Raw genomic sequence first — 57,671 nt, forward strand, 5'->3', positions numbered from 1 at the left:
GGTAATTCCAGCCAAAATACATACCGGATACAACTGCACCTACAATAATCGCCCATAGCTTAACCGGTGTAAGAGCTTTGTTCAAATTTTTTTCTTCCATAATGGAATCCTCCTGATTTTTCATGTTTTTATTGATACACTAATGTTTTAATCACAACGGGGACTGCGCTTCCAACCGGTGATCCGATATCTATGTAATCACCGGCTTCAAACTGGATCTGATCCAGGCAGATAACCGGTTTGCTGCACGTTGTATGAATCCGGATCATCTGACTCAGTGCTTTTGCAAAGTCTTCTTTTAAAAGCACAATTACAGGACTTTTTAATCCCTCATAAAGTCTGGCAATCTGATCTGCAAGAAGTTTAAGTTCTCCGTATCCGGGACTTTTTTTCCCCTTTATACTCACTGCAAGAACCTCATCCCCGTAAAGCTCCATAAGAGGTCTGGTACTTCTGAATACATCATCCCACTGGCTGGCAGCTGCCGGGCATTTTACTATGGGAATATTTCGCATAGGTAAAATAGAAGGTTCAACACCTACCGTACTTCCGCTGACGGACAGAGAGTGGCTTCCTGCTCCGATAACAGTTGCCCTTATTTTTTCCTCTGGAATGATAAGTCTGCTCTTATAGGGGGCAAGAGCCTGAGTAATTTTACTTCCAAGTAAAGGACCGATGTCTCCATACTGAAACCATTCTGCCTGGTCTTTCCTTTCGTTTGATGATCCCACGTATTCGCCCACTCCACCGGATATGGATATGAAATCAAGATTCTCCGGAATGGTGAAATCTGTGATGTATAGCGGGAGAGTATCCTCATTCATTTCACGTAATCCCAGTGCCTGAAGGCAGCTGTCTGCCAGATAAGTGCAAAAACGTTCCAGCACTTTGATATCAGCAGTTTCCCCCTGTCTGATTGCCAGCTTATGACTGGTAATTATATGGAGAATCCGGTCTGAAATATAGGTTACGTTGCCAGTATCATCCAGTTTAATCAGCCGTCCCCCAATGTCCATTGCAAAGGAATCTGTACAGATACCACTGTCAAATACAGCCGCATTTAAGGTTCCCCCGCCGATATCCAGGTTAATGATTCTTCTGCTCTTTCTTTTTGATTCTTCGCTGATTCCGGCTCCCCTTCCGGCTAAAACCGCTTCCAGCCTTGGGCCTGCGGTAGCAACAACAAAATCACCCAGGTACTCTGATAACCAGATGTTTACCTGCCGGGCATTTTCCTTTCTGGCTGTTTCCCCCGTAATGATAACGGCCCCGGTTTCTATGTTCTCTTTATCAATTCCACTTTCTTTCATAGCCGCCTTTACCCGTTTCCGGATCTGTTCAAAATCTATGGTATCTTTTGAAACAAGTGGTGTGAAGATAACCGGACTTCGATAGATAACCTCAGTCTCTTCGATTTTTGTCGTTGGAAGAAGGGAAGACCCCAGTCTGGTTGAGATCTTAATATTACTGATAATAATTTCCGTTGTACTGGTTCCTATATCCACGCCAATACTGTACAACCATATATACCTCCTTCCGGCAGCTTCATGAAACGTACGAACAAATAAAAAAGACGAAGGGAATTTCCTTGCAGGAAACGTCTTCGTCTTTCATATTTCGTATGAAGTTTTTTATATTAACAATTAATATAAGGACTTTGTATTCATTTGTCAACAGATAAATGAAAAAGTTTTTATATCGTTAGAATCTTAAGTGGGAAAGAAAAACACATTGTGCAATATGCACATGACATTTGTCATATAGATGAGCCGTATAGTGATATATGCATAAATATTATTGACTTTCCTCCTGTGGTTGTTATGATGAAGACAGGAAAGGGGGTATTTATATGCCAGATGAGGCGGGAAATAAAAAAATAATTGTTGCCGGACACATTTCACTGGATATTACACCGGTCTTTAAAAGCAGTGACGGAAGGAAAATTTTAAAGTCCTTCCAGCCCGGTAAACTTTTAGAAGTGGGAAACGCCAACATATCCGGAGGCGGAGCGGTTTTTAACACAGGGCTTGGGCTGCATGCTCTGGGAGCAGATGTCCTTTTAATGGCAAACACAGGGGATGATGACTTTGGACAGATCCTAAAAGGAAAGATACAGAAAAGAGGGTGTGAAAGCTGTATTACGGTTATTCCCGGAGAGGATACATCCTACACAATTGTTCTGGCACCACAGGGGGTTGACCGGTTATTTCTTCATAATCCCGGTTGTAATGACACCTTTGGCTTTGAACATGTGGATTTTAGTAAAGTGGCAAAAGCAGCTCATTTTCATTTTGGTTATCCAACATTGATGAAACGGTTTTTCCAGAATGATGGGCAGGAATTAAAAGCGCTTTTTTGCCGCATCAAAGAGCTTGGACTAACCACTTCGCTGGATCTGGCGGCGGTGGATCCGGATTCGGAAGCTGCATCCTGCTGCTGGGACCGGATTTTTGATTCCGTGCTTCCCTATGTGGATTTTTTTGTACCCAGTATCGAAGAACTGGGGTTTTTGTTAAACCGCCCCCTCTATGAGAAATGGCAGGAAATTGCTGACGGCGATGATATTACCTCCATTCTCTCTTTAAAGAAAGATGTGGAAACCATTGCAGACCAGGCCCTGCAGCTGGGCGCAAAGGCAGTTCTTTTAAAATGCGGTGCATCCGGAATGTTCTTAAAGACAGCTTCAAAACAGGCATTTGCTGATGGCCCGGATATCTTAAAAGGCTGGGCAGATATTTCTTACTTCCAGAACAGCTTTCTGCCAGACCGGATTCTTTCTGCCACCGGAGCCGGAGATACCAGTATTGCCGCATTTATTAAAGCCATGCTGGAGAGACGTTCTCCAGAAGAATGTGTGAAACTTGCGGCGGCAACAGGTGCTTCCTGTGTGACTGCTTATGATACAGTAAGCGGGCTGCTGCCTTTCAGAACATTAGAGGAAAAAATCAATAACGGGTGGGAAGAACAGATACGAATCCTGCCATAAATAAAAAGGAGGAATTACATATGCTTGTTACCATGAAATCAATTCTCAACCTGGCAGAAGCCAGAAACATCGCGGTAGGTGCCTTTAATATCACTTCTCTGGAAGGAATCCAGGCAGTATTAGGAGCCGCGGAGGAGACGGGACAGCCGGTCATTTTACAGTTTGCACCTGTCCATGAAACAATTATCCCCCTTACCGTAATGGGCCCCATTATGGTTATGATGGCAGAACATGCTGCCGTCCCCGTAGCAGTACACTTAGATCACGGAGATGATTTTAAGAAGTTAAAACAGGCCCTGGACATGGGATTCACCTCCATTATGTACGATGGTTCCGCCCTGTCTTTTGAGGAAAATGCAGCAGGTACTCAGATTGCAGTAGAACTTGCGGCTGCATATGGAGCTTCCGTTGAAGGCGAAATCGGTGCAATGGGCAGAGAAGAATTCAAAAGCGTGGGAGAAGACGAGGGAAATGAAGCGGCGGAAAGCTGCTACACAGATCCCGATCAGGCGGAAGCATTTACTTCGCTTACCGGAATTGACGCATTGGCCTGTTCCTTTGGCACTGTACACGGACTCTATTTAAAAAAGCCCAATCTGGACCTTGACAGAATCAGCCGGATTCGGGACAAAGTGGCTCTCCCCATTGTCATGCACGGAGGTTCCGGAATCAGCGATGAAGATTTTTATCAGTGCATCAAACGTGGGGTCCGTAAGATTAATTATTATACCTATCTGGCAAAAGCCGGCGGCATGTTTGTGAAAGAAAAAGCCGCTAAGGCTGAGGATGTGGTTTTTTACCATGATGTGACCCTTTGGGGAGTGGAGGCGATGAAAAAAGACGTGCTTCATACCATTAAAGTATTTTCTGGTATGGAACAGAAAGAGAGCTAAATGCGATGAAACGTTCTGAAATTAACAAAGCCTTAAAGGATATGGAACAGATGATTCAGATATGTGGATTTTCCCTTCCGCCTTTTTGCGGCTTCACTCCTGAGGAATGGAAGAAAAAAGGACATGAATACGATGAAATCCGTGACAATATGCTTGGCTGGGATATTACGGATTTCGGACTGGGGGATTTTGACCAGACCGGTTTTTCACTGATTACTCTTCGAAATGGGAATGTAAAGCAAAAGAAATATACAAAAACCTATGCAGAAAAGCTGCTCTTCTTAAAAGAAGGACAGTCAGCTGCCATGCATTTTCACTGGACTAAAATGGAGGACATTATAAACAGAGGGGGAGGCAACGTGCAGATCCGTGTTTACGAGTCCGGCCCAGACGGCGGTTTTTCTGATTCTGACGTAACAGTTAACAGGGATGGAAGAACTTATATGGTTCCTGCCGGAACCGTGGTAACACTCCACCCTGGGGAAAGCATTACCATTTATCCTTATCTCTACCATGACTTTCATGTGGAGCCCCATTCTGGTCCGGTGCTGCTTGGTGAAGTATCCATGTGCAACGATGATCAGGAAGACAATCGATTTTACCAGCCAATCGGACGCTTCCCCAAAATAGAGGAAGACGAGCCCCCTTACCGCCTCCTTTGCAACGAGTACCCCAAGGCAGAGTAATTGTGCAAAGTGATGAAAATTCAGCCATGGGAAATCCAGATTTACTTAATACAGCATATTAAATATGACAAATGTAATGAAAAACTAATTACATTGTGCACATGTTTTAAAATCACCAGAGTGATATGATATTTATGTAGCATATCACACAATTATATAATGTATAAGGAGGATTTACCATGAAAAAAAGCACAAAAAAGCTTGCCGCAATTCTGATGTGCGCAGCTCTTGCCGGAATGTCTATGGCAGGCTGCAGCAATGGGGAACCAGAAACAAAGGCGCCTGAAACAACAAAAGCAGCGGAAACTACAAAAGCGGAAACAAAGGCTGAAACAAAAGCTGAAGAAAAAACAGAAACCAAAGCTGCGGTAAAATCAGAATCATCTGTAAACATGGCAGACGCAAATGTAAAAAAGAAAGATCCAAGTAAGCATTATAAATTCGGATATACCTGTATGGACGGTACCAATCCATTCTTTGTAACAATCGAAAAGACCATGCGGGAAATGATTGAAGCCCAGGGAGACGAACTGGTTTCAGTTGATCCGGCCAATGATGTAACGCTTCAGATCACCCAGGTTGAGGATTTGGTCTCACAGAAAATTGATGCCATGTTTATGAATCCGGCAGAAGCAGAAGGAATCCTTCCTGCTCTGGATCAGTTAAAAGAAGCAAAGATACCAACGGTAGGCTTTGATACAGAAGTAGCTGATATGTCCTATCTGATTTCTTACACCGGATCTGATAACTATAATGCAGGTTTCGTATGCGGAGAAGATTTAGTAAAGAAATGTCCAAATGGCGGAGATATCATTGTTCTTGATTCCCCAACCATGAATTCCGTAACAGACAGAACAAACGGATTTTTGGATGCCATTAAAAACCACAATTTCAATATTGTTGCCCAGCAGGATGCAAAGGGAAATTTAGAGGTCTCCATGGGAATTGCAGAAGATTTACTTCAGGCTCATGGGAATGTAGTTGCCATCTTCGGCGGAAATGATCCCACCGCACTGGGCGCACTGGCAGCTGCTAACGCTGCAGGAATCAAGGACTGCAAAATCTATGGTGTGGACGGTTCTCCTGATATTAAGGCAGAAATGGCTTCCGGCACTTCCCTCATTGAAGGAAGCGGCGCTCAGTCACCAGTTAAAATTGCTCAGTCTGCAGTTAACATTATGTACTCCTACTTAAACGGGGAAGAAGTCGCTGACCGGTATCCCGTGGAAACATTCCTCATTACATCAGAGAATGTAAAGGATTATGGCACAGACGGCTGGCAGTAAATACAGATAAGAGGAACTATGCCTCCTGGAACAAGCGTGTTACATGCACCGGGAGGCGGTACCTTTTTTCCAGACTGACGTCATAAATGGATAACGAACAGGCAGGTGAATATATGAGTGAAAAAATTCTGCTTCAAATGAAAAATATACACAAATCCTTCCCAGGAGTCAATGCATTGCAGGGAGTGGATTTTGAACTGTTCCCAGGGGAGGTTCATGCCCTTCTTGGTGAAAACGGGGCTGGAAAATCCACGTTAATCAAGGTATTAGGCGGAATCTACATTGCAGAAGAGGGAGAAATTTTCATTGAAGGACAGAACGTGGTCATTGACGGAGTAAATGCTTCTCATGCCAATGGAATTTCCATCATCCATCAGGAACTGGTACTGGTCCCTCATATGACCGTGGCAGAAAATATCTTCCTTGGACGGGAACCTGGAAAAGGCGGTTTTATAGATCATGAAACAATGGAACGGGAAGCAGGAACGCTCTTAGATGATTATCATATGAGCATCTCTCCGGGAGCCTTTGTCAAGGATTTAACCATTGCCCAGCAGCAGATGGTGGAAATCGTAAAAGCCATTTCCTACCGTTCCAAGATACTTGTCATGGATGAACCAACCTCCTCCATATCGGATAAAGAGGTGGAATTCCTGTTTCAGACCATGCGTATACTGACCCAGAAAGGGGTAGGAATTATATATATTTCCCATAAAATGGATGAGTTAGAGCAGATCTGCGACCGGGTGACTGTTTTAAGGGACGGCACCTATGTAGGAACAAAAGTTGTGAAGGACACTTCAAGAGACCAGTTAATCTCCATGATGGTTGGGCGGGAACTGACAAAATATTATACCCGGGATTATAAAGAACCGGGTGATGTTGTATTAAAATGTGAAAACATAACAGACGGCAAGATGGTAAAGGGCGCCAGCTTTGAACTGCGTCAGGGAGAGATCATCGGCTTTGCCGGATTAGTGGGAGCAGGCAGAAGTGAAACCATGAAATGTATTTTTGGGCTGACCCCATGTCTGTCCGGAGAAATCTATGTAAACGGAAAACCGGCAAAGATCAGATCACCGTTAGATGCCATGAACTACAAAATAGCACTGGTGCCGGAGGACCGGAAGCAGGAAGGCCTTTATCCGGTACAGAGCGTACGCTTTAACTCTACAATAGAAGTGCTTCAATCTTTTATCAAAGGCATATTTGTCAATCAGAAAAAAGAAGAAGAAATAACCGGAAAATATATTGAAATGATGGATACGAAGACTCCATCCCAGGAACAGCTGATTGGAAACTTATCCGGCGGAAACCAGCAGAAGGTCATGATCGGAAGATGGCTTGCCACCTCACCTGACATCCTGATTCTTGATGAGCCAACCAGAGGCGTGGATGTAGGGGCGAAATCTGAAATATATGCAACCATGAATGAGCTGGTCAAAGAGGGAATGTCAATTATCATGATTTCTTCCGAACTGCCGGAAATTCTTAACATGAGCGACCGGGTATATGTCATGTGTGACGGTAGAACCACCGGCTGTTTCCACCATAGCGAAAACATAACCCAGGAACAGATTATGAAGCTGGCAGCCAAGTAGGAAAGAGGGAGAAATCAGATGACAACAAGAATTCAAAAAAATGTAAAACAGTATTTAAAAGATAACATCGGAATTATCGGTGCACTGCTGATTCTGTGTATTTTCCTGTCCATATTTCCAAAGACCAGCGGTGTGTTTCTGACACATAAAAATATATTTAATGTACTGAGGCAGATTTCTTCCAACTTATTTCTTGCATGCGGAATGACCATGGTAATTATTTTAGGAGGAATCGACCTTTCCGTAGGTTCCATTATAGCCCTGTCCGGCTGTGTGGCAGCAGGCTGTGTGGCACGTTACAATCTTCCCATATTTGCGGCCATATTAATCGGTATTCTCATCGGTACGGCAGTTGGTATGGCAAACGGCGTAGTAATTTCCAAAACAACCATTCCGCCGTTTATTGTCACACTTGCCACCATGAATGTGGCGAAAGGTCTGGCTTACGTTTATACCGGCGGTTCTCCCGTAAGAGTCGTTACGAAGAAATGGCAGTTTCTTGGTGCCGGCTACATCGGAGGAGTTCCCACCCCTGTTATAATCCTGGTATTTGTATTAATCATTACTGCAGTTATTATGAATAAGACAAAGCTGGGACGCCACATCTATGCAGTGGGAGGGAATTCCCAGGCAGCCAGATTCTCCGGAATCAGTACGGCAAGAGTAAAATTACTGGTACATACCTATTCCGGACTTATGGCAGGTCTTGCAGGTGTTGTTCTTGCTTCCCGCATGTATTCCGGCCAGCCCACTGCAGGAGACGGAGCAGAAATGGACGCCATTGCGGCAGTTGTGGTTGGAGGAACTTCCATGGCAGGCGGTTCCGGTAAAATCGGAGGCACCATTATCGGAGGACTGATCATTGGTGTATTAAACAACGGACTGAATCTTCTGAATGTCAACTCATTCTGGCAGTATGTAGTAAAAGGGATTGTCATTCTATTGGCAGTATTTGTAGACTACCTGCGGAACAAGAAAAAGGGCTAGAATTCTGCTAAGAGCAGGGAGCGTTTCCTTAACAGTGAAACGCTTTTTGTGGTATAATAAATAAAAAAACACGGGGGTGTTTATACATGAAGAGAAAGGCTGGGGTATTTCTCTTAATTGCACTGACTGTAGCCTTGTTTGCCGGCTGCAGCAGGAGGAAGGACGAAGCACCTCCTCATGAAGCTCTCATATTTGGTGCCACCTATATGACGCGGAATAATCCATACTTTAATGTTTTGGGACAGGGGATTGAAGAAGTGGTGGAAGCCAATGGAGATATTCTTTTAACCAGAGATCCCTTGCAGGATCAGAAGAAGCAGAATGAACAGATTGAGGAACTCATCGACGAAGGAATCCGCATGCTTTTCTTAAATCCGGTGGACTGGGAAGAGGTCCGTCCGGCTTTACTCGCCTGTAAAAAAGCAGGCGTGGCAGTGATTAACGTGGATACTGTGGTGAAGGACCGGGATCTGGTTATATCCGTGATTGAAACGGACAACTATCAGGCAGGTCAGCTTTGCGCCCTGGATATGATGAAGCGCAGGAAATCTGCGGATATTGTAATACTGGATAATCCCATTCAGATGTCTATTACCTACCGGGCACAGGGGTTTACCGATGCCATTGCAGGCAATCCCAACTACCGGGTGGTATACCGGCATGCGGCAGCAGGGGAAATTGAGGTTTCGTCCAAAGTAATGGAAGAGTTTTTAAGCCAGAATAAAGGGTTTGATGTGGTTCTTGGGGGCAACGACCCTACGGCTCTTGGGGCTCTGGCAGCACTTCAGCAGGCCAGAAAGGAAGATGGAGTCCTGATCTATGGAATAGACGGATCTCCTGACTTTAAGGCGATTCTGGACATGGGGTATGTGACCGGAACCAGTGCCCAAAGTCCCAAAGCCATAGGAAGGGTTGCTGCGGAAACCGCCTACCGGTACTTAAACGGAGAACCGGTGGACCCATATATCAGCCTGTCCAGTACTTTTATCACAAAGGACAATCTGGCTGAATACGAAATTGACGGCTGGCAGTAGGTGAGAGATGGAAGACAATAAATATAACGGCAGGATCAGGATTTTGCAGAACGCAATCCTGGTTATTAATATTATATCCGTAATGGGGATCAGCACTTTTATATACGCCACAATTGAAAAAATCCGAAGAGCCTACGATGCCAGAGAATTTTTAAATGAAATTCAGGCCATCGTCTGGTATCCCTATGCAAAGATCTGGCTGTGCGCCCTGCTGTTGGGATTTCTCACCTTAAGCATGGTGATCAGAGACCGGTTGTTTCCCAATAACAGCAAGGTTATTTTAACCAGTCTGGTTGCAGATTTTATTGCCTGCTTTGCCATTATCATTGAACTGAATTTCAACTATAACGGAATCCTGTTGCTGGTTTTTTCCAATGTTATTCTGTATGTAAAAAATGGAAAATCCAGATATATACTGGCAGCCGTTGCCATCGGAAGTTTTATTCTAGCCGATTATGAACTGCTGTCAATCTCTTACAGACTGTATTCCATACAGGATTATATTGCATTTTACAGTGCCTCAAAACAGCAGTATTTTCTCAGTGTTTATAACATTTTCATATCCTTGAATGTAATCCTTTTTGTTGCTTACTGCGTCAATATTATCAATGAGCAGCAGGGAAATATTGATGAAATACACGGATTAAACGAAAAACTCCACGATGTAAACGAACAGCTGCAAAAGTATTCTCTTATGGCGGAAAAAATGGCGGAAACCAGAGAACGCAACCGTCTGGCGAGGGAAATTCATGATACACTGGGGCATACACTTACTGGGATTTCCGCTGGAATTGATGCCTGTATTGCGATTATCAGCATCTCACCGGAACAGACAAAAAAGCAGCTGGAGCTGATAAGTAAAGTCACCAGAGACGGGATTAAGGACATCCGCCGTTCTGTCAGCGAACTAAGACCCGATGCTCTGGACCGATTCAGTCTGGAGTTTGCCATTAATAAGATGGTAACAGACATCAATGCAGTATCCGAAACAAGAGTCTATTTTGACTGCCGGGTAAGTAATTTAAAATTCGGTGAGGACGAAGAAAATGCCATTTACCGTGTGGTTCAGGAAGGGATTACCAATGCCATACGCCACGGGCAGGCAAAAGAGATCTGGGTAACCATGAAAATGGAAAAAGAAGATATTCTGATACAGATTAAAGATAATGGAATTGGGTGTAAAGAAATGAAAAGCGGTTTCGGCACCAAGCATATGAAAGAGCGGATTCGTATGCTGAACGGAGCTGTTACATTTGATGGAAGTGATGGTTTTATCGTAAATGCAAGAATACCGATCCGGAGGGGAGAGACCTATGATTAAAGTATTGATTGCCGATGATCAGGAACTGATACGCCAGAGTCTGCAGATTGTCTTAAACAGCAGGAAAGATATGACCGTTACCGATGTGGCGGCAGACGGCCAGGAAGTGATGCGGTGCATCCGCAAAAATAAGCCGGACGTGATCTTAATGGATGTGCGTATGCCTAAAATGGATGGGGTCCAGTGCACGAAACTTATTAAAGAAAGCTGCCCTCAGATTAAAATCATCATACTGACCACCTTTGACGATGATGAATATGTATACAATGCCCTGAAATACGGTGCCAGCGGGTACTTATTAAAAGGAGTCTCCATGGAAGAACTGGCCAATGCGATTACGACTGTCTACAATGGCTGGGCAATGATTAATCCGGATATAACAGCAAAGGTTTTAAGGCTGTTCTCCCAGATGGCAAAAGCCGATTACTCCATTACAGTCAAAGAAAAGAATATGGATGAACTGACGAGAGCAGAATGGAAGATTATTGCCCAGGTTGAAAAAGGAGCAAGCAACCGGGAGATCGCCCGTACTTTAAACTTATCAGAGGGGACCGTACGAAATTATTTAAGCACCATTTTAAATAAACTGAATTTAAGAGACCGGACTCAGCTTGCAATCTGGGCAGTACAGACCAACGTGAGAAATAAGGTGGAAGGGCGGCCCTTGGAAACAGAGGGGGCTTTATGAAAAAAAGGCGCTTTCTTTTAAGTGGGATGATTGGTTTGCTTCTGCTTTTGGCCTGCTTCTTTCTCTACAATAAAAACAGCCATCCCGTTATTCTGGAATTTGGTATGTTTACCGGAAGCAACTGGGATGTGGCCAGTGCCAACAGTTTTAAAATATTCGACCGGGCTATCGCAGATTTTGAAAAAAATCATCCCAATGTTAAGATTCACTATTACAGTGGAATTGCAAAAGAGGATTACTCCGAGTGGTGTGCAGGAAAGCTTTTAGAGGGAAAAACTCCGGATGTATTCATGGTGCTGGATTCTGATTTTGATAAGTTTACTTCTCTTGGAGTGATGAAGAATCTGGATGATTTAATGTCCTCTGATGACAGCTTTCACAAAGAGGATTTTTTCGCAACTGCTTTGGATACCGGACGGAACGGGGGGCATCAGTATGCCCTCCCCTACGAAGTGGTTCCCACTCTGATGTTTGTAAATAAGTCTCTTCTTGCAAAAGAAGGAATTGATATGCCAAAGGAAGACTGGACCTGGGAAGATATGGCTGAGATTTGTCAGAGGGTTACAAAAGATACGGATCAGGATGGGCTTTTAGATCAGTTCGGAACTTATAATTACAGCTGGCGGGATGCCTTATATACGTGCGGGGGCAAGCTATACGAGAACAATCAGGCTCAGATATCCTTTACTGACAGCCGGGTCTTAAATGCGGTTAAATACATCAAACGGCTGAATGATATTAATCAGGGGCAGAGCGTAACACAGGAAGATTTCAATGCTGGAAGAGTGGCTTTTATGCCTCTTACCTTTGCAGAGTACCGAACCTACAAAACCTATCCGTACCGGATTAAGAAATATACCAAATTTCAGTGGGACTGTATCACGTTTCCGGCAGATAAAGAAGGCGGAAATATATCCAAGGTCGATGCCCTGCTAATCGGCATCGGCAGCAAAACCAGACAGGAAGCCCTTGCCTGGGAATTTTTAAAACAACTGACCTATACCGGTGAAATGCAGATGGATGTTTACCGCTATTCCCAGGGAGTGCCTGCACTGAGAGCTGTGGCTTCTTCCCAGGAAGGGGTGAATTGCCTTCAGGAGGACATGGATGAAGGGGAGCAGGTTATAAGCAGCACACTCTTGTGCCATGTCATTGAAAACGGAATCATCGAACCCAAGCTTCTCCAGTATCAGCAGGTCATGAATCTGGCGGATGGAGAGGTCTCCAAAATACTGCAGGAAAATAAAAATGTGGACAGCAGTATGAAGATTTTTCAGCGGACTGTGAGTAAATATTTACAGCAGCAGAAATAACTAAGATCAGAGTGGAAAAGTGGAGTGTGTATAAAATACATATTCCGCTTTTTTTGTTGTGTAAGAATATAATATAATTTCAAGTTGAAATTATATGTGCAATATGTTAGAGTAAAATTAATTAAATGAATTAATAAATGCACATTAAATATTTTCAGCCGTAAAAAGGAGGATTGTTTTGAATCTATTATATTTAAACACTCATGATATAGGCAGATACTTAAATATCTACGGTTACAATGTAGAAACTCCCAATCTGAATCAGCTGGCAAGGGATGGGATGCTGCTTCGCAACATGCATTGTGCCAGTCCCACCTGCTCGCCAAGCAGGGGAGCACTGTTAACAGGACAATATCCACATAATAATGGATTAACCGGCCTGGCGCACAGAGGATTTGATATTACAGATAAAAAGAAACATTTAGCAGCATTTTTAAGCCGGCAGGGGTATGAGACCGTTCTGGCAGGTGTGCAGCATGAGATCAGATCAAGGTCAGAGTCATTGCTTGGCTATGAGAAGGTATTAAATTCCGAAGCTTATTACCAGAAAGGAATCCGCCAGGAAGAGTTCCTCACTATGCAGGATGAGATGGCAACAAAGGCAGCAGTTAATTACTTAAAATCCAGAAAAACTACAGACCGGCCGTTTTACCTGGCTGTAGGCTATGGCTGTACCCATAGGGAATATCCGGATTTGCCGTCAGACTATGACTTTAGCTATATTATGCCGCCAAAGGGAATGCCGGATCAATCCGGGACAAGACAGGATATGGCCCGATTAAAAATAGCAATAGAACGTATGGACCGGTATTGCGGAGAGATTCTTGAGACATTAAAGGCCCTTGGGGAATATGAGAAGACGGTGATTGTGTTTACCACAGACCATGGTCTGCCAATTCCAAAGGCAAAGTGTACGCTTTATGATGACGGCACCGGCGTGGCAATGATCGTCAAAGCACCTGGAGTAACCAGCGCAACTCAAAGTTCAGATGCTTTGCTGTCCCAGATTGATCTGTATCCCACACTTTGTGAACTGTTATCTCTGCCAAAGCCGGAGTGGCTTCAGGGCGTGTCCTTTTTGCCGGTTCTAAACCAGACAGCATCAGAAGTCCGAAGCGAGATATATGGAGAAATTAATTATCATATTGCCTGCGAACCTGTCCGGGCTGTCCGAACCAACCGTTACAAATACATACGTCATTATCTGACTGAATATCCTTATCAGATTCCCTGCCATATTGATGACAGCCAGCCCAAAGAAATTTTTCATCAGGCCGGTATTTTTGAACAAAAGCTGCCTATGGAGGAATTATATGATTTAATCGGTGATCCCCAGGAACGGAATAATCTTGCCGGATGTCCGGAATATGAAAAACAGAAAGTTGAAATGCGAAGTCTCCTGCAATGCTGGCAGCATAAAACAGGAGATCCCTTAGGGAATACTCAGACTGTATCCCTTCCAAAAGGAGCGATTGCCAGTACACCAGATTCCTACAGCACAAAAACACAGGTAATTCTTCCGGAATGCAGACAGTATTTAGAAGATTTAAAAGAGGTACTTCAAAATAATATAAAGGGCTAAGCCTGTCATTGTTCGAAAAGAGCAAAATAAAAAGTTGTAATTTCGATAAGGGATTATAACTTTTTTATTTCTGACCTGAATTTCTAAAACATTGTTCGGTTATTTGTGAGAAGTGGAATAAAAAATCCATTACAATGTGGTTATATCAAACGGAGAGAGGTCAGCACAATGAGAGAGAAAGGTGAAGTTGTATTAGAAGTCCGGAATATGTGTAAGAACTTCGGATCAACCATAGCCCTTAACCATGTAGATTTTCAAATCAGGAAAGGAGAGATACGAGGGTTAATAGGGGAAAATGGAAGCGGGAAATCAACCGTTTCATCAATTATTGCAGGAATGCAGCCAGCTACTGATGGAGAGATGTTTTACCATGGAAAACCATGGAAGCCAAAGACAATGTTAGAAGCGGCGAAAGCCGGAATCGGAATGATCGTCCAGGAAGCCGGAACAATCGACAATATCACAGTAGCCGAGAATATTTTTCTGGGGAACGCGGCTGATTTTTTAAAGGGACCCTTTGTCAACAGGAAGGCAATGACAAAGGCCGCCGCGAAAGCATTGACGGATTGTGGAATTGATTATATTAATGCGTCCTATCCCACCAGACTGCTGGATATGCAAAAGCGTAAGCTGGTTGAGATTGCAAAGGTAATGTCTTTGAATCCGGAGATATTAATTGTAGATGAAACTACCACAGCACTGTCCCAGCGCGGCAGGGATATCCTGTATAAAATTATGCACAAGCTGGCAGATGCGGGTAAGTCCGTAATGATTATTTCTCATGATATGGAAGAAATGATGACCCATTGTGATGTTCTTACAATTTTACGTGATGGTGAGATTATCGATAATCTGGATAAACAAGATTTTGAGGACAGTAAAATCAAGAAACTGATGGTAGGACGTGAGATTCAGGGTAATTATTACCGGAATGACAACGATACCTGGAGCGATGAAGTGGTCTTAAAAGCAAACTATATTACCACTCTGAATGATCTCATGTGTTTTAACCTGGAGCTGCACAAAGGTGAGATTCTTGGTATCGGCGGATTGTCAGACTGCGGCATGCATGCGTTAGGACGTGCTCTCTATGGTCTTGATGAGGTAATTGACGGTGAAGTAGTACTTACAGAAACAAATACGGTTGTAAAGGACAGTATTATTGCTTTTCAGCATGGCATGGGCTATGTATCCAAAAACCGTGATTCGGAATCCCTGGAACTTATGGCGCCAGTCAAAGAAAACATTCAAAGCACCGGTTATTGGAAGAATATCTGGAAAAAGCCTTTGATTGATTTTAAGAAAGAGAAAAAGTATGTAACAGATCAGGTGGAAAGCCTGTCAATAAAATGCCGGGATATCAATCAGCCGGTTCGATTTTTATCTGGCGGCAATAAGCAGAAGGTGGTATTTGGGAAGTGGATTGCCGCTGATTCCAGCATATTAATTCTTGATTGCCCTACCAGAGGCGTTGACGTAGGCGTAAAAGCTTCCATGTATCAGTTGATGTATGAAATGAAAAAGCAGGGAAAAGCGATTATCATGATCAGTGAAGAATTACCGGAACTGATCGGCATGAGTGACCGGCTTCTGATTATGCGGGATGGTGCAGTCAGCGGCGAATTTTACCGCAAAGATGGTTTAAATGAGCATGACCTGATTAATTACATGATTTAAGGGAGGAAATTCAAGTGAAACAATTAACAAAAATAAAGGAAAATCGTTATTTCCTGGAAGTGTTTCCTTTTGCTATTCTATTTCTTCTTTTACTTGTGTTTGGATTGGGTACAGGAGGACGATTCTTTGCAAAAGCAAATATAACCGGGATTTTTAATCAGGCACTCATAACCGCAACAGCCACCATTGGTATTGCATTTATCTATACCACCGGCAATCTGGATATCTCCATTGGTGCGGTTATTGCCCTGGCAGCAACGGTAGGCGGAAAAATCTATCTGGCAACAGAAAACGTAGTTATTATGATTCTGGTAACACTCCTGATCTGTCTGGCACTGATGGCATGGAATTCCACTTTATCTGTCAGCCTGCATATTAAGACAACCACAGCCGCAATCGTTATGATGCAGATTTATAAGGCAATCCAGGAATCACTGGTAGGTGCTGTAGATCTGGCTGTACCTTTTGCCATATGTTCTGCATTGGAAAAAAGCTCATTCCGGATCATTACCCTTTTGATGTATATGGTTCTGGCAATTGTAATTTACAATTTCACCCCATTTGGCAGAGCAATCCGCTTTATTGGAGGAAATGAAAACTGCGCTACCCAAAGCGGCCTTAGAAAGTCAACTTATATTCGCCTGAGTTTCCTGATTGCAGGAGTGGGAGTAGGTTTATCAGCCGTTTACACGATTATTCGCGTAGGAACCATTACTACCTCTACAGCCGGCAGTATGGGTATGGATGTAATGCTTGCTACTGTGCTTGGCGGAATGTCAATCTTTGGCGGAGACCGTTCCAAATGCTATGCCGGGGTACTGGGTGCAATTACGGTAGTCGTGTTAAACAAAGGGCTTCTTATGATGGGAGTGGATAACTCTCTCGTTCAGGGTATCCGGGGTATTTTATTCCTTTTGTTAGTGTATTTAAACAGCGAAAGACCTGATGTATTACCAACCAGAAAACAATTTTAGGAGGAATGAAGAATGAAAAGAAGAGTACTGGCAATTGCAATGGCATTCACTATGATGGCTGCAGGGCTGACGGGGTGTAAAAGTGCATCGGAGGAGGCAGCAGCTGAACCCACCACTACAGCGGCAGTCAGCAAAACGGCAGTGGAAAGTACGGCTGGTCAAACAACTCAGTCGGTAAATTACGATCATGCTGCTGATCATGAGAAATTTAAAATAGGTTTGGCATTTGGTGATATGTCTAACGAAAACCTGGAACGAATCGATTATCTTAAAAATTATATTGCACCAAAATACAACGTGGAATTTATTGTTTCCGAGGCACTTGATTCCGCAGAAGCAGAACTTAATTTTATCGAAAATGCGCAAATTTCCGGAGCTAAGGGAATTCTCAGTTTTGCCCCGACTTACTGGGAGCAGGCGGGAAATAAATGCCAGGAACTTGGCATCTATTATGCGGTACAAAGAACAGCTGATACCTCAAGCATTGACGGACTGGAATATTTCTGTGGCGGGTTTGGTTCTCAGCAGTCATCAACGGCGGCTCAGATGAAAATTGCTGCTGAAAACTTCCTTGGCGGCGGCGAAAAACACGGCATTCTGATACCAACTCTGCTGGCTTGCAAAAATAATGAGGCTCATCGTCTCAACGCAACCGCGATTATGGAAGCAATTCAGGAAGCATATGGTTTAAAATTCACCAAGCCAATTGATGAACTGATAGTTTCCGGTGAACCTGCAATGGCAGAAAACGATAAAGGAATTGATGTTTATCTGTATCCGGGAGAGATGAAAAACGAAGATGTAATCACAGGTATTTCGGCAGCGTTATTAACTGGAAAATATGATGTAGTAATGGGTGCCGGCAATACATACACACAGTTATCACAGATTATTGATGAAGCAGAGCGGGCATTTAACAAAAACATCATGGTGGCATCTGTTGGTGAATTATCCGAATCGTTACATACTGCAATGAATACAGATGACTGCACTGGTAATAAGGCTTTGGATTTTGCTGTAGTAAAGTCCACAACGGTAATTGCCGGAGAAGGTTTTGCAATTTTGATGAATGGTCTGTTGGGTGATTCTGACGTTCTCAAACCAGATGGCAAGGCAATGAAATTCCAGGCATTAAACTGGGGGTGTGACGGCCCGAAGCAATTGGCAGAGATTGAACAGCTGGATCAGGATGAATCCACTTATGTATTTAATTCTGCAATGATTGATAAGATGATTAAAAAGACTAATCCCACTCTTACCAATGAGGAAATGCACACCATGTTAGGTGATTTAACTCTGTATAATTGCTTAAAGATGTTGGGGCTTACCCAATAAAGGAGACTGTCATGAATAAGAGCGCACTTAGATTGAATATTAAAAATGCCATCTGTTCCTTTGGTGTACCTGTAGGGATATATCTGATAATGGAAATTATCTCTAGAGCGGTAACTGGAGCAGGAGTTATTAATAATATGGCAGATATGAAGAATCTGGCTCGAACCTTTGCCTCTTTGTTTTGTATTGCACTGGCTCTCAGCTGTAATCTGCCAGCCGGAAGAATGGATTTTTCACTTGGCTCCCAGATGATTCTGGCGGTGATTTTCGGCGGAAATATTGCATTAAGCCTGGGAATCGGAGGAATCGGAGTATTATTTTTCAGTATCATTTTTGGTGTGATTGCCGGCTTCATAGTTGGTGTGGCATTTGTAAAAACCAGAATTATTCCCATGATTCTTGGTATGGGAATGGCCCTGATCTACGAATGTATTTCATTCTCAGCATTTGGATCAAAAGGGCTTCAGACATTCGGAAACAATAAACTGGCAATTTTATCGGATGTATCTTTTATATGCTTCGTAGTGCTGCTGGTAACTCTGGTAATGGGATATTTATTTCTGATGTCACCATTTGGCTATAACCGCAAAGCAATTCAGGGAAATCAGAGGATTGCCATGAACTCAGGAATTAATATTTTCTCAAATTGTGTAATCTGTTATACCATAGCAGGCGGTCTGGTGGCCATCGCCGGAGTCTTTGATACCGTTTTTAAAGGTAATCTGGCACCGGTTTTAGGTATGGCTTCCCGCGCTACGGTTATGGGAAATATGTTTGCTGTTATGCTTGGAATGACGCTGGCACGCTTCAGCAATTCTGTAGTCGGTATTTTGATGGCTGTATTGTCAATTAAAATTTTAACTCTCGGTCTGTCCAAGCTGGCGTTAGACAACAGTATACAGACCATAATCATCTATTTCCTCTTCCTGATCCTGATGATCTATCGCATGAATGAAAGCGAGATCAAGGCATGGAAAAAGAAGAAATTAAGAATAGCAGAAGCAAAACGGATACGAGCAAAAATGGCAGAGTAATAGGAGAAAATCATGAAAAAACCCGATATATTAATATATTTGAGCGACCAGCACAGCCCCATCTTTTCCGGATGGGGTGCTGTGCCGGTTGAAACGCCGAATTTAGATAAATTAAGGCAGGATGGGACTAATTTTACAGAGAGTTACACCTCCTGTCCGTTATGTGTACCAGCCAGAATGTCAATGCTGTCAGCAAAACTGCCTTCCAGAACGGGTGTATATTCTAATTTTGATACCCTGGCGGATACCACGCCAACATTTCTTCATCCCTTTGTAGCTGCAGGGTATGAGACAGTGCTGATTGGGCGGATGCATTTTATAGGGCAGGATCAAAGACATGGTTTTACAAAGCGTCTGGTGGGGGATATCACACCAGTCACCTGGAACCGTCCAGGCGACTCATTAGCTGAGGAACGGGGAGTATTTAAGGACTGTTTTATGGATACCTGCTGTACGGATGTAATAGGAGGCGGAGAATCTCCGGTGCTTCATTATGATGAAGCAGTGGTGGAGGCCGCCCTTGAATATCTGTCTGAAAAGCATGAAAAGCCACAATTAATTGTAGTTGGAACCTATGGTCCCCATTATCCATATGTGGCGCCAAAAGAATTGTATCTGAAATATTTAGACCGTGTAACAGTGCCTGAAAGTTTTGAAACGGATATGCCCATGAACCGGCTGCTGGAAAAAAAGAAAAAGGATCGTTCCTTTGATGCGGACGGTGCCAGGCAGGCAATTGCAGCTTATTGCGGTATGATTGAGCATATGGATGGACAGATCGGCAGGGTAAGGGCCGCTTTTCACGATTATACCAAACGTTTCAATCAGTCTTCCATATTCTGCTACCTGTCAGATCATGGTGATCAGGTTGGAGAAAACCGCTTCTATGGAAAGCAGACATTTTTTGAAAAGTCGGCGAAGATTCCGTTTCTATTTGCCGGAGATGGCATTGGTGCTGCCCGGAGTGTGGCTGCTCCCGTCAGCATTATGGATTTGGGGCCAACGATGTGCGAACTGGCCGGGCTGGAATTTCCTGTTGAAACCGACGGAATCAGTCTGGCAAAAATACTGAAAAAAGAAAAAGAGCCGGACTATAAACGGGCAGTCATCAGTCAGTTCATGGCGGGCGATTTTAATGAGAGCAGATGCTATGCAGTTATGGTAAGAAAAAAGCAGTATAAATATATTACTTACCATGGCTATGAGGCAGAAGATATGCTTTTTAATCTTGCAGGTGATCCGGAAGAAAAAAATAATCTGTATTCTGAAAATCCGGATATAGCCAGTGAACTAAGAAGTATTGCCATGGCGATAGCGAACCCGGATCAGGAAGAAAAATCCTCCAGAGATCATTGGCAGATGTATAAATGGATGATGGCCTGGGAAAGGGAAACTGGTATGGACGACAGAGAACGCTGGAGTAAAAACCCGGTAACTGCCAGAGACTTACCAGAGGTCAGATAGGAGCAAGAGAATTATGAATAAAAAAAATATTTTATTTTTAGTAGCCGATGATATGAATTATAATTCTCTTGGTGCTTTTGGCTGCCCGGTAGAGGATATCAGCCCTAATCTGGACGGACTTGCTGCTGAGGGGCTCATATTGGAACGGGCTCATGTAACAGCCGCAATCTGCATGCCTTCCAGAGAGTGTCTGTTAACAGGTAAATATCCTCATCGAAACGGTGCACCAGGATTTAATCCCATTGCTGCAGATGTAACGACCTTAACGGAATATCTTCATAAATATGGCTATCTAAATGGTATTTGCGGAAAAGAAGAGCACTGTAAGCCCATTGAGAAATTTGAGTGGGATTATATGGGGGATGTATTTAATGCAAAACATCTCTATGGCAGAGCACCTTATATCTATTATCAAAAGGCAACAGAATTTTTTGAAAAAGCAAAAGCAGAGAATACACCGTTCTTCTATATGGCCAATTCTCACGATCCCCACCGCCCCTTTGCCGGAAGTGACCAGGAATTAAAAAAGTATGGGTATCATACTTACGCTTCCCGCTATTACAAACCAGAGGAAGTGGCTGTACCAGGTTTCCTTCCTGATATTCCTGAAGTCAGAAAAGAAGCAGCTGAGTATTTTTCCAGTGTACATCGCTGCGATGAAACAATGGGAATGGTACTAAAAGCATTAAAGGAATCAGGGATGTATGACGATACTATTATAGTATTTTTAAGCGATAACGGGATGGCTTTTCCATTTGCTAAAACAAACTGTTATTTAAACAGCAATCGTACTCCAATGATTGTCAGAGCGCCTGGTGTAACAAATGCAGGCGAACGAGATACGGCTCACTTTGTTTCAGGAATTGATTTTATGCCAACAATGCTGGAACTGTTGGAGCTGCCCATTCCAAACGATATGGATGGCCGTTCTTACGCAGCAGTATTAAAGGGACAAAAGGAATCCGGCTGGGAAGATGTTTATACTCAGATTACATCAACAGCCAGACATGATCTGTATCCAATGCGGGCAGTTCAGGATGCAGAGTATGCTTACATATTTAATGACTGGTCAGATGGCAGTTATCAGTTTATGAATGAATCAAAATTCGGCCGGACTTATCGGGCGATGGTGGAAGAATCAAAAACCAATGAAGCGGTTGCTGCCCGCGTTCAAATGTATGATTACCGGAGTAAAGAAGAGTTGTATGATTTAAAGAAGGATCCAGATGCCCTGGAAAATTTAATTGACAGGCCTGAATATCTGGAGACCGTGATTCGCTACCGTCAGAAAATGTTAAGATATATGGAAAATACCAAAGATGCGATTGTCGTTCAGTATCAGAAAGCAATACTGGATTTGGATGAGTATTAAGGAGCTGTTTGTATAAAAAGGGCAAACCGGATTGATTTATCGTTTGGCCCTTTTTGTAATGTAACAAACATCTGATGGAAAGCGAGAATGGAACGTATGAATGTTTTTGGCATTATAAAACTGTTTGGAAAACATAACGGGAAGAGGAATCATCGCGTATCTCTGAAAAACATGATTCCAGGATTATTTTTAGGTATTATGATACCATTAGCAGTTATTTTAGTCATCTATTCCAGTTATATCGCACGTAGTGTGGAAGTTTCGTCCAGCCATTCTTCCAGAAGCCAGTTAGAGATATTTAAAAGCCATCTTGAAAGCACCATGAAGGCAACGGAGCGGGTAATGTCTGGAATGGTTTCAGGGAATGCCCAGTTTCAAAGTTTTTCAGTAGAACTGATGCTCAATGATATGTACAATCAGTCTTATAATGTGCAGCAGATTCTAAAGTCTAATCTGACTGCCAACGAAAATCTATATACAATGGCAATCTACAGTCCGGTTAATAACTGGTATACCGGTGAGTATAATGCATATTATGAAATTACGGCTACCCAGCGGATACAGGCACAGAAAAATCTTGAACCAGAGATTAAGAGGCTGATTAATCAGGGGGATTTTGATTTGTCCAAGTGGTTTTTTCATTCTGTCGGCGGAAGAGATTATCTTTTACGGGGAATGAATTACCGCACGGTTTACTGCATTGCAGTAATTGATCTGGAGAGGCTGAATACCATTGCAGTTCAGAATTACCACATGAATGGAACTTTAATATTTGGCAACGGGAAAACTGTAATTTATCCGGATCTGAAGCTGGGCCTTTCTCCTGATGAAATACAGAAAGCTGGTGACAGTTATCTGATCACTGATGCGGTGAGGAAATACCTTGTTGTTTCTGAACAGGCTGGTTATATTACCCTGATTTATGCAAGACCTTATGACGGGATATTGAATGAAATGACCTTGTTTCACATAATTGTTCTTATCTGTGCCGCAATGGCAGTTGTCGCAGTTCCTTTTGTCTCAATCTGGCTGTGGAAACTGGTTGTCAATCCCATTTCCCACCTCACAAGAACAATTGAAGCCATTCGAAGCGGCGATTTTTCTGCTCATGTGGATACGTATGCGGTAGAGGAATTTCGCCAGGTCAATGATATGTTAAATCAAATGATTGATGAGATCTCAGAATTGAAAATTGCCTCTTATGAAAAGGAGCTGGAAAAGCAGAATACGGAATACCAGCTGCTGCAATCTCAGATCCGTCCTCATTTCTATCTTAATTGTTTAAAAAATATATATGGTATGGCAGAGTCCGGGCAAAACAAAGAAATTCAGCAGATAATATTACATTTATCAAGTTATCTGCGTTATATTTTTACAATCAGCAAAGATTGTGTACCCCTTCAGAAAGAATTGGAGGTGTGCAAAAATTATGCTGATTTATTTTCATTAAATCAACATCAGGATATTGAATTTTCCTTAACTTATGATGCTGTTCTAACCAATATACCAATCCCGCCGGTCAGTCTGTTAACCTTTATAGAAAACAGCATTCATTATGGTTTTGTTCCAGGACAGAAGCTGAAACTGGTGCTTAAGGTAAGCCGTATTGTTACCGCTGAGAGGGTACTGATCCATATTATAGCGGCAGACAACGGACCTGGATTCACCCGGTCTGTTATAAACAGTATTGATAAAGAGGAAATGATGATTGATGGGAAAGGGAAAAAACATGTTGGTATTTATAATGTGCTGAAGCGTTTCCGGTTACGCTACGGAGATGATTTTGCAGCTGCATTCCGCAACCGGGATGGGGCACTGGTTGAACTGTTTTTTCCATATACGGAAGGGGAAGATTTATGAAATTATTGATTGTTGATGATCAATACCGCGTAGCAGAGGGGCTGCAATGGGGGATTAACTGGCTAAATATTGGTGTCGAACAGGTTTATACTGCCCTTAGTGCATATCAGGCTAAGGATATCATTCAAAAGGAAGAGATAAAAATCATACTTTGTGACATAGAAATGCCGGGGGAAAACGGGATTGAACTGATCCGCTGGGTGAAAAGGCGTTATCCCCATATTTCCTGTATTGTACTAACTGCTCATGCTGACTTTTCCTATGCGCAGGAAGCGTTGAAACTGGCATGTGCTGATTATATTCTGCAGCCAGCATCTTATCCGGTAATTGAAGAGAGTGTCCGGAGGGCAGTTGAGGAATTATGTGCAACTGCCAAGAAAAAAGAATTGGAACAAATGGGGGATGAATATAAAAAGCAGGAAAAAACTCTGATCCGCAATAGTATTAGAAATTTTCTGACTGGAGTCGTGAGCGGAAGGCAGTTTTTTAAGCTACAGGAAAAAGAAAAAGTTCCAAAAATGGATCAGATGGTATACTTATTAATGATACAAATTATCCGCTGGAACAGTCCGGAAGTATGGCAGCCAAGGCTGCTGTCAGATACAATGGAAAATATTGCTGCTGAAACCTTTGAACAAAACCAGCTGCAGGTTATCGCTTTTGTTTCAGATTATCCTTGCTTCGGTATGGTAATATGGGGTGATAATCTGCCGGATGAGGATACCATGGATTGCCGGCTGCAGTTTATTAATAGTTTTTACCAACAGTTTTTCAAATGTGATACAGCCATTTATATGGCAACACCTTCCCTGTTTCAGGAGCTGGAAAAAACCTGGCATAAGCTGATTAATTATCGTGATGACAACGTTTCGCTATCCAACGGCGTTTATTCCGGTCCGCGCAATACTAATAAGGGAATTTCTTACCGGGTGCCGGAGGTACGAAGATGGTCGGGGTTATTAAAAGAAGGACATGCCCAGGCAGTTGCAGAGGATGCCGGCAGGTGTCTGGATCGTCTGGTTGAGAGCGGAGTTATGAATCGGAATACACTGCGGGAATTTTATCAGGATTTTTTACAGGCTGTTTATTATGCCTCTCAGAATGGAGATGGTTTTTTTAAAAAACTGTTTTCCACACAGGAGGAGTTTCAGCTTTATCTGGATGGTATGAGAAGCGTTGATCATATGAAAGCCCTTATTGGCTATGTGGTCAGGCGCTTTGACGGAAATTTGGATGAGACAGTACCCGATGATCTGATTGAGAAAGTAGTAAATTATATCACCGATCATATGGAGGAGCAGATTATGCGGGATGATATTGCCCACCACATTCATTTAAATCCTGATTATCTGACCCGTATTTTTAAAAGAGAAACAGGAATGACCTTAAAAGAATTTATAATAAAAGCTAAAATGAAAGAGGCACAGATGCTGATTCAATCAACGAGACTGCCCATCAGCCTGATTGCGGCTAAAGTGGGGTACAGCAATTTTTCTCATTTTTCTTACAGTTATAAGAAAGTCATGGGGATAACACCCCAGGAAAAACGGCGGGGTGAAACAGAGGAGGAGTAATGGGGAAGAAGTCAGGAGTAATGATGGCGGTGGTTTTATTAAGTCTCGCAGGCCTGACGGCCTGTAAGGGACAAACTATGGTGGATACCGGGGAATATCCAACCATAACAGTCTGTTCTGTCCATACGGCTTCAGCAGAAGCCAATCAGCGGATATCGGAAGAAATCAGTAAAATAACCAGAAAAAAAGCCGGTTGTAATGTAAAGATCATTGGTTATAAGATGAATGATTATGAGGATGAACTGTCAGTACTTTATCATTCCGGGCAATTGCCGGATGTATTTGCAGCGTTTGAACTGGATTCTTATGAACGGTGGATCAGTATGGGAGCTGTAATCGAAATTGATGATCTGCTGACTCCTTATAAACGTGATCTCAGCTCATATATCCGTGACAAGGAATGGCTGATTGCATATTTAAATGACAAAATTTACGGGATTCCATCCTGCACTTCTGACAGTAAATGTATGGGGTTTGTATTTCGCCGTGATATTGCTGAGACACTGAAAATTGACTGGCGTTCGATTAAAACCATGGATCAGCTTCATGAAATGCTGCTGTCAGTAAAAGAACATTATCCCGATATGAACCTGATTGTCCCTCATGGCGGAAGAATTATCCCACGTATGATTCAGGACCGGCTGGGCAATAACATTGGCGTATTGGTGGATAAAGACAAAGACAGTAACGTGGTTGAAAACTTTTATAAGTCGGAATATTTTTATAACCTGTGTCTTCAGATGCGGGAGTGGCATCAGCAGGGACTGTTTATGGATAAAGCCTATATGGGTAAGGAAGACAGACAGAGTTATCTCGCTCAGGGGGATTCCTTTGGCAGTTTTTTAAATCTTTCAGAGATATCAATTTTCAACATTGCCCGCTATGTGGAATATCCCATGGCTGCTGTTCAGCTGGCTCCCAGAATTGCTGATTCAGACAGCTGTAATATGATCTGGTGTATCAGCCGGGACAGTAAGAATCCGGAACTGGCAATGAAAGTGCTTAATCTGATGTATACCGATGTGGAGATATCCCGCCTGCTTGCCTATGGTCAGGAAGGCATTGATTATGAATTTGCTGCCCCGGGATATGTAAAGCCGGCAAAAAATTCGGATTACCTATCATTTGATCAATGGACCTCTAAAGTGTGGAGCTGGCCGGTGGGCGTTGAGATCGAACAGTGGCAGGAAGAGGATAAACTGCTGGATTATGTGGTGTTCTGGGATGAACCGGTTAAGGATTCTCCTGCTTTGGGTTTTTTGTTTGATGTATCCCAGGTAAGGGTCGAGGTGGATGCCTGTCAGAATATTATTGATAAATATGAGAATGCTTTACTATGCGGAGAACTGTGGCCCAAAACAGGAATTGATTCTTTTAATCGGGAACTTGAGCTGGCTGGAATCGACCGGGTGATAGAGGAGAAGCAGAGGCAGTTGGATGAATTTATAAAAAAATATCGTTAGATGTAGATTCTCTCGGCATGAATAGAGCTGTTGCAGACGTAAATAATTAATTTACCGGAGCAACAGCTTTCTTTTTTTAAAAAATGATTGACAAAAATATTGCGCGGTTGTATTATTGTATTAAGTCATTAGTACAGTAATACAATTTGACGTGGAGGAGGAATAAAGAATGTCATGGGAACTTAAGAATGACCGCCCTATCTATATTCAATTAATTGAACAGATTCATTTTCGGATCATATCCGGAGAATACAAATCCGGTTCCAAGCTTCCGAGTGTCAGGGATTTGGCTGCTGAAGCTTCCGTTAATCCCAATACGATGCAAAAAGCACTTTCGGAACTGGAGCACAGCGGATTGCTTGTCACCAATCGAACCAGTGGGCGTTTTATTACGGAGGATCAATCAATGATACAAAAAATGAAGCTGGATCTGGCAAAAGAACAGCTGGAAAACTTTATGGAACAATTAAAAAAACTGGGTTTCAGCGATGAAGAAGTTAAAACATTTATCCTGGAATCGGTACAGTAAATCAAATTCATATATGGGAGGTAATCAGTATGAATCCATTACTTGAATGCAATGCGTTAAGCAAACGCTATGGCAATGTAACTGCTTTATCAGATATTAATCTGACATTAGAACGAGGTAAAATTGTAGGTCTTTTGGGACCCAATGGAAGTGGTAAAACCACATTAATCAAGCTTATTAACGGATTACTGGTTCCGTCAAAAGGCCAGCTTTTAATCAATGGCACAGCACCTGGAACAGAGACAAAAAAAGTAGTGTCCTATCTGCCGGATAAGACTTATTTAAACAATTGGATGAAAGTGAAAGATCTGTTGAATTTCTTTGAAGATTTTTATTATAATTTTGATAAAAAGCGTGCCTATGACATGTTGGAAAAACTTCATATTAATCCCAATGATTCTTTAAAGACAATGTCCAAAGGCACCAAAGAGAAAGTACAGCTAATTCTTGTTATGAGCCGCAATGCTGACCTGTATGTACTGGATGAGCCAATCGGCGGTGTAGACCCTGCCTCCAGAGATTATATTCTGGACACCATTATCAGCAATTATAATGAAAATTCAACCGTCCTCATTTCTACTCATCTGATTGCAGATGTTGAAAATGTACTGGATGAAGTGATTTTCATTCAAAATGGACGCATCAACCTTCAGTCGTCAGTGGATGATATCCGTATGAAAGAAGGCAAATCTGTTGATGCATATTTCAGGGAGGTATATAAATGTTAGGAAAATTAATTAAACACGAACTAAAGGCAACTGCGCGCTATTTTTTACCCTTGTTTTTAATTGCAATTGTGCTGACGCCAATTACCAGATTTACACTCTGGATCGGAAATTACCCTAAGATTTTACAATTCATCCCAACTGTTATTGTTTTTGTATACGTAGCTTCCCTGATTATGGTTGCCAGTGCAAGTATTTTGCTGATCATATATCGTTTTTATAAAAGCATGGTAACTGACGAAGGGTATTTAATGCATACACTCCCGGTTTCTTCGGAAAGTCATATATTATCCAAACTGATTGTGGCAAGTATATGGACCGTCAGCAGCTGGCTGGTTATATTTATCTCAATATTCGGTATGTTTTTTACACCAGATCATTTAGCCCTGTTAATTGATAAACTTTCTTATGCATGGTTCTATGTCAATACCACGATAAACAGTTCCCTGATGGCTCTGTTTATCATAGAGACTATTTTTATAGTAATACTGGGTATATTTACGGCACCGCTGATTTACTATGCTTCCATCGCAATCGGTCAGGTAATCAGCAAGAACAAGATATTAGGTTCCATAATTGGATTTTTCATTATCCAGGTTGTTTCACAGATTGTAAGTGTTGTTTTAATGGTCCCGGTTGGTTTTTATGGTGACAGGGTTAGTGAATCGGCAAATTCCATGTTTTCCTTTTTTGCGAATTTCTTTTTCCCCATTACCATCCTTCTGGCAGTCTTCACTCAGATAATCCTTTTTGGGATTACCGATTATATTTTTAAGAAAAAACTTAATCTGGAATAGTATCGGGCGTTGATTCTTATTGGGGATCAACGCTTTCTTTTTGGCCAATATGGTGCAGAGTGTCAGATTTTGTTCCAAATTCTGCAGTTTTAGCAAATAGTGTTGCTTAATCCTATAAAGTATTTTATAATTAAACTTTGTGGTGATTGTTACTATTTCTCCGTTTTTACACATGCTATACCAATCACACAGAATTATAATAATGTGCATCTGGCACAACTCAAAAAGGAATAATTATGAAAAAATTAGCTTTATCTGATGAAATACTATTAAGTATTGAAAAGCCTGCCCGATATATTGGGAATGAAGTCAATATGGTAAGAAAGGATACAGATTCTGTAGACATCCGTTTTGGTATGTGTTTCCCGGATGTTTATGAAATTGGAATGTCTCATCTTGGAATGCAGATTTTATATGATATGTTTAACAGAAGAGAGGATATCTACTGTGAACGTATTTTTTCTCCATGGACCGATTTAGATAAGATCATGAGAGAAAAAAAGATCCCTCTTTTTGCATTGGAATCACAGGATCCGATTAAGGAATTTGACTTTATTGGAATTACACTTCAATATGAAATGTGTTATACAAACATTCTGCAGATCCTTGATCTTGGTCAGATTCCCCTTCATGCCAGTGAAAGACAGGAGAGCGATCCGATTATTATCGGTGGCGGCCCCTGTGCCTATAATCCCGAGCCTCTTGCAGAATTTTTCGATATGTTCTATATTGGAGAGGGAGAAACTGTTTATTTCCAACTGATGGACCGTTATAAGGAGAATAAGAAAAAGGGAGGAAGCCGGAGAGAATTTCTTGAGATGGCAGCTGAGATCGAAGGAATCTATGTTCCTTCTTTTTATGATGTATTCTACCATGAAGATGGTACCATCAAAAGCATGACTCCCAACAATCCCCATGCAAAGGCAACTGTAACGAAACAGCTGGTTGTTCATATGGATGATGCTACCTACATTGAAAAACCGGTTGTTCCATTTATAAAAGCAACTCAGGACCGTGTTGTTTTAGAGATTCAACGAGGCTGCATCCGTGGCTGCCGCTTCTGCCAGGCAGGCAACGTCTACCGGCCCATGCGGGAACACAGCCTGGAGTATTTAAAAGATTATGCATATAAGCTGCTAAAGAATACCGGACATGAAGAAATTTCCTTAAGCTCCTTAAGCTCCAGCGATTACAGTGAACTGGAAGGAATCGTTACGTTCCTGATCGATGAATTCAAGGGGAAAGGCGTGAACGTTTCCCTTCCGTCTCTTCGAATTGATGCATTCTCTCTGGATGTGATGAGTAAAGTTCAGGATATCCGTAAGAGCAGTCTGACCTTTGCACCGGAAGCAGGCTCTCAGAGACTTCGTGATGTAATTAACAAAGGACTGACTGAAGAAATTATTTTAAAGGGTGCAAGCGAAGCATTCCAGGGCGGCTGGAACCGGGTCAAGCTATATTTCATGCTTGGGCTTCCTACAGAAACCGTAGAAGATATGGAAGGAATTGCAGAACTTTCGGAAAAAGTGGCAGAAGTCTATTATGAGATCCCCAAGGACCAGCGAAACGGAAAAGTGCAGGTCATTGCCAGTTCTTCTTTCTTTGTACCAAAACCATTCACGCCTTTTCAGTGGGCAAGAATGAGCACCAAGGATGAGTTTTTACAGAAGGCTTATCTTGTGAAAGATAAATTCCGCACCATGCTGAATCAGAAGAGCTTAAAGTACAATTATCACGAGGCAGATTTAACCGTTCTGGAAGGTGTTCTTGCAAGAGGTGACAGAAAGATATCGGCCCTCATTGAAGAGGTTTATAAAAATGGTGCTCTCTATGATTCATGGTCTGAGCACTTTAAAAATGATGTATGGATGAAAGCCTTTGAAACCTGTGGGCTGGACTCTGATTTCTATACCATAAGGGAAAGAAGCTTAGATGAAATATTCCCCTGGGACTTTATCAATGCCGGAGTTTCCAAAGAATTTTTAAAGAGAGAATGGCAAAATGCCATTGGAGAGAAAGTCACCCCCAACTGCCGCATGCAGTGTATTGGCTGTGGTGCCAAGAGCTTTAAAGGAGGTGTCTGCTATGAAAATCAGAATTAAATTTACCAAACAGGGACCAGTTAAATTTATCGGTCATCTTGACGTAATGCGTTATTTCCAGAAAGCTATGAGAAGAGCGGACGTGGATATTAAATACAGCGAAGGCTTCAGCCCTCATCAGGTCATGTCTTTTGCAGCACCGCTTGGAGTCGGTCTTACCAGCAATGGGGAATACATGGATATAGAGGTTCATTCCATGACAGACTGTGACACCCTGATGAAGCAGTTAAATGATGTGATGGCAGAAGGAATTTGTGTTACGGAATGCCACCTGTTAAATGATAATGCCAAAAATGCCATGTCTTTGGTTGCTGCCGCTGACTATACAGTCACATTCCGGGAAGGAAAAGAGCCAGAGGATATAAATGGATTTTTTGAGGGTCTTCTTAAGTTTAAAGAGCAGGATCATATACTGATTGTGAAAAAATCAAAAAAGGGAGAGAGAGAAGTAGATTTAAAAAATTACATCTACCAGCTTTCTGTCTCCGATCATAAAATTTTTATGAAAATATCAGCAGGAAGTGCAGATAATTTAAAACCCGAACTGGTAATGGAAGCATATGACCAGTGGAGAGGGGAAGCCAGTCCTGAATTTGCATTTTGTATCCAGAGAGAAGAAGTTTACGGGAATACAGGTGATGAAGCAAATCCTGTTCTTGTCCCTCTGGGTCTCATAGGAGAATCCGTTGAATAAATTGATCATTACCAGATGGAATGGGTGTATTATCACTCTTTTACAGTCAGGGAAGGAAACCCTGCAAATTGATATTGAGCCGGAAGAAAGCCATTCTTTCTTAGGAAACATCTATATTGGCAAAGTAAATAATATTGTAAAAAATATCAATGCTGCATTTGTGGACATTGGGAACGGGCAGATGGGTTATTTAAGTCTTGGTGACTCATCTGTTCATTTTGCCGATGGCCGTGTGTCTGACGGGAAACTCCGCCAGGGAGATGAAATTGTTGTTCAGGTGGAGCGGGATGCGGTAAAGACGAAAGCTCCGGTTCTCACGGGGAATTTAAATATTACCGGAAGATACTTTGTTCTCACTTCAGGAAAAAAGCAGATCGGATTTTCAGCCAAAATCCAGGATTTAGGTTGGAAACAGCAAATGAAGGAATATCTGGAAGGTAAAAAAGCGGATTGGGGTATCATTGTCAGGACCAACGCTTACAGCGCTCCCATGGATTCCTTAAAAGAGGAACTGCATCTGTTAAAAGGACGTTTATCTGATATCCTTACTCATGCCGGACACAGGACCTGCTACAGCCTGCTATACGGTTCCTCGCCCTCCTATTTAAGTGGTCTGCGTGACAGCTTTCAGTCTTCTCTGGAATCGGTGGTAACCGATGAACAGGATATTTATGACGCAATAAAAGAATATTTAAGTGAACACCAGCAGGAAGATCTCCATTTGCTGACTTATTATGAAGATCCACTGCTTCCTCTTAAAAAGCTGTACCGGATTGAAAAAACCATGAGTGAAGCCCTTGGAAAAAAGGTCTGGATGAAGTCCGGAGGATATTTAGTCATTGAACCTACAGAAGCTTTAGTAGTGATTGATGTAAATACCGGTAAATACTCAGGTAAAAAGGCACTTCGTGAAACCATCATGAAAATTAATCTGGAAGCCGCCGAGGAAATCGGACACCAGATCAGACTTCGAAATTTATCAGGTATTATTGTCATAGATTTTATTGATATGGAACGGGAAGAAGATAAAAAGTTCCTTTTAAAGCGACTTGAGGAAATCGTCTCAAGAGATCCCATTAAAACCACAGTTATTGAAATAACTAAATTAAATCTGGTTGAAATTACAAGAAAAAAAATAAGAAAGCCCCTTTGCGAGCAGGCGTTACAGATGAAGGAGAAGATTTCATTATGAAAATCATAATCGTGGGTTGCGGAAAAGTTGGGACAACCCTGGCAGAACAGTTAAACAAAGAACAACATGATATCGTCATTATCGATAAAAATGCCGGCGTGGTAAATTCCATTTCGGAGAGAATCGATGTTATGGGTGTTGTTGGGAACGGTGCAGTAAATAAGGTACAGATGGAGGCCGGGATCGAAGATACGGATCTTTTAATAGCTACAACAAATTCTGACGAACTGAATATGCTGTGCTGTCTGATTGCAAAAAAAGCAGGTAACTGCCATACAATTGCCAGAATCCGAAACCCTGAATATGATTCCCAAATCGGCTACATTCGTGAAGAACTGGGCCTTTCCCTGGCGATAAATCCTGAAATGGCGGCCGCCATGGAAATTGCAAGACTGCTGCGGTTCCCTTCTGCAATTAAGATTGATACATTTGCAAAAGGGAAAAAAGAAATCTTAAAATTCATTGTTCCTGATCATTCTGTTCTTAATAATATGAAAGTCAGGGATGTTCTGGTAAGACTTAAATGCAATGTCCTGATCTGCGCCATTGAGCACAATTCAGAGGTCATTATACCAGGAGGAGACTCCATAATTAGTGCGGGAGATAAGATATCTTTCATTGCATCTCCTGTTGAATCCAATGAATTCTTTAAACAGGTTGGAATTGACAACAATGTTATTAAAACAGCCATGCTGGTGGGCGGGGGCAAAATTACTTATTACGTAGCTAAAATGCTGGAAAACACAAAAATTAAAGTAAAGATTCTGGAACAGAATGCAGAACGCTGTAACGAGCTCAGTGAATTGCTTCCAAGAGCCATGGTAATAAATGGCGACGCCTCTGACCAGGAACTGCTTTTGCAGGAGGGGATTGGCCAGACTGATGCATTTGCATCCCTCACCGGCTTTGATGAAGAAAATATTATGCTGTCCCTTTATGCAGCCAGCCAGTCAAAAGCCAAGCTGATTACGAAAATAAACAGGATTGCATTTGAAAATGTCATAGATTCCATGAATCTGGGAAGTATTATTTATCCGAAGCTGATTACTGCAGAAACCATTTTACAGTATGTCCGCGCCATGCAGAACTCCATGGGAAGCAATGTGGAAACACTGTATAAAATTGTGGCGGACCGGGCAGAAGCGTTGGAATTTAAAGTGGTTAATGAGCCATGCATTGTAGGAATTCCACTGGAAAAGCTGGAACTAAAAGATAATCTTCTGGTAGCTTATATCATGCGCAAGGGACGTTTTATCAGCCCACGCGGAAAGGATACCTTAGAAGAGGGGGACAGGGTCATCGTTGTTACAACGGTAACCGGACTGAATGATTTGAAAGATATACTAAGGTAGGAAAAGGCGATAGAGTAATGAATAAAAAAATTATCATTTATGTTTTGGGTTGGATTTTAAACATGGAAGCAGTATTTATGCTTCCCCCCTGTGTGGTTGCATTGATCTACAAAGAGACAAACGGCATCTGGTTTCTTGCAGTCGCCTCGGTGTGTGGTGGAATCGGATTCTTATGTACCCGCAAGAAGCCGGCTAATATGGTGTTTTTTGCAAAAGAAGGTTTTGTCTCAGTCGCGTTAAGCTGGATCGTACTCAGTTTTTTCGGGGCGCTTCCATTTTATTTCAGCAAAGAAATTCCAGTATTTGAGGATGCCATGTTTGAGGTCATATCCGGTTTTACTACAACTGGTGCAAGCATTCTTCCTGATGTGGAATCACTTTCCAAATGTATGATCTTCTGGCGCAGTTTCACCCACTGGATCGGAGGTATGGGAGTTCTTGTATTTATTTTATCTATTCTGCCCCTGGCTGGTGGTTACAATATGTATATTATGAAGGCAGAGAGTCCGGGCCCTTCCGTTGGTAAACTGGTTCCAAGAGTCAAAACTACTGCCAAGATTCTATATGGTATTTACCTGTTTATGACGGCACTGGAAGTAATACTGCTTATGATTGGCGGGATGTCATTGTTTGACTCCCTGACCATCAGTTTTGGAACAGCCGGTACTGGTGGTTTTGGTATTAAGAATAATAGTATGGCATTCTATGACAGCTACTATTTGCAGGGCATTGTCACCGTATTTATGATTCTTTTCGGTGTGAATTTTAATGTATACTATCTTTTTTTAACACGTCATCCCAAAGATGCCTTGTTCAGTGAAGAAGCGAGGGCTTATTTAGGGATCATCGGTGTCTCCATATTGTTAATCACAATCAACATTCATCGGGGATTTGGAAGTGTCTTTGCTGCATTCCATCATGCTGCATTCCAGGTAGCTTCCATCATTACAACCACCGGTTACTCCACGGTTGATTTTGATTTTTGGCCTGAATTTTCCAAGGGAATTCTGGTAGTACTTATGTTTATCGGAGCCTGCGCCGGCAGTACGGGCGGAGGTATTAAAGTATCTAGAGTTGTTGTATTATTAAAAGCTGTTAAAAAAGAGCTGGATTCTCTCATTCACCCAAGAAGCGTAAAAGTTTTAAAGCTGGAGGGCAAACCGGTAGAACATCAGGTAATGAGATCAATTAATACGTTTCTTGGTGCCTATATCGTTATTTTTATCTTTTCCGTATTAATTGTCAGTCTGGATAATTTTGACTTTACCACAAATTTCACTGCAATTGCGGCGACTTTTAATAATATTGGCCCTGGATTGGCTGGTGCTGGTCCCGCCAAAAACTTTTCCCTGTTTTCACCGTTATCCAAGTATGTCATGATGTTTGATATGCTGGCAGGACGACTGGAGATATTCCCTATGCTTCTTTTATTTGCACCATCTACATGGAAGAAGAGCTAAGTAGAAAAAGCCCCCGGAGAAAAATCCGGGGGCTTTGCAATCTTATAAAAGCGGAAATCAGGCTTTCTTTTTCTGGTGCCAGATCTTAAAATTAACGGCCGAAAGAACGATTACAAATATTACGTTAAAAACCAGGATGCTGATTGCAGCAACGATTCCCACACGGTCAGCCACACCGCCTACAATCTGAGGCGTTATGATGCCTCCCATCGCAGATATTGCTGTAAGAAGAGACATTCCCAAGGTAGAACCCTGAATCAGAGGTCCGGCATTGGCGATACAGGTAGGATAAATACCGGAAAGAAAGAAACCAAGTCCAAGGAGAGAAGCTGTAACCAGAGGTAAGCTGTTAACTTTGATTAATATAAAAAAACAGACAGCACTGCCAATGGAGTTAATCAGTAAAATAGTGCTTCTATGTACTTTCTTAGACATGGCGGCACACAGTAACCGTCCACCCATAATAACAAGCCAGGTTAGTGAAACCAGGGTTGTGGCAAATTCTGCACTCATAACACCTGTATTCTGAAGATAAGTGACAAACCACCCATTAATGCAGTTCTCTACTCCAAGATAGAAGAACAAAATAAAAGCAATGCAGTAAAATGCAAAGGAACGAAGAAATCCTTTGTTTCCAGCCACTGTACTTTTCGTCTTGTTTTTCCTTTCTTCTATTTCTTTCTGAGCTTCATTTATCAAATTATAATTCATGGTTCCATATGAAATTGCAGATATAATAGTAAGAACTACAATCATATAGAGTGTTACTCGCCATCCAAATCCCAGTTTCATCATCATTGCCGTAAGTAAAGGAGCAAGAAATGCACCGATTGCAAACGTACAGTGAAGGAGGTTAAGCTTTCCTGTGGCAGAATCTCCATAAATATCATTGACTGCCGCATTATTTAAAATTGTAATGCATCCCCTGGTAAAGCCGTAGAGCAGCATGACTGCATACATGACTGGAAGAGGAGGCAATAGACTTAAAACCATCAGAGACGTCGGCACAAAAAGTGTAACCAGAGTGATAGCCCTCTTTTTTCCCATAATTGGAACCATAACAGGAAAAATAAAGCTGGATGAAAGATTGCCGATTGCCATGACTGATAAAAGTCCTCCGGCTGCAAGAAAGCTGATTCCAGCTTCTTTAATAATGGATGGAAGTATGGCTCCTATCACTAAAACCGCCATACCGCTGACAGCATATCCGTAGCAGCATCGGATAAATATTGAATTTCTTGGATCTGATTTCATTGGTATTACCCCCTTTTTTGATCAAACATTGACCATTATACTAAGAGAAATGGAAAAATACAAGGAGAAGTCATAAAACCCTCGTTTTTTCTAATAAATTTCCAGAAAAAATTATTGACATAACCGTTAAGGAATGCTATATTTATACAGTATGCCGCACAATGAGGTTAAAAAGTTTCTGATTATTCAGAGCACCATAGTTGGCGAGTAATGATAATAGGAGGTGCCATATGTACGCGATTATTGCAACAGGTGGTAAGCAGTACAAAGTAGCGGAAGGCGATATCATTAAAGTTGAAAAGCTTGGTGTTGACGCTGGTGAAGCTGTCACATTTGACCAGGTTCTTGTTGTAAACAATGGTGAATTAGCAGTAGGCTGCCCGACTGTAGCAGGTGCTACCGTAACAGGTACAGTTGTTAAAGAAGGCAAAGCTAAAAAAGTTATTGTTTACAAGTATAAGAGAAAATCTGGATACCATAAGAAGAATGGTCACAGACAGTCTTATACTCAGGTTAAGATCGAAAAGATCAACGCTTAATCATGATAAGAGTAACCGTATTTGTTGATTCAGAACAACGTTATACAGGAATTGATATGTTAGGACATGCAGGGTTGGCTGATGATCATCAGGATGGACAAGAGCTTGTCTGTTCCGCTGTTTCAGCTCTGACTTTTAATATGGCCAACAGTGTGGAGCAATTCACAGAGGATTCTTTCGAAGTGAACCAGGAAGAAAAGACAGGATCTTTTCAGTTTCGGTTTACCTCTGACATAAGTTCCGGGTCGCAGCTCCTTATGAATTCTCTGGTATTCGGATTACAGGATATTGAGGAAGAATATGGAGAACCATATATTAAAATCCGATTTAAGGAGGTGTAAGTGATGTTAAAGATGAACCTTCAATTTTTCGCTCATAAAAAGGGTGTTGGTTCTACAAAGAACGGCAGAGATTCCGAGTCTAAGAGATTAGGTGCCAAAAGAGCTGATGGACAGTTCGTATTAGCTGGCAACATTCTTTACAGACAGCGTGGAACTCACATTCATCCAGGCATCAACGTAGGCCGCGGCGGTGATGATACATTATTCGCTTTAGTGGATGGCGTTGTGAAATTTGAGAGAAAAGGCAGAGACAAAAAGCAGGTTTCTGTTTATCCAAAAGCAATTAACGAATAATTGGACCGGCTTCATACCTTGACGTATGGAGCCGTTTTTTACGATACGCCCATTAATCTGAACATAGAATAATGGGATTCCGTTTTTTTATCACAAGAAAGGAAACAGGTGAATGAATGTTTGCCGATAGAGCAAAAATATATATAAGATCCGGAAAAGGCGGCGACGGTCATGTCAGCTTCCGGAGAGAACTTTATGTTCCCTGCGGCGGTCCTGACGGCGGTGATGGCGGCCGGGGCGGTAATATTATTTTTGAAGTGGATGAGGGACTTAATACATTAAGTGACTTCAGACACATTCACAAGTATACTGCACAGGACGGAGAACCAGGCGGAAAGCGCCGGTGTCACGGAAAAGATGGCAGCGACTTAATCATAAAAGTACCAGAAGGAACTGTTTTAAAGGATTTTGAATCCGGAAAAGTAATTGCTGATATGTCAGGAGATAATCGCCGTGAAGTTATTTTAAAGGGCGGCAGAGGCGGACAGGGCAATATGAACTTTGCAACCCCTACCATGCAGGCACCGAAATACGCACAGCCTGGACAGCCTTCTCAGGAACTCTGGGTGCAGATGGAATTAAAAGTAATTGCCGATGTAGGGCTGGTAGGATTCCCCAATGTAGGAAAATCCACTCTTTTATCACGTGTCAGCAACGCAAGACCTAAAATTGCCAACTATCATTTTACTACTTTAAATCCCCATCTTGGAGTGGTAGATATTGATGGAGGAAAAGGTTTTGTCATGGCAGATATTCCAGGACTGATTGAGGGTGCTTCTGAAGGGGTAGGACTTGGACATGATTTCCTTCGCCATATTGAGCGGACAAGAGTACTGGTTCATGTTGTAGATTCTGCTTCCACAGAAGGAAGGGATCCCATTGCCGATATCAAAGCCATTAATAAAGAGCTGGAAGCATATAATCCTGAATTAATCAAACGTCCTCAAATTATAGCTGCCAATAAGATTGATGCCATTTATGAAGATGGTGAGAGTCCAATCGATAAACTGAAAGCTGAATTTGAACCTCAGGGCATTAAAGTTTACCCCATCTCTGCAGTAAGCGGCCAGGGTGTTAAGGAGCTGCTTTATGCCGTATATGAACTGCTTAAAACCGTTAATTTAAGTCCTTTGATCTTCGAAAAAGAATTCGACTTAAAGAGTCTGTCAGGCATAATGCTGCCTTATTCAGTAGAAGTAACGGAAGACGGTGTTTATGTGGTTGAAGGTCCCCGTATTGAAAAGATGCTTGGTTATACAAATCTGGAATCAGAAAAAGGCTTTACTTTCTTCCAGAAGTTCTTAAAAGACAACGGTATATTGGAAGAACTTGAAAATGCCGGCATTCAGGAAGGCGATACGGTCCGCATGTATGGTCTTGAATTTGACTATTACAAGTAACAAGGAGAATAATATGACAAGTAAGCAGAGATCCTATTTAAAAGGATTAGCGATGAATATAGATCCAATCTTTCAGATTGGCAAATCCAGCCTGACTCCTGAGATCACAAATGCGATCGCAGAGGCTTTAGAAGCAAGAGAATTAATTAAAATAACCATTTTAAAAAATTGTGCCGATGATGGTAACAGTATTGCTTCTATTTTGTCTGAACGGACCCGTTCTGAAGTAGTTCAGGTCATTGGAAGAAAGATCGTCCTTTATAAACAGGCAAAAGACGAAACAAAGAGAAAAATTGCTCTTCCTAAATAACAGGTCTTATCATTAGGCCAGGGAGTCGATAATTATGGGTAATATAGGGATTATGGGCGGAACATTCGATCCGATCCACAATGGTCATCTGATGCTTGGAGAACAGGCTTATGAAGAATACCAGCTGGATGAGGTATGGTTTATGCCATCCGGGCATCCACCTCACAAAAAAAATCAGAAAATAACCGATCCAGACATCCGCCTTACGATGACACAACTTGCCATTGAGGGAAAAACCGGTCTGGTCTGCTCTGATTTCGAGGTCAGAAGAAACGGAAGTACCTATACCGCTCAGACCTTAAGATTGCTGCGGGAAGCTTATCCACAGCATCAATACTTTTTTATCATTGGAGCTGATTCGCTTTATGAAATTGAAAACTGGTATGAACCGGATCAGGTTCTGTCTCAAGCCGTGATTTTAGCCGCCCGGCGGGAATATGAAGATGCGCACCTTTCCATGGAACAGCAGATTGCCTTCCTGGGCACCAGGTACAAGGCAGATATCCGCATTCTTCATTGTAAAGAGATGGATATTTCCTCCGCCATGCTGCGGGAACGAATTGCAGGCGGCCTTTCTGTTTCAGAATATGTACCCCCTAAGGTACTGGCATATATTAAAGATCAAGGCTTGTATCAGGAGAAGGATAAAGCATGATAGATGTTATAATGGAATTGAGAAATGATTTAAAGGATAAATTGAACCCTTTAAGATATGAACACACGTTAAGTGTATCTTTTATCTGTACCGCATTGGCCATGCGTTACAGTTGTAATTTAGATCAGGCAGAGCTTGCAGGTCTGCTTCACGATTGTGCAAAGCATTACGGAAACGAAGAAATTATTAAAAAATGCCGGAAACAGGATATTCAATTAACTGATGATGAACTTAAGGCCCCAGTCGTGCTTCATGCCAAATACGGGGCATGGCTGGCGGAGAATAAATATAATGTAACTGACCAGGAGGTTTTAAGTGCCATTCGGTGGCATACAACAGGAAGACCCCAAATGTCCCTGCTTGAAAAAATCGTTTTTACGGCAGATTATATTGAACCCAGGCGGGAGCGTGCGCCTGATCTGCTTCATATTCGTTCTCTTGCATTTACAGATTTGGATGAATGTGTTTATCAGATTCTTAAGAATACTCTTGAATATCTGGAAAGCAAAGGAAGTTTTGTGGATTCTGTTTCTAACCAGGCATATGCTTATTATAAACAGGTTCACAATGAAAAGAAGGGAGAAACAAGATGAATCAATCCATGGATATGGTAAAAACAGCTTATGCAGCTTTATCTGATAAAAAAGGTGAGGATGTAAGCGTTATTGACATTCGTAACGTATCAGTTCTTGCTGATTACTTTATTATTGCCAGCGGTACTAACTCAAACCAGGTGCAGGCAATGGTAGACAATGTGGAAGAGGAACTGGGTAAAAAGGGATATGTTTGCAAGCAGGTAGAAGGCTATCAGACTGCCAATTGGATTCTCATGGACTATGGCGATATCATCGTGCATGTCTTTGATAAAGAGAACCGTCTTTTCTATGATCTGGAGCGAATCTGGAGAGATGGAAAGACAATCTCAGTGGAAGATTTAGATGTAAAATAGATTTGAATATAATTAAATTTAAAATCAACGGCTTAACAAATATTGTGAGCCGTTTTTTTAGGCTTAAAGTTAACATAATTTTTTTATGTTAACTTTAAGCCTATTACTTCTTAGTGAATCCCTAAACGGAACAAACCAATTACTTTTCCAAGGATCTCTACATGATCGACTATAATAGGATCCATAGTATCATTCTCAGGCTGAAGACGATAATGTCCGTTCTCTTTAAAAAAACGCTTTACCGTAGCGGAATCATCTACCAGCGCTACAACGATCTCCCCATTCTGGGCAGTGGAGCAGTGCTCCACAATAATCTGATCCCCTTCTAATATCCCTGAATTAATCATGGAATTGCCTCTCACCTTTAACATGAAAGTCTCTGCATTGGGCAAGAGATCGGAGGGAATGGGATAGTAATTTTCAATATTCTCTTCTGCATATAAAGGCTGTCCGGCAGCAACCGTTCCAAGTATGGGAACGTTCACAACTTCCCGGCGGGTAAGATTAAAGCAGTCATCAATGATCTCAATGGTACGGGGCTTGGTCGGATCCCTTCTTATATATCCTTTTTCCTCGAGTGTTTCCAGGTGAGAGTGTACAGAAGATGTGGATTTAAGATGGACCGCTTCACAGATCTCCCTGACTGCAGGCGGATATCCCTTCTTCAAAATAGTCTCTTTTATATATTCTAAAATTTCCTGCTGTTTGGGTGTAATTTTTTCTTGCGCCATAACACAGCCTCCTCATTCCTATTCATTAAAACTATAGTAACATATGTTCGGTAAAAATGCAAACCTTTGTTCGAAAAATTGCAAAACAGATTGACAAACATACGTTCTTAGTGATATGATAAATCCAGAAAAAGGAACATATGTTCTTACGTTTGAGGAGGTATGCATAATATGAAACAATTGATCATGTTAACCCTGGCAGTCATGCTGGGAGCTCATTTTTGCGGACATTCCCTTATGAATTCATTGGCCGGCGAGGTGGGAACACCGATAATAGAGAAGTATTATACCAGTATAGAGATTAAGAACGGAGACAGTCTCTGGAGCATTGCAGATCAGTATGTGGAGAACAGCGGAATGTCCACAGCCCAATATGTGCAGGAATTAAGAAGTATGAACAGATTAAGGGAAGATACCATTCATTCCGGGCAGTATCTGACAGTAGCATATTTTGTACAGAGCCAGGATCAGTAACCTGGCTCTGTATGGTTCCGGTATTTCCGCTTAAAGGAAGACTTGAATTTATATCTCTCAGCTGATAATATTAGCTTAAGAAGCAATCATTGCTGAATCAGGGGTAATATGAAGTCCCACCCTTTCTAAGCAAGCTGCCATTCTATCACAGGGGAGAGATTGATTATGAATGTCTTAATTCTTTACTTCAGTGGAACAGGGAACACAAAAGCAGTTGCAGAGGAGTTTTATCATGCATTAATATTAAGGGATTATACAGTCGAAGTCCATTCAATGGAAGAGAAGTTCAATCCCGCATCATATCCATATGATTTTTTGGTCGTGGGCTTTCCTAAATATTATGAATATCCGGTACTTTATGCTTTGGATTATTTAGATCACAATCTGAAGAAGAGGGAACAGATCATTCCAACCCTGGCGTATTGCACTCAGGCAGGACATTCCTTAACCGACTTTTCCGGATTAGAACGATTATTAAGGAAAAAGAATCACCGCCTGATTACATCTAAGAGTTTTTCTTATGCCAACAATCTTTTGATTTTTTCTATGTTTGGTTCAACCACTCCGGAGGTTTTAAAGGAAAATAAAAGGATCTTAAAGTCGCAGATTGGTCCGCAGTTAGATGGATTTTTCCTTGGTAAAGAATCTAAAGAAAGAGTAGTCTGGTCCAGAAGCATCTTATATCATATTACTGCAGTGGTATTTACAAAATTAATGCCTATTGCAGGTATGAAATATACATCTTCAGAAGAATGTATCGGTTGTAAAATATGTGCCTGCAATTGTCCCAGAAAGAACATAAAGATGGTTCAGAACAAACCTGTATTTGGTCGTAAGTGTATTTTTTGTATGAGATGTATTAATGCATGCCCGGTAAATGCAATTCTGTATAATGGAAAAAAGATTGCGCAGTATCTGGAAAAAGGGGAATGAAAGACGGTACCTTTCAGAGAGGGGAGAGTGCATCATCAGTTAAAAACAACTCTCCCCATCTCTGCCATTCTCTTATGGAGGCAGTGGTAGGGAGTGCAATTTAAGTTTCTATTAAGTCTATTTATTCTTCCCGCAATTTCACTTTATTTCTGGCACTGCGGCGACGTTCGTCTTCTAAAGCAGCATAATGTTTCTTTGTAGTATTTACATCTGAATGTCCCAGAACATCCGCCACCAAATAGATATCACCAGTTTCTTTGTAAAGTGAGGTACCATAGGTACTTCGAAGCTTATGAGGAGTAATCTTTTTTAAAGGAGTGACCAACCTGGAATATTTCTTTACAAGATTCTCAACGCTGCGTACAGCAATTCTCTTTTTCTGCATGGAGAGGAAAAGGGCATTTTCACTGCCGTCTTCAGGGATCATCTGATTACGTTCTTCCAGGTAATCCAGGAGAGCATCCTCTACTTCAGAACCGAAGTAAACTGTAACTTCTTTTCCACCTTTTCTATGTATCCGGATTCCACCATTTTTAAAATCAATATCATTAAGATCCAGGCCTACGCATTCAGATACCCGGATACCAGTACCAAGTAAAAGTGTTAATAGCGCCAAATCCCGAACCTTCGTTTTTTCGTGGTAGGCCTTTTGTTTCTCTGTTAAAGATTCACCTTTTTCTACTTCATCAAGCAATAGAGCAACCTCATCAACATCCAAACGTATAATTTCTTTCTCATGCAGCTTGGGAAGTTGAATTAAGGCTGCTGGATTGTTTTGAAGTCGTTCATTGCGGTAATAATAATTATAGAAGCTTTTTAAAGAGGAGATTTTTCGCATAATTCCCCGTTCTTTATTGGTTACTTCCTGATTTCTATCATTAAACCGGTATTTTAAATACTCCATATATTCCTCTATATCAACAACCCTGAGAGTATTCAAAAAATCTAATGGAATTTCCTTCATATCAATCTTACGAATAACCGGATTTTCTTTTTGCAGGAAGTCAAAAAACACCTTTAAATCGTATGCATAGGCGATCCTGGTGCGGGAAGATGTACGTGGCTCAATGCCACGAAAGAAATCACCGCAGAAATGAGGAAGCTCTTTGATCAGCTCACGCAGATGCTTTACATTTTCAATATCTTTTTGCTGATGGTAGGAGAGTGTTGCTTTCATGAAATCACCTCTTGTTTTATTTACTTATTAATCATTAAATAGATCTTATTTTTGTTTTCACAGAGTCTATGTTGAAATAAGGAAAACCTATAAAATCTGAATATAATCATTATAACATATAGATCGCATTTACAGTTGAAAACATATAACAGTAGTAATGTAGATGCAGTAATGTAGTAAATAAGATAAAATAGGGATTGAAGCTTTACATTAGCATGTAATAATTATATATATGAATTATATTGATTTCTATATAACTATGCGTTAAACTAGACTTTCGCGAATAGTTTGAAGTGTCACTTACTCTAAAACCGCCACGCATAATTATATCATAATTCCAACACTTTTTACAAGTTGTTGGTTTTTTTATATTCGGGAGGAAATTTATATGCAGTTCTATATCGCTACTGCTTCTGATGCAGATACCTCTGACATGGAATGGGAATCTCTTCAGGACTTGGAGGTTTCCGAGAATTTTGACCAGACCTCCCAAGAATTACTTTATTCGATTAACAATAATCTGACGCAAATCAATACATATGTTGGATTCACTGTTACCGTTGGATTTGCTCTGCTTATTGTATATATCATCATGAAGCCAGTTTTTTACTTCTTAAGGTGATGGCTTTGGAAAGGAGGAAAATTATATGTTAGCTGCTGCTTCTACGGGTGCTGCCTTTGTTATCACAGAAGAAATGTTGGCACCGATTATAACGTCAATCACCAGCAATTCAACCGTTTTAATTCCTGTTGGGTTGACGATCATGGGAATCATGGTTGGTATTGGATTGATTCCCCGTATTATTTACAAGTTTCTGTAATGGCTGTGAGGGATTTTCGATTGTCGGAAGTCCCTCTTTTGCTTCATTGGTGTATGGAGGTGTTTATGACCCGTTTGGCTTTGGCTGTCCTGATCTCCGCTCTCTTCTGCTTCCCTTGTTATGCGTCTTCGGCTCTCCCGGCTTCTCCCTCCAATGCTTTAATAAAGGGTTATGATATTCCGGATCTGCCGAAAAGCGATAACTATTCAGATTATGCAATTATAAAGAATACGGTATCGTATTCAATGAATAAAGATTATGCGGACTATCTTTTGTTTGCGTTCTTCTCTCCGCCTGTTGTCACTTATGGTGGGTATGGTTTTCAAGACGATACGCTTCACTTTTCAGGACATTTGGGCTGGAATTATGACGCTTTTTTATACTCTCTTTCCTTGTGAAAATGGGTAAAACTTGGCGGTGAATATGGTCTGCTCAATAATTATGATTTAGAGCGAGATAAACTTATTATGAGTACTACAACAATTGTTTATAAGGATAAACTTAAGGTATTTTATTATTATTTTCCGGTGACTTCCACATTTGAACAACAACCTATGTTCTCTGATTTAATTCAGCTTATTTATAGGGTGGTCACTTGTTTAATTGCCGTAATTATCCTTATTATCAGTATCCGTATTGTCATAAATATAATTTATAAATTCGTGTCCTTATGTCTTAGAAAGGGGGTTCTATGAAACGATTCTTAATTTTACTGTGTATGATTCTTGTCATGTCTTTCCCGTCTTATGCTGATGTAAAGCAGATCCCGGCAAGACCTAAAATGAACGCAGAATATTACCAATATTACGCATTGTTTTACCGTGGCAATAATTCTTCCTACTATTTGTTTTATTCTCCTACTTCTATTGTTTATGCTTCCACTAGCAGTACATATGTTGCTTTCAGTTGGACTCCGGGAACTTCTGATGACTGGGTGCAGTTATCGTCTTTCCCCAATATTTGGGGATATTTAACTTATCTTTCCGGTAACGGTGATGTTATGACAAGTTCTGGTACGGTTAAGTATACTTCGGCTTCCGATACGGTGTTTACAGAGCATGCAAAGGCTAACTTTTCCGCATATTCGGATTATTGGGATAATTCTAGTGGTGGTGATGATGATCCAAGTCCCGGTATTATATCCGGTCTGCGTAATGTAGTAAATGCTATCTCTTCTCTTCCCGGTAAAATTGGCAATTCGATTCTTGATATTTTAAAGTCACTTTTTATTCCGGCTGATGGTTATCTGGAAGAAAAAATCAATTATCTTGTTCAACGCTTTAAAGTTGCTTTTGGGATAACTCCCTATGATATGTCTGGTATGTTTTCATCAGAAAAAGCTCTTGCTGATATAAAGATAACTATATATGGTGTTACTGCTACTGTTGTTGAAATGGATTATGTGATTGAAGCGTTGGCGGTATTTCGTAAGATTATTCGTGGTTTTATATGTCTCCTGCTTCTCTTTTATAACATCAATCAGTTTTTGGGTTTTATTGGTCAGGCTCCTATAACGTTGGGTGCGTTGATAGGGATTAAAAACCATATGGAACGTTCAGAGGATTCATAGGGGGTGATGGTGTGATTATTGAATTTTTCATCAATATGTTCGTGGCATTTTTAGATACTCTTATAAGTGCAGTTTCTATGGTTACGTTGCCGATTGACATGATATCGGCGCTTTCTACTGTGTCAGCGTACGGAAGTTGGATTGTTGGGTCTGATCTCCTGTTGATATTTGCCACCTGTGTATTTACCTGGACAACGATCAAAATCGGGATAGGCTTAGTCCTCTTTGTTTGGCGGTTACTGCCTTTTACTTAAATCTAACTTTTGGGAGGTATTATGATAATTTTAAAAATGTTTATAGGATTTATCTGTTTTGTGTTTCTCTGCCTTAAGCTTCCGGCCATGATTATCTGGTTTGGTCATTTTGTAGTATTTATCAGGTGGAAATTGATCGATTTACGAAAGGAATTAAAATTGAAAAAACAAGGTGTTGTAGTCTTCCGCCCCTTTGGGCTTAAAATGTTTTGTGGCAGACAAGGAGCCGGGAAAACCATGGCTATGGTATGGTATTTGGACAATCTACGCAGGAAATACCCTAAGGCGTGTATTTATACCAATTTTGCGTACAAGTACCAGACTGCGCCTTTAGAAAGCTTAAATGACCTGCTGAAATACCGTAACGGTGATGATGGTATTATATTTGCCCTTGATGAGATACAGAATGAATTTTCTTCTGCTGTTTCGAAGGATTTCCCTGAAACTTTGTTAAGTGAAATTACTATGCAGCGTAAACAGAAAATAACCATTCTATCCTCTTCACAGGTGTTTACCCGTGTTGCAAAACCTCTTCGGGAACAATGTTATGACGTTATGGAATGCCGTACATTCTTTGGACGTTGGACACGGGTAAAATGCTATGATGCGGATGACTATTGCTCTGTTATAGATAATTACAGTCCGGAGAAGAAATTTAAGCTTCCGAAGCGTTGGGTACGTTCATTTATCCAAACTGATGATCTTAGGGAATCCTATGATACGTATGAAAAGGTTCAGCGGTTGTCCAGACAGGGATTTGCCCCAAAAGTGGTACGATAGTTATCTCTGTTGTGGTTCAAATTATAATCCGCTCTTCTGCTCTTCTGGGGGCTGTCTACTCACTCATGGAATATGGTCTAAGCGTCAGCGCCCCCGGCGCGACGCTAGACCATTACTTGACAGTATAAACACTTAAGCGTTTTTTTTGATAAAAACAGGGGTAAAAAATCGTAAAACTGAAATTTCAAAGATAAGTAAATAGAACATTGACAATCGAATATGATAGTTGGATAATGATTATATATTATTAAAGTGGGGGATAAGAACATGAACGAAAGAGACGTATTAATAGTTGATAACATGGCGAGCGCTTTTAAAGAAACCAGCAATAAAGTTATTAAGTTTGATGCTATACTTAATACAGAAAGTGGAAAAATAATAGCACTTTATTACTCTCAACTTATATCAAAATATAATTCTATTTGTGGACTCGTTTCTCGTGGGGAATACGATTCGACATATTTAATTGCGAGACACTACTTGGAAAATTATGCAATTCTATGTGAATTAATCAAAAGATTTAATACGACAGATTTTGAAAATTATTTTAAAAGGCTGATCGTACAAGACATGAGACAAGATAAGAAAATTTACAGAGAAAAGGATCTAAATAAGTATAGAATTGAAAAGTGGAAAGTTTACTTAAATACTTATTTTGGGTATGAACTAAAAAATAGTCAGCAAAAAGAAATTGACCAAATAGGCGATCAGTTATTTAGTGAATATGATGTTATTGTTTTTAGTGATATAGTAAAAAGATCTTTATTAGATAAAAGAGTTAAACTGAATGATGAAACTGAAACAGATTCTAAAATGGTATATCCGTATTTATGTAGTATAGCGCATGTTAATTTTGGAATTACTCTTATGAGGAGTAAGGACAAAAATGGTATGTTTAATTTTAATTGTAGTGATGAAAATTTGGAAGCAACAGTAAATACTATAATAAGTTGTTACATGGATATAGCAGTTTTAATGGAAAATAACTTAAAGTAAAATGGTATAACTACCAACTATCGTATTTGATAGTTGGTTTTTTTATTATTATAAATCGGTAAGTAAAGATTTTATTAAAAATGATTTGAGGTGATTTGATGGAGCCTTATAATGTTAAAGTGATTACATATCCTGACTTAACAAGGCAGTATAGGGTGTATTATAGGGACGTTGTATATAAAGGCTATTATCGCGAGGATCGGTTTAAAAATCCCTTTAATGATAAATGGACGAAAACTATTAAGGGTGATCTTCATAAGCATTATGAGCATACGGCAGAAGTTTCTATGAAGCGTACAAAAAGTAAGGTGTACAATTATGCACGGTGTAATAATTGGGATTGGTTTGTAACTCTCACTTTTTCGCCTGAAAAGGTAAATCGATATGATTATGATGAATGTATTAAAAAGCTTAAACCATGGTTGGACAATGTAAGACGTGCTTCACCTGGTCTTTCTTATCTGGTTGTCCCGGAGAAGCACAAAGACGGTGCATATCACTTTCATGGGCTTTTTAGTGGGTTAGATGATAAACAGATAGTATGGACTGGAAAATACGTTGTAAAGCGAATTAAGGGGCTTGGGCGTAGTCGTTTCAAAAGAACTGATGAAAAGATTTATAGGTTTGGGAGTTATAGACTAGGTTGGATGACCGCAACTAGGGTTAAAGAAAAAGATAGGGTCACTTCCTACATCACAAAGTACATAACAAAGGAATTATGCGATTCCTCGTTTGGTCGCAAGCGTTATTGGTCGTCCAGAAACTTGCTGACACCTTTGGAAGAGGTGTTTCACATGGACGGCACTGCCCGTTTCGTTCTCTCCGATGAACTTGGGGAATGTTCAAAGTTTAAGAAAATCAGCACTGTACAGTATGGGGAAATGACCCAATCAGTTGAAATATTCGATTTGTAATATAAGTATAGTTAATAAATTAAGCGTTGTCAATGGTTAAATTAATAAGTTATTTTCAGGGGCGAATAACGTCAGATTGATTGGTGAGTAAGTGTACTAAAAAAATTGAGGACTGAAAGCGCGAAACGCTCCTATTTTTCAGGGGAGGACATTATTGTTCCTCTCCTGCTTTTTTGTATGGCATAAAAAAAGATAGGTTTGGTAGTCTCTGCTCCTCTCCTATCTCTTTTTTTTAACCAGTCCTCGTATTTGACGATTTTTCCAGGCTCTTTTTTCGTTCTGTCTTTTCTTGCTTGGCTTCTAGTTCGTCCAAATAATTCTTTAGTATTGTTTCTGCTGTATTTGATATGCTTCTGTTTTGCTCTTCACTTAATTTTCTTAGTCGCTCTATTAATTCTTCTGTCGTCCGTATGGTTAATATTGGCTTCTTTGATGGCATAATTTCTCCTTTATCGAAAAAGTGCTTGCACTTGTATTCTGTGTGTGATATATTTGAAACATAAAAGGTGCTTGCACTTGTATGCACCGTGTTGGCTCGATTGTTGTCGGTACATTGGAAACCGTCTGTGTTCGGAATGCATAAGTACATAAGCATTCTGGCTATATCTCGGTAGGGTGTATAGGCAATAGACCACTGCTATTTTAGCAGAAATTCATAAGTTTTGCCTTTGTCCAGTCCGAGAATTTGAATGTATGGTAGATTACATAGGAGTATGTCCATTTTATCATACATTCAGATTTTTGTATATATTGTGAATCTCGTTAATTGGTGGTGTTTTTATTGTTCAGGAGGTTGATATCATGAAAAAAGTGACTTTGGGTGATATTTCAGAATGTTTGCCAGTTGATGAACTTCGTATTTTGGCTTATGATGGCTCGGCATATTCCGGGACATTGGTTTTGCCGTTTTCCGATGCTACTCGTTATTATCATTATGTGGTCTGGTTGATTACGGAACTTGATATAGTAAATAGGATTGCAGGTATTATGTTGCGAGTTGATTCCCTTGAAGATTTCGAAAAGTTAAGGGGGCATTAAATGCATTTTAGTGATGGTACTTATTATTCGGCTGTTCGTGATGGCTGGGTGACTTCGTTTCAAGTTATAGGTCGTAATCCTGATGGTACTTTTGATATTCGTTGGTTAGAAGGTTCTATAAGTTCTGCTCGTAAAGTGGAAATGGTGGAATGGGTAGATGCTTATGAATCTTTACATAAAAAATAGTAAATACGTTAAGGAGGTCAAATTTTATGAAAGTTACTGGTATTTTTAAGTTAATGGGGGTTGAATCTCAATCTGGCTTTAAAGATCCGTCGCAGGTAAATTATGTCGTTGGTCTGGCTCAGGGTATGGACAGTTTGCGTATGTATCTTGACGCGACTGAGTTTAATCTATACAAGGACATTCCTCCATATTCTGATGTGGAAGTGGTTCTTGATTACAACCCGGTTGCAAAGGAAGTTCGGTACTCCATGCACCTTGTTACAATGGCACCCGTTAACAAAGCTTCTGCTATTGCTTCTGGTAAGTAATACTCGGCTATAGTGATTCCCCGGCTTCTTCCAGTATGAATCAATACCTTGCATTCTCCTTGATTACCGTTGTATCGTATTGAAATGCGTTACCGTTGTTCGGTGAGTGGGGGCATCGCCGGGGGGACCGCTCACACGGATTCTGTTTTATGGGGGTACATGAGATGAAATTGTCAGAATTGGAACTGCTCTATCTTCGCCGACTTCTGGTGGAGCGTCTGGAATCTCTTGACAGAGGTCTCCAGAAGAATCTCCGCATCTTTGGAGATTCGGACGACATTGTTTTGAAACAGCGGAAAATCGGGAATTTGGAAGCTGAAACAGCCGTTTTGACGGCTATCAAAGAAAAGGTTAATCTTGAAATTGGTTTTTGCTCTCTCACTGCTACTTGAGAAAAACGGGAATTTTTGATATAATTTATGTCTGGGCTTTTTCGGTTTAGCAACTATTCGCAATTAACTAGACTTTCGCGAATAGTTGAAACCGTCACTTACTCTTTAAACCGCCACGCATAATTATATCATTACATTAATGGTGTGCTGCTGTTTTCCACTATTTGATTCAATCTGACGATCTTCCATAGTTTATTCTCAACATCATAATAAAGCTCCATAATGCCACAAAAATCAAATTTAAATTGATTTCTTTTATATACAGGTATCCCAAGTATATGACAAGCTAATAACCTCATATAGCCCTCATGGCTGAACAACAATACATCCTGTCCATATTTAAGAATATTATCAAATAATTCTTTTTGCCGTGTCTTAACCTCTTCACCCGTCTCTCCATCTGGAAATCTAACATCTTTAGAATAACTAAAAAAGTCTGTCCAAAACTTAGGATATCGCTTTTTGATTTCTTCATCACTTAAAGATTCAATTACACCATTGTCTATTTCATTCAGTCGCCTATCCTCTATAGGAGTTATACGCATCAATTCAGCCACGTATTTTGCAGTCTGCTTTGTGCGCAAGTATTCACTGGTATAAATTTGGGTAATACTTATATCTTTAAAATAAGTACATAACATTTTTGCTTTTGCTTCACCTGATTTGCTTAACGGCTCATCCTGATGTTTAAGATATACGTTAAAATAATCACCTTCTGCTTTATCCCCGTGTCTGACTACGTAAACTTTCATTGTTCTACTCTCCTTTCGCAAATAGTCCGTTGAAATTCCACAATTAAAAGTCACACATCAGCTCCCATTTAACTCCAAAGCGATCCTTTACAGAACCAATTATTAACATGTACGGTGGTCTTTCAAGTGGTCTTATTACCTCTCCCCCATCACTAAGTACTGAGAAGGCTTTTTCAACTTCTTCTACTGTATCAAACCCGATAATATGAATCACTTTCTTGGTAAGTTCCACTTCCGCTTCGTCGGATAGATCATTCATCCTTACCTCCTGCTCGCCAAACATAATCTCCGAATGATAGACTAACGATTCCTTGGCTTTATCTGGCAGTTCCCAGCCGCTTTTTACGGCATCGGAATAATGTAATAAACTCCTTACGGTACAGCCAAAGGCTTTCTTGTATTCCTCCAAGGCTTCTTCTGTCTCTCCTGAAAAGCAGATTCTCTGAATAAATTTCATATGGGTGCTCCTTATATATAATAGACAATCCATTCACACGTTCCAATAACGAGACTAATTCATCCCCTTTTATACTTTAAAATATTCTTTATTAATTGTAGCATATTGATAGAAAAAATCATAGTTTTTATAAAGTTATAATGTATTAACTATCTAATTAGAAGACTAAAAAAACAAGGAACAGGGAAAAATATGGCCATAAATATTTTGCCTTCCACAAAAACATGACAGCATGGGCTGCCGGATATTCCATCCGGTCAGCCCATGCTGTCATGTTTTTATGTTCTATACAGATAAAATCCTACTCCAAATTCCGCAGAAAACGAAGGTATACTTCCTCTCCATACTGACTATAATTCCCATATTTTAGTTTTTCCAAAGCAATTTCGCAGAATTCCTTCCAGCTCTGATGTTCGTGTTTTACCAGAATTGGGTAAAAATATACGCCGTTATGGAAAGCTGCCGCCGCATCTCCAGGCGCATCACCGACCATCAGTATGTGGTCAGGTAAATAGCCCTGCGCCTTCAATTCCTTGATACAGTATTCCTTGCTGCCGGTATCCTGACAACAGAGTACATCCACGTACGGAAGCAGACCGCAGCGTTTCCATTCTTCCATAACCGCCTCTCTGTTGGCGCTGGATACAATGGCTACATCGGCAAATGTATGGGCGGCTGCCAACCCACCAGCCACACCTTCAAATGGTTTTATATCCTCATCTGGCAGAGCATCAACAGCAGCATTTACCTTGTTTGACCAGGCTAGTGCTTTGTTTAAACAAGATCCCTTCGCCGTGAGTACGGTGGTTTCCAAAGCATGGTTAGATAGCTCCGATGCCTCTTTTGTCCATGCTTCATATTCTTCAATGCCGTCAATCGGACAGTATATATCGTTTATTTCTTTCAATGCCATGGCAAGTCCGAGAAAACGGTTAATGCCGCGTGTCATGGTATAGAGGTTGATTTCATTCCAACGGTTTAATATGGTATCAGCCCAACGCTCCAGCCCCCATTCCTCAACCATACATGGGCCAAAACAACGGATATGTTTAATATCCATCGTATCCATAGCACAGCCGTCACTGTCAATGCAAATCAAAAAATCCTTCCGGCGTTTGAAATCCTTCCATTCAATATTCATATCATCTCTCCCTCTAAAGCCGGGTTTCCCAGCGGCCACACCATACCAGTTCATTGGCCTGCCCCTTAAAAGGGCTTTTGCCAGTAATCTTGTTCACCAGCTCATGCAGATATTCCCGTGTGGGAGCATATGCGTTGATAAAGGTTTTCATCATCGGCAGGTCATACAGATGATTGGTGTAATTGAGCGATACGCAAAGCGTAGGAACTTCTTTTATCGTCCAGGGTATTTCATGTGAATGGCCGATGGAGTAATTCACCCGCACATTGTTCGTCTGCGCATACCCTTTCATATGCACAGCCATAATTACCAGATCATATTGAGATTTAAACGGTTCCCGTGCAAAGCTGCGCATCATCCGCCCTTTATTGGCTGCACTGTGGCCTTTCATTTCCAGTTCATAAAAGTCTTCCGGTGCCGTCACTTCAAATCCGGCAGCTTCCAGTTCTTCGATGAGCATCTTCTTTGCCGGATCAGGACCGGCAGCAAGATTCTCCGGAGCACTTTCTATAAAATATAGCATTACTCTTTTTTTCTCAGCTGGGTCAATCGGCAGCAAACGCTGCGTATCTTTAACCAGCGTGATGGCCTCTCCAGCTGCCCGGGCAGCGGCTTCTCTATGCTCCTTATGCCCTACCGCTGAAAGGTTCTCCTTAGGTGGAAAAGAAAGCTGATGAAGCCCCAGCATGGCTTTCAGACCCAGAATACGGTGCAGCGCATCATCCAGACGCTCAGCGGTAATAATTCCATTTGCAATCCCCTGCTTCATATAGGCGATATCTTCCTCTGGATTATTAAAGAAAAGCAGCATATCACAGCCGGCGGCGATGACGCCAGGCACTACCTCGCTGCGGGGCGCAGCATTTAGCAGTCCGGCCATATGGGACGCATCGGTAAGGATCAGACCGTTAAAGCCCAGCTGGCTGCGCAACAGATCCTGCAGCAGTTCCGGGGCCAGAGTTGCTGGCATAATCTCTTCCTCTTTGATACCGGGACGTAATCTTCGGCTGTATGCCGGCTGACAGATGTGTCCTACCATAATGCTGGGGAGACCCGCTTCGATCAATGCCTCATATACTTTACCAAAGCTGGCATCCCATTCTTCGCAGGAAAGATCATTGCAGCCCATGAGAAGATGCTGGTCCCGCTCTTCACTGCCGTCCCCGGGAAAATGCTTGGCGGCACAGGCCAGACCGATTTCTTTCATTTCCTCCATATAAGCCTTTGATAACTCAATAATCTGATCCGGATCATTGCCAAACGCGCGGGTATTAACAATCGTATTCCGCCAGTTGGAAACCACATCACATACGGGGGCAAACGTCCAGTTACAGCCCACAGCCGCAGCCTCCCTCCCGCCTGCGCGGGCCATATCACGGACGGTCTCGGTTGTCTGACTGGCAGCACAGGCCGCTCCAGTGGCAACAAAGGTTCCTTCCGCCACCGCTCCATTACCGCCGGCCTCGCAGTTGGCGGCAATCAGAACCGGTATCCGGCTTTTTTCCTGGAACATACGATTTTGTTCATACACTTCCTCCAACGTGCCACCCTGCCAGCGCACTCCGCCAATATGATAATCCTGACACAGCTTTGTAATCGCAGCCTCATCTCGCTGCAGCGTCAGATTGATAAAAAGCTGTCCTACTTTTTCATCTTCTGTCATCGAGGCCAGGGTATCTTCTACCCATTTAATCTGTTCATTATTTAAGTAAAACGGTTTTGTTTTTAAATCAACCACTATTTATGACTCCTTTGTTCTATTATTAAGTTCCATTCTTATTTTCTGCATGTATTCCGGCGTCAGGTTGTAAAACTTCATACAGATGATATTGACAATTAAACCGAACAGTGAGAATCCGTATAATCCCAGGATACCGATCGCAAACAACGGAACCGAGAAGGCATCTTCTGCAGTTGGCAGGACTCCGCCGAACCCAATGATTGCACAAAGGATTGCGATAATCGTTGGCCCCAGTGAGGAAATGACTTTATCCGCAAGGCTAAACAACGCACCAATAGTTCCGGGACAATACTTACCGCTAGAATAGTATTCGTAGTCGATGACATCTGCCAGCATCGGATTCAGGACATTGCTGCCTATCATCGTGAAGCCTTTCATGATAACGAAGAGTCCAAGGTACGCCACAGTAAAAGCATTCCAGCCAGTAAAACCTTCAAAACCGGGGAAACTCAGGGTTCTGAAATCCCCGAATATCCAAAGAAGGATAGACAGCACGCAGGTAATTGCACCGCCCCAGCTGGAGACCAGCATGGACTTCTTAGCGCCGTACTTACGACCGATTGCCCCCAGACCCAGGAGAATCATGATGATACTTGGAATCATGGTATAGCTGTTCACTGCCGAATTAATCTTTGCATTTCCTACAGCAATTGCATACATAATCACAACTATGGTTGCATTTCCCTGCAGGGTAGTTGCCAGCTTGTCAGTCCCTGCCGAAAGAATCAGCATCCGAAAAGGTGTGTTCGTCCTAAAAAGCCGAAGGGCGTCTACTATACTGATTTTCTCTGTTTTCTTTTCCTCTTCCTGTTTTACCGCCTCCCGGTCATACTTGTTATAAAAGAACAGGTAAATCAGGAGACAAACGGACCCTGCCAGAGTGTATACCCTGATCAGCGTTTTGAAGAATTGGAGATTGAATCCTCTTGTAGCCGGCATTAAACGGGAATATACATATACATTCACCACGGTATAGAAGATCGTAAGATATATTCCATTTACCATCCCGTAGGTAGCCCGCCCCTTTCCGTCCTTGATGCAAACCTGGGCAGTGGAACGCAGACTGCTCGCCTGCAAGGTGGTAAATACAACAAATAACATATAAAGTACCACGAATACCACTTTCCGGACACCCCCTTCCGGTAGCATCGGCGGAATATAGATCATGATCTGGCCAACTATCACAGTTCCGATACCGCCAATCAATATGTAAGGGGTAAATCTGCCGAATTTCGTATGCGTCTTGTCCGCAACATACCCCATCCCAAGGTCGGTAACCGCAT

At 41.4% G+C, this 57,671-nt stretch carries 60 protein-coding genes (2 of these 60 running past the window's edge); 49 read left to right on the top strand and 11 right to left on the bottom strand.

Annotated elements, in window-relative coordinates; genetic code table 11:
* Window positions 1-100: the 5' end (the start) of an ethanolamine permease gene (gene eat / locus BXY41_RS07710; protein WP_104436238.1), read on the bottom strand. The gene continues 1,229 nt to the left of window position 1, outside the view; the window shows 100 of its 1,329 coding nt (coding positions 1-100); it begins with the start codon at window positions 98-100; its stop codon lies beyond the left edge, outside the window.
* Window positions 101-128: 28 nt separating this feature from the next.
* Window positions 129-1,520, bottom strand: a complete 1,392-nt coding sequence (locus tag BXY41_RS07715; protein ID WP_242980098.1) for an ethanolamine ammonia-lyase reactivating factor EutA — start codon at window positions 1,518-1,520, stop codon at window positions 129-131.
* 329 nt (window positions 1,521-1,849) lie between these two features.
* Between BXY41_RS07715 and BXY41_RS07720 the strand changes: the two genes are divergently transcribed.
* The 28 genes from BXY41_RS07720 to BXY41_RS07855 all read left to right on the top strand — a co-directional run bounded on the left by BXY41_RS07720 (window position 1,850) and on the right by BXY41_RS07855 (window position 35,981).
* Window positions 1,850-2,986: a carbohydrate kinase family protein gene (locus BXY41_RS07720; RefSeq protein WP_104436240.1), complete on the top strand. Its 1,137-nt coding sequence runs from the start codon at window positions 1,850-1,852 to the stop codon at window positions 2,984-2,986.
* Between the two features lie 20 nt (window positions 2,987-3,006).
* Window positions 3,007-3,879, top strand: a complete 873-nt coding sequence (locus BXY41_RS07725; RefSeq protein WP_104436241.1) for a class II fructose-bisphosphate aldolase — start codon at window positions 3,007-3,009, stop codon at window positions 3,877-3,879.
* A gap of 5 nt (window positions 3,880-3,884) precedes the next feature.
* Window positions 3,885-4,565, top strand: a complete 681-nt coding sequence (locus BXY41_RS07730; protein ID WP_104436242.1) for a D-lyxose/D-mannose family sugar isomerase — start codon at window positions 3,885-3,887, stop codon at window positions 4,563-4,565.
* Between the two features lie 179 nt (window positions 4,566-4,744).
* Entirely contained in the window at window positions 4,745-5,851 is a 1,107-nt protein-coding gene (locus BXY41_RS07735; RefSeq protein WP_104436243.1) for a sugar ABC transporter substrate-binding protein, read from the top strand.
* Between the two features lie 113 nt (window positions 5,852-5,964).
* Complete coding sequence (locus BXY41_RS07740) at window positions 5,965-7,452, top strand: sugar ABC transporter ATP-binding protein (RefSeq protein WP_104436317.1); 1,488 nt, start codon at window positions 5,965-5,967, stop codon at window positions 7,450-7,452.
* A gap of 18 nt (window positions 7,453-7,470) precedes the next feature.
* Window positions 7,471-8,439 (top strand): ABC transporter permease, encoded by a 969-nt coding sequence (locus tag BXY41_RS07745; protein WP_104436244.1) that lies wholly within the window; start codon window positions 7,471-7,473, stop codon window positions 8,437-8,439.
* An 86-nt stretch (window positions 8,440-8,525) separates the two neighbouring features.
* Entirely contained in the window at window positions 8,526-9,473 is a 948-nt protein-coding gene (locus BXY41_RS07750; protein ID WP_104436245.1) for a sugar ABC transporter substrate-binding protein, read from the top strand.
* A gap of 7 nt (window positions 9,474-9,480) precedes the next feature.
* Complete coding sequence (locus BXY41_RS07755; RefSeq protein ID WP_104436246.1) at window positions 9,481-10,794, top strand: sensor histidine kinase; 1,314 nt, start codon at window positions 9,481-9,483, stop codon at window positions 10,792-10,794.
* On the top strand, window positions 10,787-11,482 hold the full coding sequence (locus tag BXY41_RS07760) for a response regulator transcription factor (protein WP_104436247.1): 696 nt from the start codon (window positions 10,787-10,789) through the stop codon (window positions 11,480-11,482). Before BXY41_RS07755 ends, BXY41_RS07760 begins: the two co-directional genes overlap by 8 nt.
* Window positions 11,479-12,795 (top strand): ABC transporter substrate-binding protein, encoded by a 1,317-nt coding sequence (locus BXY41_RS07765; RefSeq protein ID WP_104436248.1) that lies wholly within the window; start codon window positions 11,479-11,481, stop codon window positions 12,793-12,795. Before BXY41_RS07760 ends, BXY41_RS07765 begins: the two co-directional genes overlap by 4 nt.
* Before the next feature lie 178 nt (window positions 12,796-12,973).
* On the top strand, window positions 12,974-14,377 hold the full coding sequence (locus BXY41_RS07770; RefSeq protein ID WP_170072257.1) for a sulfatase family protein: 1,404 nt from the start codon (window positions 12,974-12,976) through the stop codon (window positions 14,375-14,377).
* A 168-nt stretch (window positions 14,378-14,545) separates the two neighbouring features.
* The gene (locus BXY41_RS07775; RefSeq protein ID WP_104436250.1) at window positions 14,546-16,054 is read left to right on the top strand and encodes a sugar ABC transporter ATP-binding protein; all 1,509 of its coding nucleotides are present in this window, start codon (window positions 14,546-14,548) and stop codon (window positions 16,052-16,054) included.
* A gap of 14 nt (window positions 16,055-16,068) precedes the next feature.
* Complete coding sequence (locus tag BXY41_RS07780) at window positions 16,069-17,028, top strand: ABC transporter permease (protein ID WP_170072259.1); 960 nt, start codon at window positions 16,069-16,071, stop codon at window positions 17,026-17,028.
* 12 nt (window positions 17,029-17,040) lie between these two features.
* On the top strand, window positions 17,041-18,363 hold the full coding sequence (locus BXY41_RS07785) for a hypothetical protein (RefSeq protein WP_104436252.1): 1,323 nt from the start codon (window positions 17,041-17,043) through the stop codon (window positions 18,361-18,363).
* Window positions 18,364-18,374: 11 nt separating this feature from the next.
* Entirely contained in the window at window positions 18,375-19,397 is a 1,023-nt protein-coding gene (locus BXY41_RS07790; protein WP_104436253.1) for an ABC transporter permease, read from the top strand.
* A gap of 12 nt (window positions 19,398-19,409) precedes the next feature.
* A complete protein-coding gene (locus BXY41_RS07795; protein ID WP_104436254.1) occupies window positions 19,410-20,861 on the top strand; it encodes a sulfatase family protein in 1,452 nt (483 codons plus the stop codon).
* Window positions 20,862-20,874: 13 nt separating this feature from the next.
* A complete protein-coding gene (locus BXY41_RS07800) occupies window positions 20,875-22,233 on the top strand; it encodes a sulfatase family protein (protein WP_104436255.1) in 1,359 nt (452 codons plus the stop codon).
* Window positions 22,234-22,320: 87 nt separating this feature from the next.
* Entirely contained in the window at window positions 22,321-24,093 is a 1,773-nt protein-coding gene (locus BXY41_RS07805) for a sensor histidine kinase (RefSeq protein WP_104436256.1), read from the top strand.
* Window positions 24,090-25,667 carry a response regulator transcription factor gene (locus BXY41_RS07810; protein ID WP_104436257.1) on the top strand — a complete coding sequence of 526 codons (1,578 nt, stop codon included), beginning with the start codon at window positions 24,090-24,092 and terminating at the stop codon, window positions 25,665-25,667. The genes BXY41_RS07805 and BXY41_RS07810 overlap by 4 nt, the downstream gene beginning before the upstream one ends.
* Window positions 25,667-27,130 carry an ABC transporter substrate-binding protein gene (locus BXY41_RS07815; RefSeq protein WP_104436258.1) on the top strand — a complete coding sequence of 488 codons (1,464 nt, stop codon included), beginning with the start codon at window positions 25,667-25,669 and terminating at the stop codon, window positions 27,128-27,130. Before BXY41_RS07810 ends, BXY41_RS07815 begins: the two co-directional genes overlap by 1 nt.
* Before the next feature lie 169 nt (window positions 27,131-27,299).
* On the top strand, window positions 27,300-27,659 hold the full coding sequence (locus BXY41_RS07820) for a GntR family transcriptional regulator (RefSeq protein WP_104436259.1): 360 nt from the start codon (window positions 27,300-27,302) through the stop codon (window positions 27,657-27,659).
* Window positions 27,660-27,688: 29 nt separating this feature from the next.
* Window positions 27,689-28,387 (top strand): ABC transporter ATP-binding protein, encoded by a 699-nt coding sequence (locus BXY41_RS07825; protein ID WP_104436260.1) that lies wholly within the window; start codon window positions 27,689-27,691, stop codon window positions 28,385-28,387.
* Window positions 28,381-29,181 carry a hypothetical protein gene (locus BXY41_RS07830; RefSeq protein WP_104436261.1) on the top strand — a complete coding sequence of 267 codons (801 nt, stop codon included), beginning with the start codon at window positions 28,381-28,383 and terminating at the stop codon, window positions 29,179-29,181. The genes BXY41_RS07825 and BXY41_RS07830 overlap by 7 nt, the downstream gene beginning before the upstream one ends.
* A 236-nt stretch (window positions 29,182-29,417) precedes the next feature.
* Complete coding sequence (locus BXY41_RS07835; RefSeq protein WP_104436262.1) at window positions 29,418-31,283, top strand: TIGR03960 family B12-binding radical SAM protein; 1,866 nt, start codon at window positions 29,418-29,420, stop codon at window positions 31,281-31,283.
* Window positions 31,267-31,977: a TIGR03936 family radical SAM-associated protein gene (locus BXY41_RS07840; RefSeq protein ID WP_104436263.1), complete on the top strand. Its 711-nt coding sequence runs from the start codon at window positions 31,267-31,269 to the stop codon at window positions 31,975-31,977. Before BXY41_RS07835 ends, BXY41_RS07840 begins: the two co-directional genes overlap by 17 nt.
* Complete coding sequence (locus BXY41_RS07845; RefSeq protein ID WP_104436264.1) at window positions 31,970-33,169, top strand: ribonuclease E/G; 1,200 nt, start codon at window positions 31,970-31,972, stop codon at window positions 33,167-33,169. The genes BXY41_RS07840 and BXY41_RS07845 overlap by 8 nt, the downstream gene beginning before the upstream one ends.
* Window positions 33,166-34,521 carry a Trk system potassium transporter TrkA gene (gene trkA / locus BXY41_RS07850; RefSeq protein WP_104436265.1) on the top strand — a complete coding sequence of 452 codons (1,356 nt, stop codon included), beginning with the start codon at window positions 33,166-33,168 and terminating at the stop codon, window positions 34,519-34,521. Before BXY41_RS07845 ends, trkA begins: the two co-directional genes overlap by 4 nt.
* 17 nt (window positions 34,522-34,538) lie before the next feature.
* A complete protein-coding gene (locus tag BXY41_RS07855; protein WP_104436266.1) occupies window positions 34,539-35,981 on the top strand; it encodes a TrkH family potassium uptake protein in 1,443 nt (480 codons plus the stop codon).
* 57 nt (window positions 35,982-36,038) lie between these two features.
* Here BXY41_RS07855 and BXY41_RS07860 read toward each other — a convergent pair whose 3' ends face one another.
* Complete coding sequence (locus BXY41_RS07860) at window positions 36,039-37,235, bottom strand: MFS transporter (RefSeq protein WP_104436267.1); 1,197 nt, start codon at window positions 37,233-37,235, stop codon at window positions 36,039-36,041.
* 230 nt (window positions 37,236-37,465) lie between these two features.
* Between BXY41_RS07860 and rplU the strand changes: the two genes are divergently transcribed.
* From rplU to rsfS, 8 genes are all read left to right on the top strand, one after another.
* Window positions 37,466-37,774, top strand: coding sequence for a 50S ribosomal protein L21 (rplU, locus tag BXY41_RS07865; RefSeq protein WP_025233053.1), 309 nt, complete (start codon window positions 37,466-37,468; stop codon window positions 37,772-37,774).
* Window positions 37,775-37,776: 2 nt separating this feature from the next.
* On the top strand, window positions 37,777-38,115 hold the full coding sequence (locus BXY41_RS07870) for a ribosomal-processing cysteine protease Prp (protein WP_104436268.1): 339 nt from the start codon (window positions 37,777-37,779) through the stop codon (window positions 38,113-38,115).
* Between the two features lie 3 nt (window positions 38,116-38,118).
* On the top strand, window positions 38,119-38,409 hold the full coding sequence (gene rpmA, locus BXY41_RS07875; RefSeq protein ID WP_104436269.1) for a 50S ribosomal protein L27: 291 nt from the start codon (window positions 38,119-38,121) through the stop codon (window positions 38,407-38,409).
* Window positions 38,410-38,525: 116 nt separating this feature from the next.
* The gene (gene obgE / locus BXY41_RS07880; protein ID WP_104436270.1) at window positions 38,526-39,809 is read left to right on the top strand and encodes a GTPase ObgE; all 1,284 of its coding nucleotides are present in this window, start codon (window positions 38,526-38,528) and stop codon (window positions 39,807-39,809) included.
* Window positions 39,810-39,822: 13 nt separating this feature from the next.
* Window positions 39,823-40,119, top strand: coding sequence for a ribosome assembly RNA-binding protein YhbY (gene yhbY, locus BXY41_RS07885; RefSeq protein WP_104436271.1), 297 nt, complete (start codon window positions 39,823-39,825; stop codon window positions 40,117-40,119).
* Between the two features lie 34 nt (window positions 40,120-40,153).
* Window positions 40,154-40,774, top strand: coding sequence for a nicotinate-nucleotide adenylyltransferase (nadD, locus tag BXY41_RS07890; RefSeq protein ID WP_104436272.1), 621 nt, complete (start codon window positions 40,154-40,156; stop codon window positions 40,772-40,774).
* Window positions 40,771-41,367 (top strand): bis(5'-nucleosyl)-tetraphosphatase (symmetrical) YqeK, encoded by a 597-nt coding sequence (yqeK, locus tag BXY41_RS07895; RefSeq protein WP_104436273.1) that lies wholly within the window; start codon window positions 40,771-40,773, stop codon window positions 41,365-41,367. The genes nadD and yqeK overlap by 4 nt, the downstream gene beginning before the upstream one ends.
* On the top strand, window positions 41,364-41,723 hold the full coding sequence (gene rsfS / locus BXY41_RS07900; RefSeq protein WP_104436274.1) for a ribosome silencing factor: 360 nt from the start codon (window positions 41,364-41,366) through the stop codon (window positions 41,721-41,723). The genes yqeK and rsfS overlap by 4 nt, the downstream gene beginning before the upstream one ends.
* A gap of 110 nt (window positions 41,724-41,833) precedes the next feature.
* Here the strand turns inward: rsfS and lexA are convergent, their stop codons facing one another.
* Complete coding sequence (gene lexA, locus BXY41_RS07905) at window positions 41,834-42,454, bottom strand: transcriptional repressor LexA (RefSeq protein WP_104436275.1); 621 nt, start codon at window positions 42,452-42,454, stop codon at window positions 41,834-41,836.
* A gap of 171 nt (window positions 42,455-42,625) precedes the next feature.
* Between lexA and BXY41_RS07910 the strand changes: the two genes are divergently transcribed.
* Window positions 42,626-42,928: a LysM peptidoglycan-binding domain-containing protein gene (locus BXY41_RS07910; protein ID WP_104436276.1), complete on the top strand. Its 303-nt coding sequence runs from the start codon at window positions 42,626-42,628 to the stop codon at window positions 42,926-42,928.
* A gap of 165 nt (window positions 42,929-43,093) precedes the next feature.
* A complete protein-coding gene (locus tag BXY41_RS07915) occupies window positions 43,094-43,861 on the top strand; it encodes an EFR1 family ferrodoxin (protein WP_104436277.1) in 768 nt (255 codons plus the stop codon).
* 121 nt (window positions 43,862-43,982) lie between these two features.
* Here the strand turns inward: BXY41_RS07915 and BXY41_RS07920 are convergent, their stop codons facing one another.
* Complete coding sequence (locus BXY41_RS07920; protein WP_104436278.1) at window positions 43,983-45,038, bottom strand: tyrosine-type recombinase/integrase; 1,056 nt, start codon at window positions 45,036-45,038, stop codon at window positions 43,983-43,985.
* A gap of 388 nt (window positions 45,039-45,426) precedes the next feature.
* Between BXY41_RS07920 and BXY41_RS07925 the strand changes: the two genes are divergently transcribed.
* From BXY41_RS07925 to BXY41_RS07955, 7 genes are all read left to right on the top strand, one after another.
* Window positions 45,427-45,660: a hypothetical protein gene (locus BXY41_RS07925; RefSeq protein ID WP_104436279.1), complete on the top strand. Its 234-nt coding sequence runs from the start codon at window positions 45,427-45,429 to the stop codon at window positions 45,658-45,660.
* Window positions 45,661-45,685: 25 nt separating this feature from the next.
* A complete protein-coding gene (locus BXY41_RS26665; RefSeq protein ID WP_170072261.1) occupies window positions 45,686-45,859 on the top strand; it encodes a hypothetical protein in 174 nt (57 codons plus the stop codon).
* 65 nt (window positions 45,860-45,924) lie between these two features.
* Window positions 45,925-46,257: a hypothetical protein gene (locus BXY41_RS07930; protein WP_104436280.1), complete on the top strand. Its 333-nt coding sequence runs from the start codon at window positions 45,925-45,927 to the stop codon at window positions 46,255-46,257.
* A 293-nt stretch (window positions 46,258-46,550) separates the two neighbouring features.
* Complete coding sequence (locus tag BXY41_RS07935) at window positions 46,551-47,429, top strand: hypothetical protein (RefSeq protein ID WP_104436281.1); 879 nt, start codon at window positions 46,551-46,553, stop codon at window positions 47,427-47,429.
* A 275-nt stretch (window positions 47,430-47,704) separates the two neighbouring features.
* Window positions 47,705-48,463, top strand: coding sequence for a hypothetical protein (locus tag BXY41_RS07945; RefSeq protein ID WP_104436283.1), 759 nt, complete (start codon window positions 47,705-47,707; stop codon window positions 48,461-48,463).
* Between the two features lie 267 nt (window positions 48,464-48,730).
* Entirely contained in the window at window positions 48,731-49,459 is a 729-nt protein-coding gene (locus BXY41_RS07950) for a DUF5677 domain-containing protein (RefSeq protein ID WP_104436284.1), read from the top strand.
* 98 nt (window positions 49,460-49,557) lie between these two features.
* Window positions 49,558-50,373: a rolling circle replication-associated protein gene (locus tag BXY41_RS07955; protein ID WP_104436285.1), complete on the top strand. Its 816-nt coding sequence runs from the start codon at window positions 49,558-49,560 to the stop codon at window positions 50,371-50,373.
* Window positions 50,374-50,605: 232 nt separating this feature from the next.
* Here BXY41_RS07955 and BXY41_RS07960 read toward each other — a convergent pair whose 3' ends face one another.
* The gene (locus BXY41_RS07960; protein WP_104436286.1) at window positions 50,606-50,812 is read right to left on the bottom strand and encodes a hypothetical protein; all 207 of its coding nucleotides are present in this window, start codon (window positions 50,810-50,812) and stop codon (window positions 50,606-50,608) included.
* Between the two features lie 362 nt (window positions 50,813-51,174).
* Here BXY41_RS07960 and BXY41_RS07965 point away from each other — a divergent pair, with 362 nt between their 5' ends.
* The 4 genes from BXY41_RS07965 (at window position 51,175) to BXY41_RS07980 (ending at window position 52,297) form a co-directional block, all read left to right on the top strand.
* Complete coding sequence (locus tag BXY41_RS07965) at window positions 51,175-51,411, top strand: hypothetical protein (protein ID WP_104436287.1); 237 nt, start codon at window positions 51,175-51,177, stop codon at window positions 51,409-51,411.
* Complete coding sequence (locus BXY41_RS07970; protein WP_104436288.1) at window positions 51,412-51,597, top strand: hypothetical protein; 186 nt, start codon at window positions 51,412-51,414, stop codon at window positions 51,595-51,597.
* Window positions 51,598-51,623: 26 nt separating this feature from the next.
* Window positions 51,624-51,905: a hypothetical protein gene (locus BXY41_RS07975; RefSeq protein ID WP_185140347.1), complete on the top strand. Its 282-nt coding sequence runs from the start codon at window positions 51,624-51,626 to the stop codon at window positions 51,903-51,905.
* 164 nt (window positions 51,906-52,069) lie between these two features.
* The gene (locus BXY41_RS07980; protein WP_104436289.1) at window positions 52,070-52,297 is read left to right on the top strand and encodes a hypothetical protein; all 228 of its coding nucleotides are present in this window, start codon (window positions 52,070-52,072) and stop codon (window positions 52,295-52,297) included.
* Window positions 52,298-52,428: 131 nt separating this feature from the next.
* Here BXY41_RS07980 and BXY41_RS07985 read toward each other — a convergent pair whose 3' ends face one another.
* The 5 genes from BXY41_RS07985 to BXY41_RS08005 all read right to left on the bottom strand — a co-directional run.
* Complete coding sequence (locus BXY41_RS07985) at window positions 52,429-53,049, bottom strand: histidine phosphatase family protein (RefSeq protein WP_104436290.1); 621 nt, start codon at window positions 53,047-53,049, stop codon at window positions 52,429-52,431.
* 43 nt (window positions 53,050-53,092) lie between these two features.
* Complete coding sequence (locus BXY41_RS07990) at window positions 53,093-53,506, bottom strand: VOC family protein (protein WP_170072263.1); 414 nt, start codon at window positions 53,504-53,506, stop codon at window positions 53,093-53,095.
* Between the two features lie 301 nt (window positions 53,507-53,807).
* Window positions 53,808-54,647, bottom strand: coding sequence for an HAD hydrolase-like protein (locus tag BXY41_RS07995; protein WP_104436292.1), 840 nt, complete (start codon window positions 54,645-54,647; stop codon window positions 53,808-53,810).
* Between the two features lie 13 nt (window positions 54,648-54,660).
* Entirely contained in the window at window positions 54,661-56,385 is a 1,725-nt protein-coding gene (locus BXY41_RS08000) for a glycoside hydrolase family 3 protein (RefSeq protein ID WP_104436293.1), read from the bottom strand.
* A gap of 3 nt (window positions 56,386-56,388) precedes the next feature.
* A protein-coding gene (locus BXY41_RS08005) for an MFS transporter (protein ID WP_104436294.1) crosses the window boundary here: on the bottom strand, window positions 56,389-57,671 show its 3' portion. 166 nt of this gene lie beyond the right edge of the window; the window shows 1,283 of its 1,449 coding nt (coding positions 167-1,449); its start codon lies beyond the right edge, outside the window — the gene reads right to left on this strand; its stop codon occupies window positions 56,389-56,391.

This window comes from Lacrimispora xylanisolvens (assembly GCF_002934545.1).
In the GTDB taxonomy this organism is placed as follows: domain Bacteria; phylum Bacillota; class Clostridia; order Lachnospirales; family Lachnospiraceae; genus Lacrimispora; species Lacrimispora xylanisolvens.

Bases quoted from the DNA above. Each gene is read 5' to 3' on its own strand.
- BXY41_RS07830 (WP_104436261.1), top strand. From the start codon at position 28,381: ATGTTAGGAAAATTAATTAAACACGAACTAAAGGCAACTGCGCGCTAT.
- BXY41_RS07985 (WP_104436290.1), bottom strand. From the start codon at position 53,049: ATGAAAGTTTACGTAGTCAGACACGGGGATAAAGCAGAAGGTGATTAT.
- BXY41_RS07750 (WP_104436245.1), top strand. From the start codon at position 8,526: ATGAAGAGAAAGGCTGGGGTATTTCTCTTAATTGCACTGACTGTAGCC.
- BXY41_RS07950 (WP_104436284.1), top strand. From the start codon at position 48,731: ATGAACGAAAGAGACGTATTAATAGTTGATAACATGGCGAGCGCTTTT.
- BXY41_RS07785 (WP_104436252.1), top strand. From the start codon at position 17,041: ATGAAAAGAAGAGTACTGGCAATTGCAATGGCATTCACTATGATGGCT.
- BXY41_RS07820 (WP_104436259.1), top strand. From the start codon at position 27,300: ATGTCATGGGAACTTAAGAATGACCGCCCTATCTATATTCAATTAATT.
- BXY41_RS07925 (WP_104436279.1), top strand. From the start codon at position 45,427: ATGCAGTTCTATATCGCTACTGCTTCTGATGCAGATACCTCTGACATG.
- BXY41_RS07935 (WP_104436281.1), top strand. From the start codon at position 46,551: ATGAAACGATTCTTAATTTTACTGTGTATGATTCTTGTCATGTCTTTC.
- BXY41_RS07965 (WP_104436287.1), top strand. From the start codon at position 51,175: ATGAAAAAAGTGACTTTGGGTGATATTTCAGAATGTTTGCCAGTTGAT.
- BXY41_RS07775 (WP_104436250.1), top strand. From the start codon at position 14,546: ATGAGAGAGAAAGGTGAAGTTGTATTAGAAGTCCGGAATATGTGTAAG.
- BXY41_RS07920 (WP_104436278.1), bottom strand. From the start codon at position 45,038: ATGAAAGCAACACTCTCCTACCATCAGCAAAAAGATATTGAAAATGTA.
- BXY41_RS07995 (WP_104436292.1), bottom strand. From the start codon at position 54,647: ATGAATATTGAATGGAAGGATTTCAAACGCCGGAAGGATTTTTTGATT.
- BXY41_RS07955 (WP_104436285.1), top strand. From the start codon at position 49,558: ATGGAGCCTTATAATGTTAAAGTGATTACATATCCTGACTTAACAAGG.
- BXY41_RS07960 (WP_104436286.1), bottom strand. From the start codon at position 50,812: ATGCCATCAAAGAAGCCAATATTAACCATACGGACGACAGAAGAATTA.
- nadD (WP_104436272.1), top strand. From the start codon at position 40,154: ATGGGTAATATAGGGATTATGGGCGGAACATTCGATCCGATCCACAAT.
- BXY41_RS07735 (WP_104436243.1), top strand. From the start codon at position 4,745: ATGAAAAAAAGCACAAAAAAGCTTGCCGCAATTCTGATGTGCGCAGCT.
- yqeK (WP_104436273.1), top strand. From the start codon at position 40,771: ATGATAGATGTTATAATGGAATTGAGAAATGATTTAAAGGATAAATTG.
- BXY41_RS07755 (WP_104436246.1), top strand. From the start codon at position 9,481: ATGGAAGACAATAAATATAACGGCAGGATCAGGATTTTGCAGAACGCA.
- BXY41_RS07765 (WP_104436248.1), top strand. From the start codon at position 11,479: ATGAAAAAAAGGCGCTTTCTTTTAAGTGGGATGATTGGTTTGCTTCTG.
- yhbY (WP_104436271.1), top strand. From the start codon at position 39,823: ATGACAAGTAAGCAGAGATCCTATTTAAAAGGATTAGCGATGAATATA.
- BXY41_RS07815 (WP_104436258.1), top strand. From the start codon at position 25,667: ATGGGGAAGAAGTCAGGAGTAATGATGGCGGTGGTTTTATTAAGTCTC.
- BXY41_RS07945 (WP_104436283.1), top strand. From the start codon at position 47,705: ATGATAATTTTAAAAATGTTTATAGGATTTATCTGTTTTGTGTTTCTC.
- BXY41_RS07990 (WP_170072263.1), bottom strand. From the start codon at position 53,506: ATGAAATTTATTCAGAGAATCTGCTTTTCAGGAGAGACAGAAGAAGCC.
- BXY41_RS07745 (WP_104436244.1), top strand. From the start codon at position 7,471: ATGACAACAAGAATTCAAAAAAATGTAAAACAGTATTTAAAAGATAAC.
- BXY41_RS07760 (WP_104436247.1), top strand. From the start codon at position 10,787: ATGATTAAAGTATTGATTGCCGATGATCAGGAACTGATACGCCAGAGT.
- obgE (WP_104436270.1), top strand. From the start codon at position 38,526: ATGTTTGCCGATAGAGCAAAAATATATATAAGATCCGGAAAAGGCGGC.
- BXY41_RS07840 (WP_104436263.1), top strand. From the start codon at position 31,267: ATGAAAATCAGAATTAAATTTACCAAACAGGGACCAGTTAAATTTATC.
- BXY41_RS07855 (WP_104436266.1), top strand. From the start codon at position 34,539: ATGAATAAAAAAATTATCATTTATGTTTTGGGTTGGATTTTAAACATG.
- BXY41_RS07730 (WP_104436242.1), top strand. From the start codon at position 3,885: ATGAAACGTTCTGAAATTAACAAAGCCTTAAAGGATATGGAACAGATG.
- BXY41_RS07790 (WP_104436253.1), top strand. From the start codon at position 18,375: ATGAATAAGAGCGCACTTAGATTGAATATTAAAAATGCCATCTGTTCC.
- BXY41_RS07870 (WP_104436268.1), top strand. From the start codon at position 37,777: ATGATAAGAGTAACCGTATTTGTTGATTCAGAACAACGTTATACAGGA.
- BXY41_RS07980 (WP_104436289.1), top strand. From the start codon at position 52,070: ATGAAATTGTCAGAATTGGAACTGCTCTATCTTCGCCGACTTCTGGTG.
- BXY41_RS07860 (WP_104436267.1), bottom strand. From the start codon at position 37,235: ATGAAATCAGATCCAAGAAATTCAATATTTATCCGATGCTGCTACGGA.
- BXY41_RS07910 (WP_104436276.1), top strand. From the start codon at position 42,626: ATGAAACAATTGATCATGTTAACCCTGGCAGTCATGCTGGGAGCTCAT.
- BXY41_RS07825 (WP_104436260.1), top strand. From the start codon at position 27,689: ATGAATCCATTACTTGAATGCAATGCGTTAAGCAAACGCTATGGCAAT.
- lexA (WP_104436275.1), bottom strand. From the start codon at position 42,454: ATGGCGCAAGAAAAAATTACACCCAAACAGCAGGAAATTTTAGAATAT.
- BXY41_RS07795 (WP_104436254.1), top strand. From the start codon at position 19,410: ATGAAAAAACCCGATATATTAATATATTTGAGCGACCAGCACAGCCCC.
- rpmA (WP_104436269.1), top strand. From the start codon at position 38,119: ATGTTAAAGATGAACCTTCAATTTTTCGCTCATAAAAAGGGTGTTGGT.
- BXY41_RS07835 (WP_104436262.1), top strand. From the start codon at position 29,418: ATGAAAAAATTAGCTTTATCTGATGAAATACTATTAAGTATTGAAAAG.
- BXY41_RS07800 (WP_104436255.1), top strand. From the start codon at position 20,875: ATGAATAAAAAAAATATTTTATTTTTAGTAGCCGATGATATGAATTAT.
- BXY41_RS07810 (WP_104436257.1), top strand. From the start codon at position 24,090: ATGAAATTATTGATTGTTGATGATCAATACCGCGTAGCAGAGGGGCTG.
- BXY41_RS07805 (WP_104436256.1), top strand. From the start codon at position 22,321: ATGGAACGTATGAATGTTTTTGGCATTATAAAACTGTTTGGAAAACAT.
- BXY41_RS07720 (WP_104436240.1), top strand. From the start codon at position 1,850: ATGCCAGATGAGGCGGGAAATAAAAAAATAATTGTTGCCGGACACATT.
- BXY41_RS07740 (WP_104436317.1), top strand. From the start codon at position 5,965: ATGAGTGAAAAAATTCTGCTTCAAATGAAAAATATACACAAATCCTTC.
- BXY41_RS07975 (WP_185140347.1), top strand. From the start codon at position 51,624: ATGAAAGTTACTGGTATTTTTAAGTTAATGGGGGTTGAATCTCAATCT.
- BXY41_RS07915 (WP_104436277.1), top strand. From the start codon at position 43,094: ATGAATGTCTTAATTCTTTACTTCAGTGGAACAGGGAACACAAAAGCA.
- trkA (WP_104436265.1), top strand. From the start codon at position 33,166: ATGAAAATCATAATCGTGGGTTGCGGAAAAGTTGGGACAACCCTGGCA.
- BXY41_RS07930 (WP_104436280.1), top strand. From the start codon at position 45,925: ATGACCCGTTTGGCTTTGGCTGTCCTGATCTCCGCTCTCTTCTGCTTC.
- BXY41_RS07725 (WP_104436241.1), top strand. From the start codon at position 3,007: ATGCTTGTTACCATGAAATCAATTCTCAACCTGGCAGAAGCCAGAAAC.
- BXY41_RS07970 (WP_104436288.1), top strand. From the start codon at position 51,412: ATGCATTTTAGTGATGGTACTTATTATTCGGCTGTTCGTGATGGCTGG.
- rplU (WP_025233053.1), top strand. From the start codon at position 37,466: ATGTACGCGATTATTGCAACAGGTGGTAAGCAGTACAAAGTAGCGGAA.
- BXY41_RS26665 (WP_170072261.1), top strand. From the start codon at position 45,686: ATGTTAGCTGCTGCTTCTACGGGTGCTGCCTTTGTTATCACAGAAGAA.
- rsfS (WP_104436274.1), top strand. From the start codon at position 41,364: ATGAATCAATCCATGGATATGGTAAAAACAGCTTATGCAGCTTTATCT.